This is a genomic window from Streptomyces sp. F001, assembly GCF_004187715.1.
GTDB classification, from domain to species: Bacteria; Actinomycetota; Actinomycetes; order Streptomycetales; family Streptomycetaceae; genus Streptomyces; species Streptomyces flavusporus.
Genome location: NZ_QZWF01000017.1, coordinates 1 through 54,685, shown reverse-complemented (window position 1 = coordinate 54,685; position 54,685 = coordinate 1). Strand labels below are relative to the sequence as shown.

The following is a 54,685-nucleotide window of genomic DNA, read 5'->3' as shown; positions in this document are numbered from 1 at the left end:
CCGACGGCCTCGACGACGGAACGCTGCACGGCAAGGAACTGAGCATTGCCGTGCGCGCCTGCCTCACGAATATGCGGAACTGGTTCAGTTCCGTCTACTGGTTCCACCACGAATCCGGCCGTTACATGGTCGACAGCTGGGACGACCGGTCCACGCCCCCGTACGTCAACAACGAAGCGGCAGGTGAGAAATGACCGTCGAGTCTGTGAAGCCCGACGCCCCGGCCCACGCGTCGGAACTGCGCGAACCGCCCCTCGCGGGCGGCGGTGTCCCGCTCCTCGGCCACGGCTGGAAGCTGGTCCGCGACCCGCTGGCCTTCATGTCCCGGCTGCGCGACGACGGCGACGTCGTCCGGCTGAAGCTCGGCCCGAAGACGGTGTACGCCGTCACCACCCCGGCCCTCACCGGGGCCCTGGCGCTGAGCCCCGACTACAAGATCGACGGCCCGCTGTGGGAGTCCCTGGAAGGCCTGCTCGGCAAGGAGGGCGTGGCCACCGCCAACGGGCCCACCCACCGGCGCCAGCGGCGCACCATCCAGCCCGCCTTCCGGCTCGACGCCATCCCGGCGTACGGGCCGATCATGGAGGAGGAGGCGCATGCGCTGACCGAGCGCTGGAAGCCCGGCGAGACCATCGACTGCACCTCCGAGTCCTTCCGGGTCGCCGTGCGCATCGCGGCCCGGTGCCTGCTGCGCGGCGAGTACATGGACGAGCGGGCCGAGCGGCTGTGCGTCGCGCTCGCCACCGTGTTCCGCGGTATGTACCAGCGCATGGTCATGCCGCTCGGACCGCTGTACAAACTGCCGCTCCCTGCCAACCGGGAATTCAACCGGGCGCTGGCCGATTTGCATCTCCTGGTCGACGAGATCGTGGCCGAGCGCCGGGCATCCGGTCAAAAGCCGGACGATTTGCTGACGGCGTTGCTGGAGGCGAAGGATGACAATGGCGACCCCATCGGGGAACAGGAGATCCACGACCAGGTCGTCGCGATACTCACCCCCGGAAGCGAAACGGTGGCATCCACGATCATGTGGCTGCTCCAGGTGCTCGCCGAGCATCCGGAACACGCGGACAAGGTCCGGGACGAAGTTGAATCCGTGACCGGCGGGCGGCCCGTCGCATTCGAGGACGTCCGGCGGCTCACGCACACGAACAATGTCGTCGTCGAGGCGATGCGTTTGCGTCCGGCCGTATGGATACTGACGCGGCGCGCCGTCACCGACACGGAACTCGGCGGCTATCGCATTCCGGCCGGTGCGGACATCATCTACAGCCCGTATGCGATCCAGCGCGATCCGCGTTCGTATGCGGACAACCTGAAGTTCGACCCCGACCGGTGGCTTCCGGAACGCGTCAAGGACGTGCCGAAATACGCCATGAGCCCGTTCAGCGTGGGCAACCGCAAGTGCCCGAGCGACCACTTCTCGATGGCCCAGCTGTCGCTGATCACGGCGGCGGTGGCGACCAGGTACCGCTTCGAGCAGGTGGCCGGGTCCAACGACACGACCCGGGTGGGCATCACGCTGCGCCCGCACCAGTTGCTGCTCAGGCCGGTACCGAGGTGACGGCCGGGCGCGCGTTCAGGCGGCCTCAGGCCCCCTGAACGTGCGCCGGTAGGCGTTCGGGGTCGTTCCCAGCGCCCGTACGAACTGATGGCGCAGCGCGGCCGCGGTCCCGAACCCCGTGCGGCCCGCGATCGCGTCCACCGTCTCGTCCGTCGCCTCCAGCAACCGCTGGGCCAGCAGCACCCGTTGGCGCAGGATCCAGCGGTACGGAGTCGTCCCCGTCTCCTGCTGGAAGCGGCGGGCGAAGGTGCGCGGGGACATCAGGGCGCGGGCGGCGAGCTGCTCGACGGTCACCTCCTGGTCGAGGTTGCGCTCCATCCACACCAGCACCTCGGCGACCGTGTCGCACTCGGAGGCGGGCAGCGGCCGCTCGATGTACTGGGCCTGGCCCCCGTCGCGGTGCGGCGGCACGACCATCCGCCGGGCGATCCGGTTGGCGACCTCCGGCCCCTGCTCCTTGCGCACGATGTGCAGACAGGCGTCGATGCCGGCGGCGGTGCCGGCCGAGGTGATCACCGGGTCCTCGTCGACGTAGAGCACGTCCGGTTCGACGATCGCCCGCGGATACTGCCGGGACAGCTCGGCCGCGTGCCGCCAGTGCACGGCACAGCGCCGCCCGTCCAGCAGCCCCGCGGCGCCCAGTACGAAGACGCCGGAGCACACGCTCAGCACCCGCGCACCCCGGTCCACGGCCCGGCTCAGGGCGTCGAGCAGCTCGGGAGGGAAGCTCCTGGACTCGTAGCACGCACCGGCCGGTACGGCGATCAGGTCGGCCGTCTCCAGACGCTCCGGCCCGTGCTCGACCTGCATCGAGAAGCCGGCGTTGGAGCGCAGCACCGGCCCCTCGGCCGAGGCGACCGCGAAGTCGTACACGGGCAGTCCGTCGTCGCTGCGGTCGATGCCGAAGACCTCGCAGATGACGCCGAGTTCGAAGGGGTTCACGCCGTCGACGAGGACGGCGGCCACGTTCTGCAGCATGCCTCCCAGTGTGCCTCAGGGGTGGCAGTAATTCGAGGGTCTACGGCAGACCTGCCACTGTTGGTAAGGAGTATCCGGCGTGACAGTGGTGTTCATGAACACGAACCAGATCGAAGCCCTGATCGGAATGCTGGCCGTTCTCGCGCTCTTCGCGATCATGGTCCTCCCCGCGCTGATCGGCATCGCGCACGACCGGCGCGTCGACCGAGAGCTCAGGGAGGCCCAGGACCACCACAGGGAGAAGGAGGATCAGAAGTCCTCGTCCAGGTCCACGGTGCCCTCCACCGCCACCTGGTACGCCGAGGGACGCCGCTCGAAGAAGTTGGTGAGCTCCTGAACCCCCTGGAGCTCCATGAAGGAGAAGGGGTTCTCGGAGCCGTACACCGGGGCGAAGCCGAGGCGCGTGAGGCGCTGGTCGGCGACGCACTCCAGGTACTGCCGCATCGAGTCGGTGTTCATGCCCGGGAGGCCGTCACCGCACAGGTCGCGCGCGAACTGCAGCTCGGCCTCGACGGCCTCCAGCAGCATGTCGGTGACCTGCTGCTGGAGTGCGTCGTCGAACAGCTCCGGCTCCTCCTTGCGGACGGTGTCCACGACGTCGAAGGCGAAGCTCATGTGCATCGTCTCGTCACGGAACACCCAGTTGGTGCCGGTGGCCAGGCCGTGCAGCAGGCCCCGGCTGCGGAACCAGTAGACGTAGGCGAAGGCGCCGTAGAAGAACAGGCCCTCGATGCATGCGGCGAAGCAGATGAGGTTGAGCAGGAAGCGGCGGCGGTCGGCCTGTGTCTCCAGGCGGTCGATCGACTCCACCGAGTCCATCCACTTGAAGCAGAACTCGGCCTTCTCGCGGATGGAGGGGATGTTCTCGACCGCAGCGAAGGCCGCCGCGCGGTCCTCCGGGTCGGGGAGGTAGGTGTCCAGCAGCGTCAGGTAGAACTGGACGTGGACGGCCTCCTCGAAGAGCTGACGGCTCAGGTACAGCCGGGCCTCGGGGGAGTTGATGTGCTTGTAGAGCGTCAGCACCAGGTTGTTGGCCACGATCGAGTCGCCCGTCGCGAAGAAGGCGACCAGACGGCCGATCAGGTGCTGCTCACCCTGTGACAGTTCGGCGAGATCCGACACATCCGAATGGAGGTCGACCTCCTCCACGGTCCAGGTGTTCTTGATGGCGTCCCGGTAGCGCTCGTAGAAGTCCGGGTAGCGCATGGGGCGCAGGGTCAGCTCGAAGCCCGGGTCGAGGAGGTTCTGATTACGGATCATTGCTGTCGGCGCGAAGCGCCGTCCTCCTGGGGTGGTGGTCGGGTGGCGGGTGGGCATCACTGACAGGCCTCGCAGGACTCGGGGTTTTCCAGGGAGCAGGCGACCGCCTCGTCGGGGGCCGGCTGCTGTACAGGGGCGGTGGCCCCCGCTGCGCGGGCGATGCGGGTCGCCGGGCGGGAGCGGAGGTAGTACGTCGTCTTCAGGCCCTGCTTCCAGGCGTACGCGTACATCGAGGAGAGTTTGCCGATGGTCGGCGTCTCCATGAACAGGTTCAGCGACTGGGACTGGTCCAGGAACGGCGTGCGGGCGGCCGCCATGTCGATCAGGCCGCGCTGCGGGATCTCCCACGCCGTGCGGTAGAGCCGCCGTACGTCCTCGGGGATCCAGGCGAAGTCCTGTACCGAGCCGTTCGCCTCGCGCAGCGCCTCACGGGTGCGGGCGTCCCAGACGCCGAGGTCCTTGAGGTCCTGCACCAGATACGAGTTGACCTGGAGGAACTCGCCGGACAGCGTCTCGCGCTTGAAGAGGTTCGACACCTGCGGCTCGATGCATTCGTACACACCGGCGATCGAGGCGATCGTGGCGGTGGGCGCGATGGCCAGGAGCAGGGAGTTGCGCAGGCCCGTTTCGGCGATACGCGCCCGCAGCGCCGCCCAGCGCTCCGGCCAGGCCGGCTCGACGCCGTAGTGGTCGGGGTGCAGAACACCCTTCGCGGTACGGGTCTTCTGCCAGGCCGGCAGCGGGCCGCCCTGCTCGGCCAGGTCGGCGGAGGCCTCGTACGCGGCGAGCATGATGCGCTCGGCGATGCGGGTGGAGAGGGCCTTGGCCTCGGGTGAGTCGAAGGGCAGGCGCAGCTTGAAGAAGACGTCCTGCAGGCCCATCGCGCCGAGGCCGACCGGACGCCACTTGGCGTTGGACCGGCCCGCCTGCTCGGTCGGGTAGAAGTTGATGTCCACGACGCGGTCGAGGAAGGTGACGGCGGTACGGACGGTGGCGTCCAGCCGCTCCCAGTCGATGCCGCCGGTCGCCGGGTCGGCGAAGGCGCCCAGGTTGACCGAACCCAGGTTGCAGACCGCCGTCTCCCCGTCGTCGGTGACCTCCAGGATCTCCGTGCAGAGGTTGGAGGAGTGGACCACGTGACCCGGCTCGGCGGTCTGGTTGGCGGTGCGGTTGGCGGCGTCCTTGAAGGTCATCCAGCCGTTGCCGGTCTGCGCGAGGGTGCGCATCATCCGGCCGTAGAGGTCACGGGCCGGGATGGTCTTCTTGGCGAGTCCTGCTGCCTCCGCCCTGCGGTACGCCGCGTCGAACTCCTCGCCCCACAGGTCGACCAGCTCGGGCACGTCGGACGGCGAGAACAGCGACCACTGCTCGTCGGCGTCGACCCGGCGCATGAACTCGTCCGGGATCCAGTGCGCGAGGTTGAGGTTGTGGGTGCGCCGGGCGTCCTCGCCGGTGTTGTCACGCAGCTCCAGGAACTCCTCGATGTCGGAGTGCCAGGTCTCCAGGTAGACCGCCGCCGCGCCCTTGCGCCGCCCGCCCTGGTTCACCGCGGCGACCGAGGCGTCGAGGGTCTTCAGGAACGGGACGATGCCGTTGGAGTGGCCGTTCGTGCCGCGGATCAGGGAGCCGCGGGAGCGGATGCGGGAGTACGCGATGCCGATGCCGCCGGCGTGCTTGGAGAGGCGGGCGACCTGGTGGTAGCGGTCGTAGATGGAGTCCAGCTCGTCATTGGGGGAGTCGAGGAGGTAGCAGGACGACATCTGGGGGTGTCGCGTACCGGAGTTGAAGAGCGTGGGGGAGGACGGGAGGTAGTCGAGGCGGCTCATGAGCCGGTAGAGCGCGGCGACTTCGTCCACGGAGCGGATCGTGTCGTCCTCGGCGAGGCCGGCGGCGACGCGCAGCAGGAAGTGCTGGGGCGTCTCGACGACCTTGCGCGTGTGGGGATGCCGGAGGAGATAGCGGCTGTGCAGGGTGCGCAGGCCGAAGTAGCCGAAGCGGTCGTCGGCTTCGGGGTCGACGAGGGCGTCGAGGCGGTCGGCGTGGATGCGCACGAACTCGGCGGTGCGGTCGGCGATCAGGCCCTCGCGGTGTCCTACGGCGACGGACTCGGTGAAGGACGTGACGCCCTGGGAGGCGGCCTCGGCGGCGATGCTGATCGTCAGCAGGCGGGCGGCCAGCCGGGAGTAGGCGGGGTCCTCGGAGATGAGGCCGGCGGCCGCCTCGGTGGCCAGCTCGCGCAGCTCCGTGTCGTCCGCCCGGGAGGACCGGCCGCGCAGCGCGGCGGCGGCGACCCGTCCGGGGTCGGCGTCGGGGAGGTCGGCGGTCAGCTCGGTCAGGGTCCGCAGCAGTGCGGCTCCGGGACCGTCGGTCTCCGCCGGAGTCGCTGAGGCCGGTTCGGCTGGCGCGATGGTCACGTGGGGCTCTCCCTCGCTCGGCACAGGGCCTTGCGGAGGGCAGGGGGCAGCTCACGAGCGCACACGGCGTCGCGTCCACCGGCCCATTCCACGAGGCCCGGACGTCATGGCACCCGGGCCGGATGGCCGGGCGCACTGTCGGCAGGTCCTCGGACTGACTCTCGTACGACGGCATGCGGGCATACGTGTACGAGTACACCGTTGCGGGACAGTTCCGGATTCGCACCGGATTCCCCTGCGGCGACAGCGAGCATGAGCATACATCTTGTGCCGGGTTCGCGGAGCACCACCAGATGTTGTGTCCCGCTGGTTTCAGAGCGTCAACTGGTAGGTGAGGAGAGTGATGTCGTCGAGGTGCGGGACCGGATTCCAGTCCCGCTCTGGTGTACGGACGAAGCCCAGGCGTTCGTAGATCCGGTGGGCGGTGTGCATGGTGCGCTGGGTCGACAGGACGATGCGGGTGCAGCCGTCGGTGGCCCGTGCACGGGCTGTGCAGGTGCGGACGAGGGCCTCGCCGGCGCCGCGGCCTCGCGCCTCCTGGGCCACGGCCAGCATGCGTATCTCGGCTTCGCCGGGGCCCGCGATGTCGGCCATGGGACCGCCGGACGGTACGAAGGTCACGCCGCCCAGGACGTGCCCGTCCGCCACGGCGACCAGGACGTCTGCGGCGGCTCGCTTGGCCACGTCTTTCAGTTCGACGAGGTACTCGTCGCTCTCGCCGAAGTCGAGGAGGCCGTCCTGGAGGTAGGCCTGGGCGGTGATCTCGCCGATGAGCTCGTACTCGTCGGGCACTGCCTGCCGGATCGTGATGTCCATGAAGGCGAGTGTGCCGGAGGGGTAGACAGCGGGCCGCCGAGTTTCTTGCTCTCGGCGGCCCGCTGGGGGTTTCGTGTGGTCAGTGAGCGGAGCCGGCAGTTGCCGGCGGCAGCTCCACCTTCACCCCCGGGTCGCCCGCCTCACCCGTGTAGTCCTCCGGGCTGGTCTCGTCCACGCCCTCGGGGGCCTTCGCCGCCTTCAGGGCGAAGGTGAGGACCACCGTCACGACCAGGTTCAGGACGAACGCCGTCAGGCCGATGTACCCGATCTCCCCGATCCCCGGGATCTCCGCAGACGAGCCGCCGAAGTGCTTCTGCGTCGGCGAGGCCACACCGTACGCGGCGACCGTGCCGTAGATCATGCCGACCGCCCAGCCGGCGAGCAGCGCCCAGCGGTGGAACCAGCGGGTGAACAGACCGCCGACCAGGGCCGGGAAGGTCTGCAGGATCCAGATGCCGCCCAGGAGCTGGAAGTTGATCGCGACCGTCTTGTCCATGCCGAGGACGAAGATCAGCGCGCCCACCTTTACCAGCAGGGACACCAGCTTGGAGACCTTGGTCTCCTGTGCGGGCGTGGCGTCCGGCTTCAGGAAGTCCTTGTAGATGTTCCGGGTGAAGAGGTTGGCCGCCGCGATCGACATGATCGCCGCCGGCACCAGCGCGCCGATGCCGATCGCCGCGAAGGCGACACCCGTGAACCAGTCCGGGAACATGTTCTCGAAGAGCTGGGGGATCGCCAGCTGGCCGTTCTCCACCTTGATGCCGGCCGCGATCGCCATGAAACCGAGCAGGCCGAGCAGGCCGAGCATCAGCGAGTACAGCGGCAGGATCGTGGAGTTGCGGCGGATGACGTCCCGGCTGCGGCTGGACAGCACGGCCGTCACGCTGTGCGGGTACATGAACAGCGCGAGCGCCGAGCCCAGCGCCAGGGTGGCGTACGTCCACTGCGAGCCGCCGGCCGGGACGAGCCCGCCCGCGCCCGCTTCCGTGTACTTGTCGCTCGCCGCGGCGAAGATGTCGTCGAAGCCGCCCAGCTTGATCGGGATGTAGATGATCGCGACGGCGATGACGAGGTAGATCAGCGTGTCCTTCACGAACGCGATCAGGGCCGGCGCGCGCAGACCCGACGAGTACGTGTAGGCGGCCAGCACACCGAAGGCGATCAGCAGCGGCAGGTCCTTGATGAACCAGTGCGTGTTCTCGCCGCCGCCGACGCCCAGGACGTCCAGCACGGCCTGGATGCCGACCAGCTGGAGCGCGATGTACGGCATCGTGGCGAGGATGCCGGTCACCGCCACCGCCAGCGACAGGCTCTTGGAGCCGAAGCGGCCGCGGACGAAGTCCGAGGTGGTGACGTACCCGTGCTTGTGCGAGACCGACCACAGCCGCGGCAGGAAGACGAACATCATCGGGTAGATGAGGATCGTGTAGGGCACGGCGAAGAAGCCGGCCGCGCCCGCCGCGTAGATCGCCGCCGGGACCGCCACGAACGTATAGGCGGTGTAGAGGTCACCGCCGAGCAGGAACCAGGTGATCCAGGTGCCGAACGACCGGCCGCCCAGACCCCATTCGTCGAGGCTGTGCTCGTTCTCCGCCCTGCGCCAGCGCGAGGCCAGGAAGCCCATGACCGTCACGGCGACGAAGAAGAGGATGAAGACGGCGAGTGCGACGCCGTTCACGCCGTCCTTCATGACCCGGCACCCCTCTCGGACTTGCGGGCGCGCTGGTCACGCTGCCACAGCTGGTACGCGATCATCGTCAGAACCGTGGAGATGATCACCCAGGCCATCTGGTACCAGTAGAAGAACGGGATGCCGATGAAGGCCGGGTCGGTCTTGGCGTACGAACCGACCCACAGCATCGCCACAAAGGGCGCTATGAGGCAGAGGGCGATGACGACGCGCACCGGCGTCACCACCGCCGCTCTGTTCACTTCTGGGGCTTGCGACATCTGGTGGACTCCGTCCCCTCACTGATCACCTGGGTAATGCGCAGGCAATCTAGGTCACGGTGTCGCACATCCGGAACCCCCCGTTCACATATCGGTACTCAGCAGCATCGGAAGCCTTGCCGTGGGTCCTTTTCCTGCTGGTCTGTCCGCATTCGCTCGAACTCCCGTCGGGACGGTACCTCCGCCCCCGGACGGTCCTTGCGGATGTGCGCGACATAGCGGTCGTAGGCCGACTCGTCAGTCAGCTCCCGCACGTACCAGTGCACCCCGCTAATCACGCGGCGCAGCAGTGCCGAGGGCCGCATGGCGCTCCTCCTCCTTCTCCTCCCGGGTGGGGAACAGCCCGGCCGGCGCGACGATCTTCGACTCCACGTACGGCGCCTCGCTGAGCGTGGACAGCGCGGGGCGCCGGATGTGCCGGACGCAGACCCGGGTCGCGTCCACGATCACGACGACGATCAGGAGGGCGAGTACGGCGGACAGGACGCCGTCCACCGTGGAGTTGGTGACGACGGTGTGCATGTCGTCCATGGTCTTGGCCGGCGGCAGGATCTCCCCGCGGTCGATGGCGTCCTGGAACACCTGGCGCTGCTTGAAGAAGCCGACCTTGGGGTCACTGGAGAACACCTTCTGCCAGCTGGCGGTCAAGGTGACCGTCGCGTCCCAGGCGAGCGGAATGCCGGTGATCCAGGCCCACTTGAGGCGGCCGGACTTCACCAGCAGGGTGGTGCAGACGGCGAGGGCGACCGCCGCCAGCAGCTGGTTGGAGATGCCGAAGATCGGGAACAGCTGGTTGATGCCGCCGAGCGGTTCGTGGACGCCCACCCAGAGGAAGTAGCCCCACAGACCGCAGACGATCGCGCTGGTGATGACCAGGCCCGGTTTCCAGCTGACGTTCTTGAACGGGCGGTAGATGTTGCCGAGGGTGTCCTGCAGCATGAAGCGGCCCACGCGGGTGCCGGCGTCCAGCGCGGTCAGGATGAACAGCGCCTCGAACATGATCGCGAAGTGATACCAGAACGCCTTGAGGCCTGAGCCCGTCACCTCGGAGAAGATCTGCGAGACACCGACGGCGAGGGTGGGCGCACCGCCGGTGCGGGACAGCAGCGTCGACTCCTCGACGCTCTCCGCGGCTGCGGCGAGGTCGGCCGGGGAGATCTGGTAGCCCCAACTGCCCACCACCTGCGAGGCGTTCTCGACCGTCGTGCCGATGACCCCGGAGGGCGCGTTCATCGCGAAGTACAGGCCGGGGTCGATGATGCTGGCCGCGACCAGCGCCATCACGGCGACCGACGACTCCATCAGCATGGAGCCGTAGCCGATCATCCGGACCTGCGTCTCCTTCTGGATCATCTTCGGCGTCGTACCGGAGGAGATCAGCGAGTGGAAGCCGGAGAGCGCACCGCAGGCGATGGTGATGAAGACGAACGGGAAGAGCGAGCCCGCGAAGACCGGGCCGTCGCCGCGCGAGGCGAAGTCGGTGACCGCGTCCATCTTCAGCGTCGGCAGCGCCATGACGACACCGAGGGCGAGCAGCACGATCGTGCCGATCTTCATGAAGGTGGACAGATAGTCGCGGGGTGCGAGCAGCATCCACACCGGCAGGATCGAGGCGATGAAGCCGTACGCCACCAGCCAGATCACCAGCGTGGAAGGGGCGAGGGTGAAGGTGTCGGCCCAGGAGGACTCGGCGACCCAGCGGCCCGCGACCAGTGCGAGCAGCAGCAGCGCGACGCCGATGAGGGAGACCTCGGCGACTCGGCCCGGCCTGAGGACCCGCAGGTAGAAGCCCATCAGCAGCGCGATCGGGATGGTCATCGCGATGGAGAAGGTGCCCCACGGGGAGGCCGCGAGGGCGTTGACGACGACCAGCGCCAGCACCCCGAGCAGGATGATCATGATGGCGAACGCGGCGAGCAGTGCGGCCGCGCCGCCGAACGGCCCGATTTCCTCGCGTGCCATCTGGCCCAGCGACCGTCCGTCGCGCCGGGTGGAGAAGAACAGCACCACCATGTCCTGCACCGCGCCCGCGAAGATGACGCCGACGATGATCCAGATCGTGCCGGGGAGATATCCCATCTGCGCGGCGAGCACGGGGCCGACGAGCGGGCCGGCGCCGGCGATCGCCGCGAAGTGGTGGCCGAGCAGGACACGGCGGTCGGTGGGGTGGAAGTCGATGCCGTTGTCGAGGCGTTCGGCCGGGGTGGCGCGGGTCTTGTCGACCTTGAGGACCTTGTACGCGATGAACTTGGCGTAGAAGCGGTAGGCGATCGCGTACGTGCCGAGGGCGGCGGCGACCATCCACGCCGCCGAGACCTCCTCCCCGCGCGAGAGCGCGAGCACGGTCCAGCCGGAGGCGCCGACCAGTGCAACGAGGGTCCAGATGACGATGGTTCGGGCATTCGCTGTGCGCACGGGCGGTCCTCCCGACGTATGCGATGACGGGAGGACCGTAGGGCAGGAATGTGATCTGCGCTACACCCTGAGCGCTACTCCTGTGGACGCTTCAACCTCGCCACGAACTTGTAGCGGTCGCCGCGATACACCGACCGCACCCACTCCACCGGCTTCCCGTCCCGGTCCAGCGAGTGCCGGGACAGCATCAGCATGGGCAGCCCCACGTCGGTGCCGAGCAGTCCCGCCTCCCGCGGAGTCGCCAGCGACGTCTCGATGGTCTCCTCGGCCTCCGCGAGATGGACGTCGTACACCTCGGCGAGGGCGGTGTAGAGGGACGTGTACTTGACGAGGCTGCGGCGCAGCGCCGGAAAGCGCTTCGCGCTCAGGTGGGTCGTCTCGATGGCCATCGGCTCGCCGTTGGCCATGCGCAGCCGCTCGATGCGCAGCACGCGTCCGCCGGGGGAGATGTCGAGGAGGCCGGCGAGGGTGTCGTCCGCGGTGATGTAGCCGATGTCCAGCAGCTGTGAGGTCGGCTCCAGGCCCTGCGCGCGCATGTCCTCGGTGTACGAGGTGAGTTGCAGCGCCTGGGACACCTTCGGCTTGGCGACGAACGTGCCCTTGCCCTGGATGCGCTCCAGCCGGCCCTCGACCACCAGCTCCTGCAGCGCCTGCCGCACTGTGGTGCGGGAGGTGTCGAACTCCGCGGCCAGGGTGCGCTCGGGCGGGACCGGCGTGCCGGGCGGCAGTGTCTCCGTCATGTCGAGCAGGTGCTTCTTCAGGCGGTAGTACTTGGGCACGCGCGCCGTACGGACGGGCGCCCCGTTCTCGTTCTCCGCACTGCTGACGTCAGTGCTCATGCTCCGCCTTCCCGGCTCCTGTACGACACGACGGACGTCCGTCGGTCACGGCTCACATCGTGGCACGGCTGCACGCGCGAGGTTCCCCGCACGTTCCGTGATCCCCTTGTATACCGTCGACGCCTCCGTTGGTCTAGTCCACCATGTCCAAGTGGTCTACCCGAAGTGTGCCGCGTGGAGTCGCTGTTTTCGACGGGTTCTTACTTAAAGGTTCCTGCATATGTAGGTCCCATAACGGCTGGTCGGGCCCTACACGAGACCCTTGACACGCCCTATGGTCTGGGCCAAGCTCCCCGTACTGGTCTACACCATTGGTCCAGGTCCCGGCCCCAGGGCGGTACGTCAGTCACCGCGGGGACGAGGGGGGTTTGTGGCATCCCTGAGGAGGGTGGCGTGAAGCGCAAGCTGATATCCGCGATCGGTGTCGCGGCAATGATGGTCTCCATTGCGGCGTGCGGGGGCGACAACGGCGACGAGGGCAAGACCGGAGCGGACGGCTACGCGGGCCAGACGCTCACCGTGTGGGTGATGGACGGCTCCTCGCCCGACCAGTGGCAGAAGGAGGTCGCCGCGGCCTTCGAGAAGAAGACCAAGGCGAAGGTCAAGTTCGAGGTCCAGCAGTGGAACGGTATCCAGCAGAAGCTGACCACCGCCCTGTCCGAGGAGAACCCGCCGGACGTCTTCGAGATCGGCAACACCCAGACCCCGGCCTACGCCAAGACCGGCGGCCTCGCCGACCTCGCCGACCTCAAGTCGGAGATCGGCGCCGACTGGACCGAGGCCCTGAACAACTCCTCGGTCTACGAGGGCAAGCAGTACGCGGCGCCGTGGTACTTCGCCAACCGCGTCGTCATGTACAACAAGAAGGTCTGGGCCGACGCCGGCATCAAGGACACGCCCAAGACCCGCGACGAGTTCTACGACGCCCTGAAGACCATCGGCGACAAGACCGACGCCGAGCCGATCTACCTGCCCGGCCAGAACTGGTACCACTTCGTCGGCCTCGTCGTCGGCGAGGGCGGTGAACTGGTCAAGAAGGAAGGCGACAAGTACGTCTCCAACCTCGACGACCCGAAGGTCGCCGCCGCCATGGAGACGTACAAGAAGTTCCAGGCCCTCTCCAAGGCGCCCAAGGACAAGGACGAGGCCACCCCGCAGCAGGGCGAGGTCTTCGCCAAGGGCAACGTCGGCGCCGTCATCGCGATGGGCTGGGAGGCCGGCATCGCGGTCGAGGCCAACCCCAAGATCGAGAAGGAGATCGGCTACTTCACCATCCCCGGTGACACGGCCGACAAGCCCGAGGGCGTCTTCCTCGGGGGCTCCAACCTCGCGGTCGCCGCGGGCAGCGAGAAGCAGGAGCTCGCCCAGGAGTTCCTGAAGATCGCCCTGTCGGACAAGTACGAGGGCCAGCTGGCCAAGCTCAACGGCGTCATCCCGAACAAGGAGTCGCTCCAGTCCAACCTGGCGGGCAACGCCCCCGCCGAGGCAGCTGCGCCGGCCGCCGCGGGCGGTGGCACCACGCCGCTGATCCCGGAGTGGGCCGCCGTCGAGAACGCGCCCAACCCGATCAAGACCTACATGACCGCCGTCCTCAACGGTAAGTCCCCGGCGGAGGCCGCGGCGCAGGTCGAGGACGAGTTCAACAAGCGGCTGTCGCAGGAGAGCTGAGCGCCGGTGCTCATGCCGGGGCGGGGGCCGCGCGTGCGCCGTACGGCCCCCGTTCCCGCTCCTGCTCCCGCTGACGGGACACCGTAGGTCGAGAAGAGAGATCGCGAGCATGACCGTGCAGACCGAACGGCCGCCCTCCGGTCCGGTCGATGTCCACAAGCCGGACGACCGGGAACCCCGCAGGCCTCCGCAGCGCGGCGGCGCCCTCGCCCCGTATCTGTTGCTGCTGCCGGCCTGCGTGGCCACCGTGCTGCTGCTGGGCTGGCCGCTGCTGAAGGACGTACTGCTGTCGTTCCAGAACCTCAACATGGCGCAGCTGATCCAGCACGTCACCGAGTGGAACGGAATCGACAACTACAAGGAGACCCTCACCGGAGGGGACTTCTGGCGGGTCACCCTGCGCTCGATCCTGTTCACGGCGGTGAACGTCGTCCTGATCATGATCTTCGGCGCCCTGATCGGCCTGTTGCTCGCCCGCCTGGGCAAGCGGATGCGGGTCACGCTGATGATCGGGCTGGTGCTGGCCTGGGCGATGCCCGTGGTCGCCGCGACCACCGTCTACCAGTGGCTGTTCGCCCAGCGCTTCGGCGTCGTCAACTGGGTGCTCGACAAGCTCGGCTGGCATTCCATGGCCGACTACAGCTGGACCAGCAGCCAGATGTCGACGTTCTTCGTCGTCACCGTGCTGATCGTCTGGATGTCGATCCCCTTCGTCGCGCTCAACCTCTACGCCGCGACCACCACCATCCCGGACGAGCTCTACGAGGCCGCCGCCCTCGACGGGGCCGGTGCCTGGCGGAGCTTCACCACCGTCACGTTCCCGTTCCTGCGTCCGTTCCTCTACGCCACCACGTTCCTGGAGATCATCTGGGTCTTCAAGGCGTTCGTGCAGGTCTATGCCTTCAACGGTGGCGGCCCCGACCGGCTGACGGAGATCCTGCCCGTCTACGCCTACATCGAGGGCGTTGGCAACCAGCACTACGGCAGGGGCGCGGCGATCGCCGTCCTGACCATCCTGATCCTGCTCGCTCTGACCGCGTACTACCTGCGGATCGTGCTCAAGCAAGAGGAGGACGAGCTGTGAAGCGCTCGCTCTTCGGCCGCCTGTGGCCCAACGTCACGGCCGTCGTCCTGTTCATCGGTTTCGTCTTCCCCGTGTACTGGATGTTCGCGACGGCGTTCAAGCCGACCGGCGACATCATCTCGGAGGACCCGGTCTGGTTCCCGACCGATGCCACCTTCGAGCACTTCAAGACCGCGACCGACGCCGACAACTTCTGGACGTTCGTCACCAACTCGCTGGTCGTCACGGTACTCGCGGTCGTCTTCTCGCTGCTCATCGCGCTCGCCGGGGCCTTCGCCCTGGCCCGTATGCGGTTCAAGGGGCGGCGCGGCTTCATCGTCGGCTTCATGATGGCGCAGATGGCGCCGTGGGAAGTCATGGTCATCGCGATCTACATGATCGTGCGGGACGCGTCGATGCTGAACAGCCTGGTTCCGCTGACGCTCTTCTACACGATGATGATCCTGCCCTTCACCATCCTGACGCTGCGCGGCTTCGTCGCCGCAGTGCCCCGGGAGCTGGAGGAGTCGGCGATGGTCGACGGCTGCACCCGCGGCCAGGCCTTCCGCAAGGTCATCTTCCCGCTGCTCGCGCCCGGCCTGATGGCCACCTCGATGTTCGGCTTCATCACCGCCTGGAACGAGCTCCCGCTCGTCCTGGTCGTCAACAAGGAGGCCGAGGCGCAGACGCTGCCGCTGTGGCTCACCAGCTTCCAGAGCGTCTTCGGCAACGACTGGGGCGCAACCATGGCCGCCTCGTCCCTCTTCGCCATCCCGATCCTGATCCTCTTCGTCTTCCTGCAGCGCAAGGCCGTCAGTGGTCTGACCGCCGGCGCCGTGAAGGGATAACGCCCTCCATGACGACATTCGCCAGCGATACCGACACGCTCACCCGTGACGCGCTGACGGTCCTCCAGCCCGGCTTCACCGGCACCGCGGCCCCCGACTGGCTGCTGCGCCGCATCGGCGAGGGCCTCGCCTCCGTCGGTCTGTTCGGCCGCAACATCGCATCGCCCGAGCAACTCGTCGCCCTGACCGCCCAGTTGCGCGCCGAACGCGACGACGTCCTGGTCGCCATCGACGAGGAGGGCGGCGACGTCACCCGCCTGGAGGTCCGTACCGGCTCCTCCTTCCCCGGCAACCACGCCCTCGGAGCGGTGGACGACGTGGACCTGACGACGGAGGTGGCAGCCGAGCTCGGCCGCCGACTGGCAGCCTGCGGGGTCAACTTCAACTGGGCCCCGTCGGCGGACGTCAACTCCAACCCCGGCAACCCGGTCATCGGCGTCCGCTCCTTCGGCGCCGACCCCGCCCTGGTCGCCCGGCACACCGCCGCCTACGTCACCGGCCTGCAGTCCGCCGGCGTCGCCGCCTGCACCAAGCACTTCCCCGGCCACGGCGACACGGCCGTCGACTCCCACCACGCCCTGCCCCGCATCGACGCGGACGCCACCGTGCTCGGCGACCGCGAACTGGCCCCGTTCCGCGCCGCCATAGCCGCCGGTACGAAGGCGGTGATGAGCGCCCACATCCTGGTCCCGGCCCTGGACCCGGACCGCCCGGCAACCCTGTCGGGCACGGTCCTGACGGACCTGCTGCGCCGCGACCTCGGCTACGACGGCCTGATCGTCACCGACGGCATGGAAATGCGGGCCATCTCGGGCACGTACGGCATCGAACGCGGCAGCGTCCTCGCCGTCGCGGCCGGCGCCGACGCGATCTGCGTGGGCGGCGGCCTGGCCGACGACGAGACGGTACGGCGGTTGCGCGACGCCCTGGTGGCGGGGGTACGCGCCGGTGAACTCCCCGAGGAGCGGCTCGCGGACGCGGCGGAACGAGTGCGCAAACTGGCGCGGTGGACGGCGACGTCGGCCGCGAAGGCGGACGGTGCCGACAGCGAGGTGGGCCTGCGTGCGGCCCGCCGCGCGCTGAAGGTGACCGGCGCGGGCCCCTTCACCCCGCTCACCGCGCCCCCCTATGTCGCCGCCCTCACTCCCGTCGCCAACATCGCTGTCGGCGACGAGACCCCCTGGGGCGTGACCGCGGAGCTGGCGGCTCTGCTGCCCGGCACCGAGGCCGGCACCTTCGCGGGGGAGGAGGCGGGACCCGCGGCCCTCAAGGCAGCCGGCCCCCGCCGCATCGTGGCCGTCGTCCGCGACGAACACCGCCACCCGTGGATGGCAGCTGCCCTCGACACCCTCCTCACGGCACGCCCCGACACGATCGTGGTCGAGATGGGCGTCCCCCAGGCGGCTCCCCGAGGCGCCCTCCACATAGCCACCCACGGCGCATCCCGCGCCAGCGGCCGAGCAGCGGCGGAGGTCATCGCGGGCGCGTAGCCCATACGACGCGACAGGCGCCGGTTCCTCGGAAGGGAACCGGCGCCTGTAACGCCTTTAGGGGCGCGGGGCTGTGAAAATATGCGGCTCCGCCGCGTGGGCGCGACCAGCCCACCACGGTCCGCAGTCCGCGCCTCACCGAACCCGGCAGACGAAACCGGCTCTAAATTCCCTGCCACTCCGGCTTGTTGGCATACGTATGCCGAAAATAGTCGGCAAGCTTCAGCTTGGACGCAGCCCCCTCGTCGACGACAACCGTCGCATGCGGATGAAGCTGAAGCGCAGAGGCCGGGCACACCGCGGCCACCGGCCCCTCGACCGTCGCGGCGACCGCGTCCGCCTTGCCCTCGCCGGTCGCGAGCAGCACCAGGTGCCGCGCCTCCAGAATCGTCCCGATGCCCTGCGTGATGACGTGATGCGGCACCTGGTCGATGTCGCCGTCGAAGAAGCGGGCGTTGTCGATCCGGGTCTGCTCGGTCAGCGTCTTGATCCGGGTGCGCGAGGCGAGCGACGAGCAGGGCTCGTTGAACCCGATGTGCCCGTCGGTGCCGATCCCGAGCAGTTGGAGGTCCACCCCGCCGGCCTCGCCCAGCGCCCTGTCGTACGCCGCACAGGCCCCCGGCACGTCCTCGGCCGTACCGTCCGGTCCCATGAACGCGCCCATCCCGATGCCGAGCGGCTCCAGCACCTCGCGTCGCAGCACCGAGCGGTACGACTCCGGATGCTCGGCCGGCAGCCCCACGTACTCGTCGAGCTGCGCGATCCACGCCCGCGAGACGTCGGCGGCGCCGGAGCGCACCTTGGCCGCCAGCGCCTGGTAGACGGGCAGCGGGGTCGAGCCGGTGGCCACGCCGAGCAGGGCGTCGGGCTTGCGCCTGAGCAGCTGCGCCATGGCCTCGGCGATCAGCTCGCCGCCCGCCTCGGCGTCGGGAACGATGACAACTTCCACGCTGGGCCTGCCGATCTGGAGAGGACGCGAAGGGCACCCGAAAGGGTAGGTGGTTTAGACCAATCTAGCAGGGCTCGGCCTCCCGTCCCAGGTGTGTATGAGCCCACCGGCCGACCCGGCACGACAACTGCCCCACAGGCGCGTATCGCCCCGCCGCAGGGCCGACCCGGCGGACCTGAGCAGGCGCCGCCCGGCGCCGGGGAGTGGAATGGGAACGTCAGCAGAGAGCCGTCAGGACAGAGCGGCCAGGACAACGGCAGGGCGAAACGCGGAGGACCCCATGACCGCCACGACCCCGTACCCTCACGACCCACGCCCCCCCACCCGACGTCCCCGGCCGGATCATGGCCGCGAGATGGCCCAACAGCCCGCCGTACTCAGGCGGATCCTGGACGAGGGCACCCCGGCCATTCACCAGGTGGCCCGGGAGATCGCCGCCCGCACACCCCGTTTCGTACTGCTCTCCGCCCGTGGCACCTCCGACAACGCCGCGCTGTACGCCAAGTACCTCCTCGAAATCCGCCTGGGCCTGCCCTGCGGTCTCAGTTCGATGTCCACCACGACGGCCTACGGCGCCCGCCCCGACCTCACCGACGTCCTCCTCATCACCGTCAGCCAGTCCGGCGGTTCCCCGGACCTCGTGGCCTCCACCCGGGCCGCCCGCGAGGCGGGCGCGATCACCCTCGCGGTGACCAACAACCCGGACTCCGCGCTGGCCGGCGTCTCCGAGTATCACATCGACATCCTGGCCGGACCCGAGAGAGCCCTCCCCGCCACCAAGACCTACACCGCCTCCCTCCTCGCGCTCTACCTCTTCGTCGAGGGCCTGCGCGGCGGCGAGGGCGCCCCCGCGAAGGCGCTGCCGGGCCTCGCCGAACAGCTGCTCGCCCGGCAGGACGAGGTACGCGCCCTCGCCGCCCGCTACCGCTTCGCCGAGCGCATGGTGATCACCTCGCGCGGCTACGGCTACCCCACGGCCAAGGAGGCCGCCCTCAAGCTGATGGAGACCAGCTACATCCCCGCGCTCTCCTATTCCGGCGCCGACCTGCTGCACGGCCCCCTCGCCATGGTCGACAACGTCTCCCCGGTCATCGCGGTCGTGACCGACGGCAAGGGAGGGGAGGCTCTCCAGCCCGTCCTCGACCGATTGCGCGGCCGGGGCGCCGATCTGTGCGTCATCGGCCCCCGAAGCCAGGTCGAGCGCGCCGCCGTGGGCTTCGTCCTGCCCACCGACGGTGTGGCCGAGGAGGTCCAGCCCGTCCTGGAGATCATCCCCCTCCAACTCCTGGCCTACGAGATCACCATCGCCCGCGGCCAGGACCCGGACGCCCCGCGCGCCCTGGCGAAGGTGACGGAGACCCGGTGAGGGCGGCCCGCTGAACGACTCGCCCGCCACACGGGCGCGAGGATCCAGGGCATGTCACAACAGGCGCGCAACGGCGCGAGCCGGGCGGAACCGGAAGCGCTCGCGGAAATTGCCATGGCCATCTGGCCCCGCAGCTGAGCCAAGCGGGTTAGGCTTCGAAGCGCCAACACCACACAGCCTTCAACAACAACTGCCCCGCTCCATGGACACGCACAGTGGTCTAGTCCACAATGGGCAGGGGTCCACCATGCGCTGGAGGACCAGAAAAAGCCTCCGTCTTCCCCGCACAGGAAGGCGGATCGAGGGACCGGAGCTCTCTGCCCTGACTGCCCCGGCTCCTCATCTTCGGCCGACCGGGACCGCACACCCCGCGGCCGATGTTGCTCCGGGCTGCGGTGCCGGGAGGGTTGAGGGTCCCTCTCAGGCGCCGCGGCCCGCGGGTGTTTCACAGCCTCTTGCGGACGCCGGGCGCTTTTAGGACCTGCACAAACCCCCAGGTACGCTCGCAACGTGCCCTCCATGAACGAACTGGTCCGCCAGCACACCGCCCTCGACGACTCCGACCTCGAGTGGCTCCATCTGCTGGTCTCGGAGTGGCAGCTGCTCTCCGACCTCTCCTTCGCCGACCTCGTCCTGTGGGTCCCCACCCGCGACGGCACCCGCTATGTCTCCGTCGCCCAGATGCGGCCCAACACCGGCCCCACCTCCTACCAGGACGACATGGTCGGCCATCTCGTCCCGCGCGGCCGCCGCCCCATGCTGGACGCCGCGCTCGACGAGGGCCGCATCGTGCGCGAGGGCGACCCGGAGTGGCGCGAGGAGGTCCCGGTCCGGGTCGAGTCGATTCCGGTACGCCGGGACGGGCGCGTCCTCGGCGTCATCGCCCGCAACACCAACCTCCTCACCGTCCGCACCCCGAGCCGCCTGGAGCTGACCTACCTGCAGAGCGCCTCGGACCTCGCCCAGATGATCGCGGCCGGCGCTTTTCCCTTCGCGAACCAGCAGGTCGACATGGACGCCTCGCCCCGTGTGGGCGACGGACTGATCCGGCTCGACGCGGACGGCATCGTCCAGTACGCCTCCCCGAACGCCCTCTCCGCCTACCACCGTATGGGCCTCGCCGCCGACCTCGTCGGCCATCACCTGGGCCGGACGACCGCCGAACTCGCCCCCTCCCGCGGGCCGGTGGACGAGGCGCTCGCCAAGGTGGCCAGCGGATGGGCGCCGCGCGAGTTCGAGATCGAGGCCAATGACGGCGTGATCCAGTTCCGCGCGATCCCGCTCAAGCCCAAGGGCACCCGCATCGGTTCGCTGGTCCTGCTCCGGGACGTCACCGAACTTCGGCGCCGAGAGCGGGAGTTGATCACCAAGGACGCGACCATCCGGGAGATCCACCACCGGGTGAAGAACAACCTCCAGACGGTGGCCGCCCTGCTGCGCCTCCAAGCCCGGCGTATCGAGTCCGAGCGGGGCCGCGCGGCCCTCGAAGAGGCGGTCCGGCGGGTCGGCTCGATCGCGATCGTGCACGAGACGCTCTCCCAGAACCTGGACGAGCGCGTGGAGTTCGACGAGATCGCCGACCGGGTGCTGGCGATGGTCGCCGAGATCTCACCGGGCAAGGTCGCCGGCCGGCGCACCGGCCGCTTCGGCATCCTCGACGCCGAGGTCGCGACCCCGCTGTCGATGGTGCTGACCGAGGTGCTGCAGAACGCCCTCGAGCACGGCTTCCGCGAGGGCGACACCGGCACGGTCGAGGTCTCGGCCGTCCGCGGCGGTACGACGAAGGAGTCCCGCCTCCTGGTCACCGTCCAGGACGACGGGGTCGGCCTGCCCGAGGGCTTCGACCCGCACACCTCCGGCAACCTCGGCCTGCAGATCGTACGGACGCTGGTGGAGGGCGAGTTGGGCGGGACCTTCGACATGGTCCCGGCTCCGGAGCGCGGCACGCAGGTGATCCTGGACATCCCGGTGCGGGCGCAGAAGTGATCACCGCAGCGACGTGATGAACACGGCCGGGCGATGAACACAGGGAAGTGATCAACGCAGCAAAAAGCCCCGGACCTTGTGGTCCGAGGCCAGTGCTCGTTGCTGCTGCTAAGCGCATCGGGGGTACTGCGCGCTGCGGCTCGGGGGCGGGAGTTACGTACTCGCTGTACGCGCCGCCAAGCTCAGGCTGTCAGCGGGGTGGGTGTGTCAGGCGGAGGCCTGACGGGCCCGGTTGCGGGCGGCGCGGCGCTTCATGGCGCGGCGCTCGTCCTCGCTGAGACCACCCCAGACGCCGGAGTCCTGACCGGACTCGAGCGCCCACTGCAGGCACTGCTCGATAACCGGGCAGCGACGGCAGACGGCCTTGGCTTCCTCGATCTGCAGCAGCGCAGGACCGGTGTTGCCGATGGGGAAGAAGAGCTCGGGGTCTTCCTCGCGGCAAACGGCGTTGTGACGCCAGTCCATGGCTGCTACCTCTCCTTGAATTACGTGCAGGTTGCTTGTGAATGTGAACGCTTTCACGAATCCCTCAACAAGTGAAGGGCCGACCGCCAGGTTCCCTGGCGTGGTCCTGTGGTTTGAAGAGGGGTTCCGGTGATCTGTGGAGGCCGGTGTTGCGGGCCGTCCCGATCGCCATGTAGAGACTCGCAAACCTCGGCGGCGGATACAACCCCTTCCGGAAAGTTTTTTTTGATTCCTCGGTGTCGACTAGGTCACAGCCGTACTTCCATGGGGTGGATCCTGGCCTAAACGTTCGAGTGAAAGGACTTTAGCCCCTTCTGCTCACACAATCACACGCAGTGCACGGCGTACGCCTGTGAACGTCACGCTCGTACGCAGTCCCAGGTGGTCGCCGTCCATCTGAAGGGGCAGCGGCGCCTTCGAATGCAAGGTGAACTCACTCAGGTCGTGCAGGGACACGGCGTGCTTGCCATGGGGTCCGCGCTCGGGGGACGAAGTGAGCAACTGGGTGCCATACCGGGCAACCGAGGCTGTGGACATACGGCTGAGGCCGAACACGTCGAGCCCGGTGTCGAACGAGGCCTTAGGTGACGCGTACATCGGGCGATTGCCGAGAAACGTCCAAGGGGTCGTGTTCGACGCTATGCACACGAGCAGATCCGTCACCGGATCCTCACCGGCCCGCTCCAGTGTGATCGTGCCCCTCCGTCGGCTGGGCTCGCCCAGCAGCTGGCGCATCACCTGGCGGACGTAGAGCGCGTGGGTCGACTTCTTGCCGCGCTCGCGCTGCTGCTCGACCCGCCCGACCACGCCCGCGTCGAAGCCGAGCCCCGCGTTGAAGGTGAACCAGCGGGACGGCACCGCCTCGTCCTCGGTGCCGGGCGGACCCGAGGCCAGCCCCAGTCCGACGGTCCGCTCGCTGCCCTGGCGCAGAGCGTCCAGCAGGGCGCCGGTGGCCTCGACGGCGTCGTTGGGCAGGCCCAGGGCGCGGGCGAAGACGTTGGTGGAACCGCCGGGGACCACGGCGAGGCCCGGGAGGTGGTCCGGGGCGGGGCCGGCGTGCAGGAGGCCGTTGACGACCTCGTTGACCGTGCCGTCGCCGCCGAGGGCCACGACGAGGTCGATGTCGTCGCTCTCCGCCGCCTGCCGGCCCAGGTCGCGCGCATGCCCGCGGTACTCGGTGGTGACGGCCTCCAGCTTCATCTCGCTGGCGAGTGCGTGGATCAGGACATCGCGCGTACGTGCGCTTGTGGTGGTTGCCGCCGGATTGACCACGAGAAGTGCACGCATGACTGGCAGGGTACCTACTGGGGGGTACCGGGCCCAGACCGGAGGGGGGATCCAGCGGGAGATCGAGGCGTGAGCCTGGCCACGGCGGCTTCCTGCCGCGGCCGTGACTCCGCCTCGTGCGGTCACGCCGGCGCGGCCGGCACGCCGCGGCCCTCGGCCTCCGCCCCCTTCCTCGTCGCCTCCGAGCCTCCACGCGGGGCCCTCCGTGGCGAGGGCTACCCTTCAGGGGTGAGCTCTCCGCAGAACCCCGCGTCCGAAGCCGCCGAAGAGGCGGGTCCCCGTCCCGTCCGGCTGACCGCAGCCGCGGCGCTGACCGCGCTGGAGGGGCTGGCGCTGGTGGTCGGCGGTGCCTGGGTCGCCGTACTCGGGCTCACCGGGCACCCGGACGACCGGCAGCAGGCCGTGACCGGAGGCGTCACCTTGATCGTGCTCGCGCTGCTGCCGCTGCTCGCCGCCCGTGGTCTGCTGGGCCGGCGCAGCTGGAGCCGCGGCCCGGCACTGATCACACAGATCATCGCGCTGCCCGTGGCCTACAACCTGCTCCAGGCCGACAGCATGGCCATCCCGGCGGGCATCGCGCTGGCGGTCGTCGCCGTAGCGGCGCTCGTTCTGCTGATCAACGCCGAGACGACCCGGGCCCTCGGGATCCGGGGGCCCGGCAACGCGCAGGACCAGAAGTAGCCGCTACTCCTCCACGAGCAGCTTCTCCCGCAGCTGCGCCAGCGTCCGCGCCAGCAGTCGCGACACGTGCATCTGCGAGATGCCGACCTCCTGCGCGATCTGCGACTGGGTCATGTTGCCGAAGAAGCGGAGCAGCAGGATTCGCTTCTCGCGGGGCGGAAGGTCCTCCAGAAGCGGCTTGAGCGACTCCCGGTACTCGACGCCCTCCAGCGCCTCGTCCTCCGCGCCGAGCGTGTCGGCGACGGCCGGAGACTCGTCGTCCGTGTCGGGGACGTCCAGGGACAGCGTGGAGTACGCGTTGGCGGACTCCAGGCCCTCCAGGACCTCCTCCTCCGAGATGGACAGCTTCTCGGCGAGCTCGTGGACCGTGGGGGAGCGGCCGTGCAGCTGCGAGAGCTCGGCCGTCGCGGTGGTCAGCGACAGTCGCAGCTCCTGCAGCCGGCGCGGGACGCGCACGGCCCAGCCCTTGTCGCGGAAGTGCCGCTTGATCTCGCCGACGACCGTCGGGGTCGCATACGTGGAGAACTCGACGCCGCGGTCCGGGTCGAAGCGGTCGACCGACTTGATCAGGCCGATGGTGGCGACCTGGGTGAGGTCGTCCAGCGGCTCGCCCCGGTTGCGGAAGCGGCGCGCGAGGTGCTCGACGAGCGGCAGGTGCATACGGACCAGCTGGTTGCGCAGTTCCGCGTACTCCGGGCTGCCCTCCTTCAGCTTGCGCAGCTCGACGAACATGGCGCGCGCCCCGCTGCGGTCCTGAGGGTCGTGCTGCGTGGCCTGAGTGGCCTGCGCGCCCTGCGTGGCCGGCGCATCATGCTCGGAGTATCGCTCGTGCTCGCTCATCGTCCCGCCCGTCGCCCTTCCCCGAGCCCTCGCCTCCTCCCCCACTCTCGACTTCCCTCGAGTGGGGGGACCCCCATGGGCAGGGGGCACCCCGATCCGCCGTTCCAGAGGCACGCTCTGCACAGCACCTTCCTGAGCCCGCTGCTCCTTGTCCGGGAAGCCGGCCTCCGCCGTGTCGTCGGAGTCGTCCTCCGGGTGCGGCCGGGCCTGCTCAGGGATGCCGTCGATGCCGTCCATGCGTCGGGAACCGCCCGGACCGCTGTCCTCGGCCGGCAGCTCCCGTGTGCTGCGCTCTTCGTCCCGCACCGGCCCGTCCCCGTCCCTCACGTCGGCCCGGGTCCCGCGCCGCGCTGTTTGTAGAGGCTGATCGAAACGGTCTTGTCGTCGTCCACGGCGGAGGAGACCTTGCCCGCCAGGGCGGACAGGACGGTCCAGGCGAAGGTGTCCCGCGAAGGGGCGTGACCGTCCGTGGTCGGCGCCGAGACGGTGACCTCGAGCGAGTCGTCGACGAGCCGGAAGACACAGCTGAGCACCGAGCCGGGCACGGCCTGCTGGAGCAGGATCGCGCAGGCCTCGTCGACCGCGATGCGCAGGTCCTCGATCTCGTCGAGGGTGAAGTCCAAACGGGCCGCGAGGCCGGCCGTGGCCGTCCGCAGCACCGACAGGTAGGCACCCGCAGCCGGCAGCCGGACTTCCACGAAGTCCTGGGTCGCGGGCTCGCCTGCGATCTGGGACACCCTCACCTCCAAGGTGGTACAAGCTTTACGGGGCCGAGGGTCGCCCCTCGGGGTAACGCGATGTGTGGTTCAGCGGTGACGCTACCGCGCTCCCTAGTGTCCTGTCCCCGGGACCCCGCCCCTTGCTGTCACTCATAGTAAACACATGAACACGCACAGTGGCTAGAGGGTGGGCGGCCCCAATTGGGAAGAGCGCGCGCCGGATTGACGTACCCAGACGTCAGACGGTCGAACCGTCCGGTTCCGGATCGTCGGCGCACCTCATGCGAGGACGTGGTCGACGAAGCACCACCGCCAGCTCTCACCGGGTTCGAAGGTCCGCATCACCGGGTGACCGGACGTGTTGTGGTGCTCCGTCGCGTGCCGACCCGGCGAGGAGTCGCAGCAGCCGACGTGACCGCAGGTGAGGCACAGCCGCAGCTGTACCGGGTGCGTGCCGTCCGCCAGGCACTCCGGGCAGGTCTCGGTCACGGGACCGGGCTCCGGGTGCGGCAGTGCGTCGACATGCGTGCACTGTTTCATGATTGCCAGGTTACGACGGCTGTGCGGAAGACCGCGCGGAGAATGAGGGCGGGCGAATTTCATGGACGTGATGCCACTGTTGCTGCTGGTGGCGGGCAGCGCCGCGATCGCGGCGGCCGGACGGCGGACCCCCGTACCGGCGCCGCTGTTGCTGGTGGCGGTCGGGCTGGCGGTCTCGTATGTCCCAGGGGTCCCGGAATACACCCTGGACCCGCATGTCGTCCTGCCCCTCATCCTGCCGCCCCTGCTGCACACCGCGGCCACCGACAGCTCCTACCTCGACCTGCGGGCGCAGCTGCGGCCCGTCGCGCTGCTGTCGGTGGGCTATGTGCTCTTCGCGACCTTCGCCGTCGGCTGGGCCGCCTATCTGATCGTGCCGGGCCTGCCGCTGACCGCGGCCCTGGTGCTGGGCGCGGTGGTGGCGCCGCCGGACGCCGTCGCGGCCACGGCGATCGCGCGCCGGGTGGGACTGCCCTCCCGGATCACGACGATCCTGCAGGGCGAGTCCCTGGTGAACGACGCCACCGCGATCACCGCCTACCGCGTGGCTCTCGCGGCCGCCATCGGCGAGGGTGCCACCTGGGCCGGTGGAATCGGCGAGTTCCTGATCGCGGCGATCGGCGGCATCGGCGTCGGACTGGTGCTGATGGTGCCGATCCACTGGCTGCGCACCCACCTGAAGGAGCCGCTGCTCCAGAACACCCTCTCCCTGCTGATCCCGTTCGTCGCGTACGCCGTTGCCGAGCAGGTGCATGCCTCCGGCGTCCTTGCGGTCGTCGTGGTCGCCCTCTACCTCGGACACCGCGCGTGGGAGGTCGATTTCGCCACCCGGCTCCAGGAGACGGCGGTGTGGAAGATGGTTGCCTTTGTTCTGGAATCAACGGTTTTCGCGCTCATCGGACTGCAGCTGCCGGTGGTCCTCAGGGGGCTCGGCGAGTACGAGGGTCTGGACGCCGCCTGGTATGCGGTCGCCATCTTCCTGGTCGTCGTCGTGACCCGGTTCGTGTGGGTGTATCCGGCGACCTTCCTGCCCGGCATGCTGTCGGCGCGCATCCGGGAACGGGAGGGGAGTCCGAGCGGGAAGAGCGCGTTCATCATCTCCTGGGCCGGTATGCGGGGCGTGGTCTCGCTCGCCATCGCCTTCTCGATCCCCGTGACCGTGCACGGCGGGGAGCCCTTCCCCGGCCGCAACCTGATCCTCTTCCTCACCTTCACGACAGTGATCGGCACGCTTGTCGTCCAGGGCCTCACCCTGCCCCCGCTCATCCGGCTCCTCAAGCTGCCCGGCCGCGACCTCCAGGCCGAGACGCTCGCCGAGGCCAATGCCCAGGCGCAGGCCTCCCGGGCCGCCGAGCGCCGCCTGGACGAGCTCCTCTCCGACGAACGCAACGCGCTGCCCGGGCCGCTCGCCGACCGCCTGCGCGCGGTTCTGGAACGCCGCCGCAACGCCGTCTGGGAGCGCCTCGGCCAGCCCAACCCCGTCACCGGCGAGACCGCCGACGACACCTACCGCCGTCTCGCCGGTGAAATGATCAGCGCCGAGCGCGAGGTCTTCGTGAAACTCCGCAACGGCCGCTACATCGACGACGAGATGCTCCGCACCCTGCTGCGCAGACTCGACCTCGAGGAGGCGGCTGCCTATCGGGAGGCAACCTAGCCGGGGCCGTTCACGGGAACGGCCGGCCGGTGATCACCGCCGCCAGCGTCGTCCCGCGCGGGAACGCGCCCTCCTGTACCAGGGCGATGAGCCCGTACAGCATCTTGGCGACATAGAGACGTTCGACGGGCAGTCCGTGGCGGCTTTCGAAGTCGTCGGCGAAGGAGTGGAGTTCGGGGGTGGTGCGGGCGTAGCCGTCGAAGTGGAAGCGGTCGTCCAGCTGCCAGTCGCCGCGCGGGCCGCCGAAGGCCGCTTCCTGGAGGGAGCGTATGTCGGAGTCGAGGAAGCCGCCCTTGAGGACCGGGAAGCCCAGTGCACGCTGACCGGGGGCCAGTCCCGCCGCGAGGCCGGCCAGGGTGCCGCCGGTTCCGCAGGCAAGGGCGACGACGTCGGCCCGGCCGTGCAGTTCCCCGCCGAGGGCCCGGCAGCCGCGTACGGCGAGGGGGCTGCTGCCGCCCTCGGGGACGACGTACGCGTCCTCGGCGCCGGCGGCGCGCAGGACGGCGGTGAGGGTCTCCGGGTCGGTCTTGTGGCGATACGTCGACCTGTCGACGAAGTGCAGACGCATGCCGTCGGCCGCGCACCGGGCCAGGGAGGGGTTGAGGGGGCGGTCGGACAGTTCCTGGCCGCGGACCACGCCGATGGTGGTCAGGCCGAGGAGACGGCCCGCGGCGGCGGTGGCGCGCAGATGGTTGGAGTAGGCGCCGCCGAAGGTGAGGATCGGGCGGCCCGCCGCCGCAGTGAGGTGGGGCGCGAGTTTGCGCCACTTGTTGCCGATGAGGTCGGGGTGGATCAGGTCGTCGCGCTTGACGAGGAGGCGGACGCCCCGCCGGGTGAGGCGGTCGTCGTTCACTTCCTGCACGGGGGAGGGGAGCCGCGGGTGCAGGACGGCGAGGTCGGGGACGTCGGGGCCGGTCACCCGGCCATTGTCGCCCGGTGTCCTATTTCAGCCGGTCGCGGATGCGCTCCCGCATCGAGGCCATCGTGAATCCGCGCGGATCCACCTTCCCCGGCTGCCACTCGAGGTGGCCGATGACCGACCGCTCGTTCCAGCCGTGCTGCCGGCACACCGCGGCGGCCGCCCGCTCGACGGCCTCCAGCTGCACCGCGGGCCAGGGATCCTCGCCGTCGCCGAGGTTCTCGCACTCGAAGCCGTAGAAGTGGCGGTTGCCGTCGGTGTTCGCCTCGTTGTCCGGCGGGAGCGCCCGCTCCGCGATCACCGCGCGCAGGACGTCGTCGTCGCCCAGGCCGGCGTGGTTGGCGCGCCCGTAGCCGACCAGATGGACGGTGCCGTCCTTGGTGATGACGCCGTGGCACAGCGGCCCCGGCAGGCCCGCGTAGCCGTCCCGGCAGAGCTGCACGGTCCGCTCGCTGCCCCGGGTCACCGTGTGATGGATCATCACGCCGTGGACGGGGCCCCAGGGGCCCTTGTGATTGCGGTTGTGATGTCTCCAGTCACCCACTTCGACGACCGTGACGCCTTCCGCGCGCAGGCACTGCAGAAACCTGTCCGCGGACATCGGTGAGGACATGGGCGCCTCCTTCGGTACGGTGCGACGACCGCCCGTCGCGGCCGCCTCGTACCGCTGCTTGTACCGAAGCGACGACAAGCGGAACCATTCGTTCGCACAGCGTGCGAGCGGATTCGGTCAGCGCCGCGGGCACTGCGCGCCACTCGGCAGGATCCCCATATGTGCCCGTCCGGCAATGATCCATTCCCGCTCTTTCGGGTAATGGCACGAACACGGTGCGTGATGGAAGTGTTGCTCGCGAGATCGGTGCCCGGCGCACACCGCTGCCAGGGCATGACCGGGAGGGCAATTCCTTATGTCGGTAGGCGAAGAGGTCCGCACCGAGCAGACCAGGCCGCAGCAGAGCCTCGGTACGGCGGCCGCGCGGAACCTGGCCACCACGACCAAGTCCGTACCCCAGATGCAGGAGATCAGCTCACGCTGGCTGCTGCGCATGCTGCCGTGGGTGGACGTGCAGGGCGGCACGTACCGCGTGAACCGGCGGTTGAGTTACGCGGTGGGCGACGGACGCATCACCTTCGTGCAGACCGGCGACCGCGTCGAGGTGATCCCCGCGGAGCTGGGCGAGTTGCCGGCGCTGCGGTCGTACGAGGACGAGGAGGTCCTGACGGATCTGGCCCGGCGCTGTGTGCAGCGCGAGATCGCCGCGGGGGAGGTGATCGCCGGCTTCGGCAACCAGACCGACGAGGTGTACCTGCTGGCGCACGGCAGGGTGGAGAAGATCGGCACGGGCCCGTACGGCGAGGACGAGAGCCTCGGCGTCCTCGCCGACGGGGCGTACCTCGGCGACCAGGTGCTGCTCGACCCGGACGCCATCTGGGAGTACACGGCCCGCGCGATCACGGCCTGCACGGTGCTCGTCCTGTCCCGGCGGGACGTCGAGCAGGTCGCGGAGCGCGCCGACTCGCTGCGCGAGCACCTTCGGCAGCGGCGGACGATCCCACCGCAGCGCACCAACAAGTACGGCGAGAAGGAGATCGACCTGGCCGCCGGCCACTCCGGCGAGCCGGACATCCCGCACACCTTCGTCGACTACGAGGCCCGGCCCCGCGAGTACGAACTGAGCGTTGCCCAGACCGTGCTGCGCATCCACACGCGCGTGGCCGACCTCTACAACCAGCCGATGAACCAGACCGAGCAGCAACTGAGGCTCACTGTAGAGGCGTTGAAAGAACGCCAGGAGCACGAGCTGATCAACAACCGTGAGTTCGGTCTGCTGCACAACTGCGAGTACGACCAGCGGATCCAGCCGCACGACGGCGTGCCCGGCCCCGACGACATGGACGAGCTGCTCAGCCGGCGCCGCAGCACCAAGATGTTCCTCGCCCACCCGCGCGCGATCGCCGCGTTCGGCCGTGAACTGAGCAGGCGGGGACTGGTGCCGGAGACGATCGACGTCGGCGGCAACCGCATCCCCACCTGGCGCGGTGTCCCCATCTACCCCTGCAACAAGATCCCGGTCACCGAGGCCCGGACGAGCTCCATCATCGCCATGCGCCTCGGCGAGGCCGATCAGGGCGTCATCGGTCTGCGGCAGTCCGGCCTGCCGGACGAGATCGAGCCGAGTCTGTCGGTGCGGTTCATGGGCATCAACGAACAGGCGATCATCAAGTACCTGGTGACGGCCTACTACTCGGCGGCGGTCCTCGTCCCGGACGCGCTCGGCGTACTGGAGAACGTCGAGATCGGCCGCTGGCGGTGACCCTGCCCGCAGACCCGTCGTGTCCCCGCCCGTCAGGGCGGGTACACCTCCGGGTATGCGTCCGACCGGAACGGAAGCGCCACCGTCCGTGGACTCTCCGAGGGGGGATCCCGGTTCCATGCCCGAGTCCATGACCGAGTCCACGACCGCGTCCTTGGCGGAGGCCGATCAGCGGCCCGCCGGGGCGCTCGAGAGAGGGAGTTCCATCGCGACCGACACGGACAGCCGGCCGGGGCCGTTCGACGGCCACGAGGCCGTGGCGATCCTGGAGCGTGCGCGGGCGTCGGTCGATCCCGAACTGCGCGCGGCGATCGAGTCGCTGCCCGGCTCGATGCGCCGGATCGCGCGCTACCACTTCGGCTGGGAGCATGCCGACGGCACACCCGCGGCGGGCAACGCGGGCAAGGCGATCCGCCCGGCGCTGGTTCTGACGACGGCCGCCGCGCTCGGCGGACCCGGGGCACGGGCGGCGGCCGTACGGGCGGCCGCGGCGGTGGAACTGGTCCACAACTTCACGCTGCTGCACGACGACGTGATGGACCGGGACACCACACGCAGGCACCGGCCCACCGCATGGACGGTGTTCGGCGACACCGACGCGATCCTCGCCGGGGACGCCCTTCAGGCGCTGGCCCTGCGGCTGCTCGCGGAGGATCCGCACCCGGCGTCCGCGTCCGCCGCCGCCCGGCTCGCGGCCTGCGTCGTGGAGCTGTGCGAGGGCCAGCAGGCCGACACGGCGATGGAGGGCCGCGGCCCCGCGGAGGTCACTCTCGGCGAGGTGCTCGCCATGGCCGAGGCCAAGACGGGGGCGCTGCTGGGCTGTGCCTGCGCCCTGGGCGCGCTGTACGCCGGGGCGTCGGCGGCCGATGCCGAGGCCGTGGATGCGTTCGGCCGTGAGGCCGGGCTCGCCTTCCAGCTCATCGACGACGTCATCGGCATATGGGGCGACCCGAGCCGCACCGGCAAGCCGGCCGGTGCGGACCTCGCCGCCCGCAAGAAGTCACTGCCGGTGGTCGCCGCGCTGACCTCCGGCACACCGGCCGCCGTCGAACTCGCCGAGCTGTACGAAGTCCCGTACGACGGCGGGGACCTGGAGCCGACGGTGCTGGCCGTGGAGCGGGCCGGCGGACGCGACTGGGCGCAGGGTCAGGCGTCCGACCGGATGGCGCGGGCGATGCAGGAACTGTCCCGCGCGATCCCGGACCCGGAGGCGGCGGGCGGCCTGCTCGCCCTCGCGGAGTTCGTGACGCGGCGGACCAGCTGAGCGCCCGAACCGAACCCCGGAGCCACCGGGGCGTGCGGCTCCTGACCCCGCACGCCCCGGTCGGCTCCGGCCCCGGCGGGTCCCGCACATCTCCACGGTGCGCGGGGCCCGTCCTCTGTCAGTGCCGGCCGACAAGCTCCAACTGCCCATGTGACGCGAGCCGCTGAGCCGTCAGTCCTCCGGCACCACCACCCGTACGATCCGCTCCACCAACCCTTCCGGCACCCCCACCCCCGGCAGTACGCCCTTCAGTACTCCCGGCAGGGTCAGGTGCTCGATGATCAGGCCGAGCATCGCGAGACAGAGCACGGCGACGGTCTCGTCACCGCCGGGCAGCCCGGCCTCGCGGTGGAACCGCATGCCGTCCTCCAGGTCCCCGCGTACCGACCTGGTGTACGACGCACGCAGGCCGGGGCGCCGGGTGGCTTCGAGGCGCAGCTCCAGGAGGGCCAGGCAGCCGGTGCGGTCGCGGGTCACGCGGTTGATCAGGTCGTGCATGAGGGCGACGACCAGGGCGCGGTCCTTCGGCGCCTTCATCAGCTCGTCGAGCACGTCGGGGTCGGGGGCGAGGCGCAGGTGCAGCCGGTCGTCGATCTGGCGCAGCAGGTCGTCCCGGGCGGTGAAGTAGTGGGAGGCGGTGCCCACGGGCACCCCCCGCCTCGGCGTCCACCGCCCGGAACGTCAGCCCGCGTGCCCCCTCCCGCGCCAGTACCTCGATCCCGGCGTCGACCAGGGCCGCCCGGCGCTCCGGATTGCCGGCCATACGGAATCCCCTCTCCCACTTGAGCCATGCCTCGGAAACACCCTTGCAACCAGTACATCCGAAGTACTACAACTGCAGTGGTTAAGGGAACGAACGCAGCCTACGAAAAGAGACCAGCTTGCGAAAGCTCGTGTACTACATCGCCTGCTCGATCGACGGCTTCATCGGCGACCCGAGCGGCGACGCCTCCGCCATGCTGTCCTTCCTCGACCCGGAGTTCCTCGAGTACCTCACGACGGAATACCCGGACACCCTGCCGACCCACGGCCGCCGCTCCCTCGGCATCGACGACCTGCCGAACCAGCGGTTCGACACCATCGTCCAGGGCCGCAGCAGCTACGACCTGGCGCTGAAGGAGGGCATCACCAGTCCGTACGCCCATCTGCGCGAGTACGTCGCCTCGCGCACCCTGAAGGAGTCACCCGACCCCAACGTCGAGATCATCACCGAGGACCTGGTCGGCAAGGTCCGCGAACTGAAGGCTGAGGACAGCCAGTTCGACATCTACCTGTGCGGCGGCTCGCAGCTCGCGGGCGAGCTGATCGACGAGATCGACGAACTGGTCGTCAAGACGTACCCGATCGTGCTGGGCAGCGGCATGCCGATGTTCGGCTCCGGCACCGCTGTCCACGAGTTCGCGCTGGAGTCGACACGCACGTTCGGCAACGGAGCCCTGGTAAGGACGTACAGCAGGAAGCGCTGAGCCGCCGTCCGCCCTACCCTGAGGACATGGACAGTGAAAAAGCCTGTCCCGTCTGCGGACAGCCAGTCGAAACGGTCGTCCGGCGCCACAAGACGCTGGGCGCGTGGGTGCCGACGTGGGTTGCCGGCCCGTGCCGGAACCCCAAGTGCGAGGCATACTCCGGAGGCGACGCCGAGCCCGTCACCGAGCGGCGGCCCGGCCCGCCCGAGGCGAAGGAACCCCATCCCCTGAGTCAAGCCAAGAAGCCCTGAACCGGACTGCCGAAAAATTCCGGAAGCCGTGTCGAGAATCCGCGGTCGGCTCCGACGTCCCGTACGAGAGCCGCCCATGGAGGGTGGCCGAGCCGAAGGAGCGGACTCATGAAGTACCTGGTCATGGTGCAGGGCACACAGGTGGACTACGAGGCGATGCGGGGCAAGGCCTCCGCGCAGTCCCCGGCCTGGAGCGAGGAGGAGCTCCAGGCCATGTACGCCTACATGAACGCGATCAACAACGACCTCTCCGAGTCCGGCGAGCTCGTCGACGGCCAAGGTCTCGCCGAGCCTGCCCGGACCCGGCTGGTCACGCTGGGTGAGAACGGAAAGGCCGTGATCACGGACGGACCGTACAGCGAGACCAAGGAGCTGCTGGCCGGTTACTGGGTCCTGGAGTGCGCGAGCCTGGAGCGGGTCACGGAGATCGCCGAGCGGGTGACCCGGTGCCCCCAACCGGCCGGTGCCCCCAACTATCCGGTGGTGATCCGGCCCATCATGGACGGCGCCGGGGACATCTGAGCCCTCGGACCATGGCCGTCTGAGCCCTCGGACCATGGCCGTCTGAGCCTTCGATGAACCGCACCCACGAGATCGAGGGCCTGCTGCGCCGGCACGCGCCGCAGGTCCTCGGCGCCGTCGTACGACGGTACGGGCACTTCGACGCCGCCGAGGACGCCGTACAGGAGGCACTCCTCGCGGCTGCCGACCGCTGGCCGTCGGACGGTGTCCCGGACAATCCGCGCGGCTGGCTCATCAGGGTCGCCTCACGCCGGCTGACCGACACGCTGCGCAGCGAGGAGGCGCGGTGCCGGCGCGAAGAGCGGGCGGCGGCGCTCACCCCGTCCGACACCTTCATCGCCTCGCCGCCGGGCGCGGACCGCGCCCCGCGCGAGGACGACACCCTCACCCTGCTCTTCCTGTGCTGCCATCCGGACCTGACCCCGCCCGCCCAGTTGGCGCTCACCCTGCGGGCGGTCGGTGGTCTGACGACGGCGGAGATCGCCCGTGCCTGCCTGGTCCCGGAGGCGACCATGGCGATGGGGGTCCCCCCGGTTCGAGCGAAGCCGAGAACTGGGGGAGGATCAGCCGGGCCAAGCAGAAGGTGCGGGGCGTGCGCTTCGGGCGGCCGGACAACTGGGCGGAGTGCCTGCCCGCCGTCCTGCACACCCTCTACCTCGTCTTCAACGAGGGCTACACGGCGACCTCCGGCGCGGCGCTCCAGCGGCGCGAACTGGCCGGCGAGGCGATCCGGCTCACCCGCACGGTCCACCGCCTGCTCCCCGACGACGGCGAGGTGGCGGGCCTGCTGGCCCTGATGCTGCTCACCGACGCCCGCCGGGACGCGCGTACCGGCCCGCACGGCGAGCTCGTCCCGCTCGACGAACAGGACCGCGACCGCTGGGACAAGGCAGCGATCGAGGAGGGCGTCGCCCTGGTCACCCGGGCGCTGGCCGGGGGACGCCCGGGTCCGTACCAACTGCGCGCCGCGATCGCGGCGGTGCACGACGAGGCCCCGTCCGCCGAGGCGACCGACTGGCGGGAGATCCTCAGCCTGTACGACGTCCTGGTACGGCTGGTGCCCGGCCCCGTCGAGCGCCTCAACCGTGCCGTCGCCGTCGCCATGGCCGACGGACCGCGCGCCGGGCTCGCCGAACTCGACGCGCTGGAACTCGACTTGAGCGCGAGTCACCGCCTGGACGCGGTGCGCGCCCATCTCCTGGAGCGGACCGGGGAGTACGAGGCCGCCCGCGCCGCCTACGAGTCGGCTGCCGCCAGGACGCTGAGCCTGCCGGAGCAGCGGTACCTGCAGGGGCGGGCGGCGCGACTGAGGCCGTAGCGTTGCCCCAAGTGCTAATGATCCAGGAGGTGTGCGTGACGGAGTCCGGGGGCAGGCGTCGTACGGCATGGCGGTGGGGCATGGCGGTGTGGGTGGTGACGGTGGCCTTCGGGGGCGGACTCACCCTGTGGCTGCAGGACTCGGCCGAGCCGCCGGAGCCGTACGGCCGGCAGGAGTCGAGCCCGGCGCCGACACCACTGTCCGAGGAGGAATGGAACACCGCGTGCCTGAGGCCCACGCCCCCACCCGATGAAAACACCGTGTACGACTACGCCTGCGTGATCAAGGCCGGCTAGGCAGCCCGCCCGTCTCCGGGTCCCGCCCCGTCAGGCAGTACGTGCCGCCCGCCGGGTCGCGCATCACCGTCCAGTGGGCGCCGCGGGACACCAGCCGTGCGCCGAGCCGCTCGTGCTCGGCGCGGGTCGCCTCGATGTCGGCGCAGGCGAGGTCGAGATGGGCGGAGACCGGCCGTTCGGTGCCCAGCCGCTGCAACAGCATCCGCACCGGCAGTCCGGGCGGCGGCTTGACCACATGGAACTCCGGCAGGGTGCCCGGCAGGGACTCCCAACCGTCCAGCAGCCTGCTCCAGAAGGCGACTTCGGTGTCGTACGACGAAGACGGGACGTCGAGGCACACCTGATCGAGCCGACTGCCACGCACCACGGGCGGCCGCACCGACTCCCCGTGCCGCGGCACGGCACAGAACAACTGCCCCGCAGGCGACCGCAGTACGGCCCACCCCTCGTGCTCGACGACTTCCTCCGCCCCGAGCCGCAGCGCCGACGCGACGAACTCCCGTACGTCGTCGACGGCGAAGTCGAGATGCGCGCCGCCGGCGCCGGACTCGACACCCTGCGTCTTCACGCACGCGTCCGCGGTCCCCCGAACCGGCAGAAGAGTCGCGAACTCCTCCTTCTCACCCCGGGGTTCGGACAACCGGGTGTCGGTGACGGCAGTCCAGAAGTCATGGGCCTGGTCGAGGAGATCGGCGGGGCGGTCGATGAAGGCGTAGGTCCAGCGGATGGTCATGGCCGCGATCGTAGAGGGCCGTCAGGACTCGGTGGCCAGGCGCACCCCCAGCCCGACGAGGACCGTCCCGCAGACCTGTTCCATACGGCGCCGAACGGACTGTCGCTGAAGTACTCCTCCCACCCGCCCGGCCAGCCAGACCAGCGGTAGATACCAGATCAGGTCGACGAGGGCCCAGATCACCGAGAAGGCGAGCAGTGTCGGAAGTACAGGGGCTTCGTGCGGAACGAACTGCGGCAGGAAGGAGACGGCGAACACGCCGGCCTTGGGATTGGCGAAGTTGGTGACCAGGCCCTGCCAGTACGCCCTCCGAAGCGACACCGCGGCTGATTCCGCCGGTCCCTCAGCCGGCCCCGCGGCCCGCCGCGCCTGCCACAAGGCACGCGCTCCCATCCACACCAGCACCGCGGCGCCGACGATCCGGATGACGTCGTAGGCGACCTCCGAGGCCAGCAGCAGGGCCGAGAGACCGAAGGCTGCGGCAAGGCCCCACAGCAGCACCCCGCACTCGTTGCCCAGGACCGTGGCCGTGCCGGTCCTGCGGCCGTTCACCACCGCCCGACGCAGGATCACGACCGTGCTCGGCCCCGGCACCATGGCGATCAGGAAGGCCGCACCGACGAACGCAACGACGGAAGTCATCATCGGGGCAGCATCGCCAAGCTTGTTGATGCCCCACAAGGCCTTTCTCGGAAGGGCGCCGAATTGGATGGACACGGCTCGGCACGGTGACCGATGATCTTCTCCATGATCCGGGCCGCCACTGTGAACGACGTCGCGGAGATCCGCGCGATGATCCGCGAACTAGCCGAGTACGAACGGGCTGTTGAGCAGGCCCGTGCGACCGAGGAACAGCTCCGCGAGGCGCTGTTCGGCGAGCATCCCGCCGCCTTCGCACTGATCGCCGAGGATGACGGGACGGGCGAGACCGTGGGCTATGCCCTGTGGTTCCCGCGCTTTTCGACCTGGACCGGCACGCGCGGCGTGCACCTGGAGGACCTCTACGTACGGCCGCACGCCCGGGGTGGAGGACACGGCAAGGCTCTGCTCGCCTCCCTGGCCGCGATCTGCGAGCGACACGGCTACGAGCGCTTCGAATGGTGGGTCCTGGCCTGGAACGAGCCGACGATCGACTTCTACAAGTCGCTCGGCGTGGAGTTTCTGGACGAGTGGACGGTATGCCGGCTGAGCGGTGAACCCCTCAGGGAACTCGCTGACCAGGCCCCAGCTGTCCTCAACCAGACCTCCGCCCTGTAGGACGGAGCGGTATGCGACCTCCGTCGCGGACGCCATCGGGCGTGGCGGGGCCGAGAACGCTGCCTGTCTACGCCCGTCGGCGGCCGGGCGAACAAGACCGCACCCGGACCGTCATGGACGCCGTGTTCGGCGGCCTGCGGGCCGGGTGCGGAAAGGGAGACCAGGCGACCAAGGAAATCGCAGGTCAAGCGGCATGATCGAAGATCAGGCCTTCTTGGTCTCCCAGAAGATCTTGTCGATCTGGGCGATGTAGTCCAGGGCCTTCTGGCCGGTGGCCGGGTCGGTGGACGCCTTGGCGGCCGAGAGGGCCTTCAGGGTGTCGTTGACCAGCTGGTGCAGCTCGGGGTACTTCTCGAAGTGCGGGGGCTTGAAGTAGTCGCTCCAGAGCACCGAGACGTGGTGCTTGGCGAGTTCGGCGCGCTGCTCCTTGATGACGGTGGCGCGAGCCTGGAAGTGCGGGTCGTCGTTGGCGGCCATCTTCTCCTGTACGGCCTTCACCGACTCCGCCTCGATGCGGGCCTGGGCAGGGTCGTACACACCGCAGGGCAGGTCGCAGTGTGCGCTGACCTTGACCTTGGGGGCAAACAGGCGGGAAAGCATGGAGCATTCCTTCCTCGTGATCGTCTTCTCAGGTGGGACATTACTCCCTGAGGGACGGGATTTCGCGAGTGCCCCCATGGGCTTAGGACAAAAGTCCGGGGTGAGACTGAGACTGGTGGAGCGTCGAGCAGGGGAGGTGCCGGGGATGCCGGAACTGTCGGAGGAGAGCGAGCGCAGGGGGGCGCTGCTGCCCTTCGGGGCGGCCGAGGTGACCGGTCCCTCCATGGTGCCGACGCTGTTCCACGGGGACCGGCTCGTGGTGCGCTACGGCGCTCGGATCCGGCCTGGTGACGTCGTCGTTTTGCGTCATCCGTTCCAGCAGGACCTGCTGGTGGTCAAGCGGGCCGCGGAGCGCCGCGAGGGCGGCTGGTGGGTGCTCGGGGACAACGCGTACGCCGGTGGCGACAGTACGGATTACGGCACCGTGCCGGAGGAGCTGGTCCTTGGGCGGGTGCGGTTCCGGTACCGGCCGCGGCGGGCCGATCAGCGTTCGCTGCTCGCGGTGCTGCGCTGGGCGCTGTCGGCGGCCCGGCCCGTCTTCTCCGACCGGTCGGCCTCCAGGCGTTTGCGGGCGCGGTAGGCGGCCACGTTGGCGCGGGTGGCGCAGCGATCGGAGCAGTAGCGCCGGGAGCGGTTGGTGGAGGTGTCGAGGTAGGCGTTGCGGCACGGGGCCGCCTCGCACAGGCCCAGGCGGTCCACGCCGTACTCCGTGAGGTGGAAGGCCAGGCCCATCGCCGCGATCGCCGCGTAGCCCGCGGTCGCGTTCGACGGGTGGTCCGCCAGGTGCATGTGCCACAGGGGGCGGCCGTCGTCGTCGCGGAAGTCGTGCCCGGAGATCTGCGGGCTCACCGGGAACTCCAGGAGCAGGGAGTTCAGCAGGTCCACCGCGAGCGTCTCGTCACCGCTGTCGGCCGCCTCGAAGACCGCACGCAGCCGGGCCCGGACCGAGCGGAACCGCGTCACGTCCGCGTCGGTGGCGCGGCGGGCCGCCGACTGGTTGCCGCCGAACAGGTCGCGGACGGCCTCGACCGAGGTCAGTGAGTCCTTGCCCCGGGCCGGTTCCTCGCTGTTGACGAGACGTACGGCGTAATCCGAGTAATAGGCCAGTTCCACTTGTAGTCCTTACGGAGGGGCTCTATGGTCGTGCTGCGGTCGCGTAACAGACGGTTCTGCTTCCAGGGTATTACGCGTCGTATCGGGCGACGAGCTGACGGAGGGCGCCAATGACGGACATGGAGACCACTGCCACCGGTACCGACTGGCAGGCCTGGCAGCGCAGCTGGGACCGGCAGCAGGAGTGGTACATGCCCGACCGGGAAGAACGCTTCCGGGTCATGCTGGACATGGTGGAGGCCTTCACCGGCGACGAGCCGCGCGTCCTCGACCTCGCCTGCGGCACGGGCAGCATCACCGCCCGCCTGTTCGAGCGGTTTCCCAAGGCCACCAGCACCGGCATCGACCTCGACCCCGCGCTGCTCGCCATCGCCCGCGGCACCTTCGACGGCGACGACCGTGTCACCTTCGTCGAGGCGGACCTCAAGGACCCCGACTGGCCCGCCCGGCTGCCGTACGACACGTACGACGCCGTCCTCACCGCCACCGCGCTGCACTGGTTCCACGCCGGACCCCTCGAGGCGCTCTACGGCCGGATCGCCGGGCTCGTCCGGCACGGCGGCGTCTTCATGAACGCCGACCACATGATCGACGACACCACGCCCCGCATCAACGCGGCCGAGCGCACCCTGCGGCACGCCCGCATGGACCAGGCGCAGAAGGCCGGCGCCCTCGACTGGGCCGAGTGGTGGCAGCTCGCCGCCAAGGACCCGGTCCTCGCCGCGCCCACCGCCCGCCGCTTCGAGATCTACGGCGACCACGCCGACGGTGACATGCCGTCCGCCGCCTGGCACGCGCGCGTACTGCGCGACAAGGGCTTCGCAGAGGCGCGTCCGGTGTGGTGCTCGCCGTCGGACACGCTGTTGCTGGCGCTCAAGTAAGGCCGGACAGGAGAAGGGGCGGTACGGAAGTCCTCCGTACCGCCCCTTCTGCTGCGTACCGTCAGAGCACCTTCGACAGGAACGCCTTCGTACGCTCGTGCTGCGGGTCGGTCAGGACGTCGCGCGGGTTGCCGGACTCGACGACCACACCGCCGTCCATGAAGACCAGGCTGTCGCCGACCTCGCGGGCGAAGCCCATCTCGTGGGTGACGACGACCATCGTCATGCCGGACTCGGCCAGGTCGCGCATGACGTCGAGGACGTCACCGACCAGCTCCGGGTCCAACGCCGAGGTCGGCTCGTCGAACAGCATCAGCTTCGGGTCCATCGCGAGGGCCCGGGCGATCGCCACGCGCTGCTGCTGGCCGCCGGAGAGCTGCGACGGGTAGTTCCCCGCCTTGTCGGCCAGGCCCACCCGGTCCAGGAGCTGTGCCGCCCGCTCCCTGGCCTGGGCCTTGCTGGTGCCCTTCACCTGGATCGGGGCCTCCATGACGTTCTCCAGCGCCGTCATGTGCGGGAACAGGTTGAAGCGCTGGAAGACCATGCCGATGTCCCGGCGCTTCAGTGCGACCTCGCTGTCCTTGAGCTCGTACAGCTTGTCGCCCTTCTGGCGGTAACCGACGAGTTCCCCGTCGACGTACAGGCGACCGGAGTTGATCTTCTCCAGGTGGTTGATGCACCTGAGGAACGTCGACTTGCCGGAGCCGGAGGGGCCGATGAGGCAGAACACCTCGCCGGTCTTCACCTCCAGGTCGATGCCCTTGAGGACCTCGACGTGGCCGAAGGACTTGTGGACGCCCTCGGCCTTGACCATCGGGACGACGGAGTGCTCCGCGGAGGTGTCCGTCTTGCTCACGTTCTCGGTCATGCCGTGACTCCCTTCCGGCTCGACAGGGAGAGCACGTTCTTCTTGATCTTCTGCCACGGCGTGGGCGGCAGCTGCCGGCTGGAGCCCCGGGCGTAGTACCTCTCAAGGTAGTACTGGCCGACGCTGAACACCGAGGTCAGCAGGAGGTACCAGGCCGCAGCGAGGAACAGCATCTCGGCCGGGGCGCCGGAGGTCTGGCCGATGTCCTGGGCCACGCGGAGCAGTTCGGAGTACTGGACGACCGAGACCAGCGAGGTCGTCTTCAGCATGTTGATGACCTCGTTGCCCGTCGGCGGCACGATCACGCGCATCGCCTGCGGGATGACGATCCTGCGCAGCGTCTTGGCGTGGCTCATGCCCAGCGCGTGCGCCGCCTCGGTCTGGCCCTCGTCGACCGCGAGCAGACCGGCGCGGCAGATCTCGGCCATGTACGCGGCCTCGTTGAGACCCAGGCCGAGCAGCGCGGTCAGGAACGGGGTCATGAAGTCCGACCACTCGTCCCGGTAGACCGGACCGAGGTTGATGTACTCGAAGACCAGGCCCAGGTTGAACCAGACGATGAGCTGGACCAGGACCGGGGTGCCGCGGAAGAACCAGATGTAGAACCACGCGATGGCGGAGGTCACGGGGTTCTTCGACAGCCGCATCACGGCGAGCAGGATGCCGCCGACGATGCCGATCGCCATGGACAGGGCGGTCAGCAGCAGCGTCTTGCCCACACCGCTGAGGACGCGGTCGTCGAAGAAGTAGTCCGGGATCGCCCCCCAGTTGATCTTGCCCTGGGAGAACGCGTACACGACCGCACCGAGTAGTGCGATCGCGACGACGGCGGAGACGTACCGCCCGTAGTGCCGGACCGGGATGGCCTTGATGGCCTCCGGTCCGGCCGGAGGCGTGTCGGCCGGCCCCGTCGTCTTGTCGATGTCAACAGTCACGGGTGTTGCCTTTCAGTGGTCGCTGGTCGCCGACCGAGCGATCACTTGCCGCCGTTGATGGCGGCCTTGTCGACGGCGCCGTCCTCGACGCCCCACTTCTTTATGATCTTGTCGTACTCGCCGTTCGCGATGATCGCATCCAGGGCCGCCTGCAGGGCGTCCCGCAGCTGGGTGTTGTTCTTGGCGACCGCGATGCCGTACGGGGCGGCCTCGACCTGCTCGCCGACGAGCTGGAAGTCCTTGCCGCCGCCGGAGGTCTGCACCGCGTACGCGGCGACCGGGAAGTCGGAGGAGCCGGCGTCGGCGCCGCCCGCGCGCAGGCGGGTCTGGGCCTGCTGGTCGTTGTCGAAGGCCTCGATGGAGAGCTTCTTGCCCTTCGGGCAGTTCTTCGCCTCGGCCTTGGCGAGGTCCTCGGAGACCGTGCCGCGCTGCACCACGATCTTCTTGCCGCACAGGTCGGACCAGGTCTTGATGCCCTGGTCGTCGCCCTTCTTGGTGTAGATCGAGACACCGGCGGTGAAGTAGTCCACGAAGTCGACGCCCTCACCGACCTTCTTGCCGGTGTCGGAGTCGATGCCCTCCTGGCGGTCCTTGGTGTCGGTCATCGCGGACATGGCGATGTCGTAGCGCTTGGAGCGCAGACCGGTGATGAGGGTGTCGAACGTGCCGTTCTCGAACTGGAACGTCACGCCGAGCTGCTTGCCCATGGCGGCGGCGATGTCCGGGTCGATACCGACCGTCTTGCCGGAGCTGTCCTTGAACTCGACCGGCGCGTACGCGATGTCCGAACCGACCTTGATGACGCCCTTGTCGCGGATCTCCTTGGGCAGCTTGTCGGCCAGCGGGGCGGCCGCGGTCGTCGCGTCCGTGCTGTCCGAGCCGCCGCCGTTCTCCGTCTGGTCACCGCAGCCGGTGAGCAGCAGGGCACCTGCGACCGCGATCGCACCGACCGCGGCTAGCCGGGAACGCGCGGCGGTCGTACGACGGGTGGAGCTGGCGGTCATTGTGGGTTCCTCCGGCGGATGGGTGGAGTTGCCGATGGGTCGACGAGAACACACAGCTTCGGGTGTCGCGACCTCGTGTGATTACCGCATCTTGCCATTCGGACTGGACCATTCAGGTGACCCGCGATGTCAAAATCGGATAACGAGTGCCCCTCGAACCGGACCACTCCGGGACATCCCGACCGGATCTTCTGTGGGAATCCCCGGTTCCGGCAGGAAGATCTTCGGTGTGTCTCAGGATGTGGCTGTTCGATAGCCGGTGTCCTGTGTCCGTTGAGTGGTTGTCGGCGGTTTGTCGAGGCCTTGTCCCCATATTCAGGCATGAGTCATGTCACTGGCATGTGAGCTTCGCGCTATCGACTCGTCGACGACACCCTCCGTCAGGTAAGAAGGTTCTTTACACCCCTCATCCGGGGCTCAGGGCGCGTGTGCGGCGCGCCCGTCGCGTAGGCCCGTACGCATCACTCACCAGGGCCGTACGCGGTGCCCGCCCACCCCTCACCAGGAGTGGTCAACCCTCAAACCATGAAGACTTAAGGGGTAAAACAAAGTGGCAGCGGAGATCGTCAATCCTCGCAGCGACAGCAGTACGGAGCAGGAGGGCGGGGCAGAGCCCCTCGATTCCTTCGATCCGGCGTTCGCGCTGCACCGCGGCGGCAAGATGGCTGTGCAGGCCACCGTGCCGGTCCGGGACAAGGACGACCTGTCCCTGGCGTACACGCCCGGCGTCGCGAAGGTGTGCACCGCGATCGCCGAGCAGCCGGACCTCGTCCACGACTACACGTGGAAGTCGTCCGTCGTCGCCGTCGTGACCGACGGCACGGCCGTGCTCGGGCTCGGTGACATCGGGCCCGAGGCCTCCCTCCCGGTGATGGAGGGCAAGGCGATTCTGTTCAAGCAGTTCGGCGGCGTGGACGCCGTGCCGATCGCGTTGGCGTGCACCGACGTGGACGAGATCATCGAGACCGTGGTCCGGCTCGCTCCCTCCTTCGGCGGTGTGAACCTCGAGGACATCTCGGCACCGCGGTGCTTCGAGATCGAGCGCAGGCTCCAGGAGCGGCTGGACATCCCGGTCTTCCACGACGACCAGCACGGTACGGCGGTCGTGACGCTGGCCGCGCTGCGGAACGCGGCGCGGCTGAGCGAGAAGGAGCTCGGGGGGCTCAGGGCCGTCATCTCGGGCGCCGGCGCGGCGGGGGTCGCCATCGCGAAGATGCTGATCGAGGCCGGCATCGGCGATGTCGCGGTCGCGGACCGCAAGGGTGTCGTGTCGGCCGATCGGGACGACCTGACGCCGGTCAAGCGGGAGCTGGCCTCCTTCACGAACAAGGCGGGGCTCTCCGGGTCGCTGGAGGCGGCCCTGGCGGGCGCGGACGTCTTCATCGGGGTCTCCGGCGGTACGGTGCCGGAGGAGGCGGTCGCCTCCATGGCCGAGGGCGCGTTCGTGTTCGCGATGGCCAACCCGAATCCCGAGGTGCACCCCGATGTGGCGCACAAGTACGCGGCGGTCGTGGCGACCGGGCGGTCGGACTTCCCCAACCAGATCAACAACGTGCTGGCGTTCCCGGGAATCTTCGCGGGTGCGCTGCAGGTGCGGGCGTCGCGGATTACCGAGGGGATGAAGATCGCGGCGGCCGAGGCGTTGGCGGGGGTGGTGGGGGACGACCTCGCTGCGGACTACGTCATTCCGTCGCCGTTCGACGAGCGGGTCGCTCCGCGGTGACTGCGGCGGTTGCGGCGGCGGCGCGGGCGGAGGGTGTGGCTCGGCGCTGAGGGTTTTTATGGCCCCGTCCGGTTGGGCGGGGCCATTTTTCTTTTCTTTTCCCACCCTGCCCACCCGTTCGGATCATTGAGGAGTGGACGTCGCTTGTGGGGGCTGGGCGCCGTCGGCGGGTGCGGTGCGGGTGCCGGTGTGGCGGGGGCGCCGTGGGCGGTTTCTGGCAAGTGGGTGTGTGTCACAGGGGCGTACGGTTCCGTTGGGGGGAGTGGGAACCTATCGTCGGGCTCATGTTCGCTGTCTACGCCGCCCGAATCGATCGTGACCAGCCGCTCGCAGGCCTGGAGTTGGGGGAGCGCCCGGCCCCCGAGGCCCGGCCCGGCTGGAGTGTCGTCGATGTCAGGGCCGCTTCCCTCAACCACCACGACCTCTGGTCCCTGCGCGGCGTGGGCCTCCCGGAGGACCGGCTGCCGATGATCCTCGGCTGCGACGCCGCCGGTGTCGACGAGGACGGCAACGAGGTCGTCCTGCACTCCGTCATCGGCCAGACCGGCCATGGCGTCGGCCCGAAGGAACCCCGGTCCATCCTGACCGAGCGCTACCAGGGCACGTTCGCCGAGCGGGTCGCCGTACCGACGTGGAACGTTCTGCCCAAGCCCAAGGAGCTGTCCTTCGAGGAGGCCGCCTGTCTGCCCACGGCCTGGCTGACGGCGTATCGGATGCTGTTCACCAACGCCGGGGTACGGCCCGGTGACTCGGTGCTGGTGCAGGGCGCCGGCGGTGGTGTCGCCACGGCCGCGATCGTGCTCGGCAAGGCCGCGGGGCTGCGGGTCTTCGCGACCAGCCGGGACGAGGCCAAGCGCAAGCGTGCCCTGGAGCTGGGGGCCGTGGAGGCGGTGGAGCCGGGGGCGCGGCTGCCGCAGCGGGTGGACGCCGTGATCGAGACGGTGGGGGCGGCCACCTGGTCGCACTCGGTGAAGTCCCTGCGTCCCGGCGGCACGCTGGTCATTTCCGGCGCCACGAGCGGTGACCGGCCCTCCCATGCCGAACTGACCCGGATCTTCTTCCTGGAGCTGAAGGTCGTCGGCTCGACCATGGGTACCAAGGAGGAACTGGAGGACCTGCTGTCCTTCTGTGCCGCCACCGGGGTGCGGCCCGTCATCGACGAGGTGCTGCCGATGGACCGGGCCCGCGAGGGCTTCGAACGGATGGAGTCGGGCGAGCAGTTCGGGAAGATCGTGCTCACCAACAGCTGACGGTTTGCGGGTACTGCAACGGCCGGTCCGGGTCTCGGGCCGGCCGTTTGTGTTGTCAATCGGGGTTGACAAGCGAGGTGTGTCAACGTAAGTTGACATCATGACCGAAGCTACGGAACTCGCCGAGCGTGCCGGTGACCGTGATCCGCGGGTCGGACTGCGGGCCGTCGCCGCGCTGCGCAGGCTGCTGGAGCAGTTGGAGGCCGTCCAGGTGCGCAGCGCGCGCAATCAGGGCTGGTCGTGGCAGGAGATCGCCGCGGAACTCGGTGTGAGCAGGCAGGCCGTGCACAAGAAGTACGGGAGGCGATGATGTTCGAACGGTTTACGGAGGATGCCCGTTCGGTGGTCAAGGGGGCCGTCGAGCAGTGCGAGAGGTCGGGGGCGCAGACCGTCGATGCCGAGCACCTGCTGCTCGCGCTGATGGACCGAGGGGCCGGCAAGGGTGCGTTCGCGCTGGCCGCTCTGGGGCTCGCCGAGCGTGCGGAGTCGGTGGCGGGGCGCTGGGGGAGGCCCGGCGTCGCGCGGACTGTCGCAGGCCGAGACCGATGCGCTGGCCGGGCTGGGGATCGATGTCTCGGAGATCGTTTCGCGGGTGGAGGAGGCGCATGGCGTGGGTGCCATGTCCGGGGACCGGAAGGACGGGGGGTGGTGGGCGGGCGCCGTTCCTTCGGCCGGGCGCCAAGGACGTGCTCGTGAAGTCCCTGCGTGTCGCCGTCGCCCGCCGGGACCGGCGCATCGGCGACGAGCACATCCTGCTCGCGCTCACATCCCGCCCGGGCGTCGCAGCGGAGGTCCTCGCCGACCACGGGGTCACGTATGAGTCGGTGACGCGGGTGCTCTACGGCGGGGAGAGGCCCGGACGGGCTGAACCGGGGGCGGTTGCCCTCGGGTGGGTGCGAGGCTCGCAGCCCGGCGTTGCGGTGCCTCCCCCAGAGGGGGCCCCCAGCGCCCACCCTCCCCCACTCTCGGCTTCGCTCGAGCGGGGGGACCCCCATCGCCCTGGGGGTCCCCCCCAGGGCGATCAGGCACTGGGGGAGGCACGGCTGCCTGCAGCTACGCAGGCGGGGTGCCGCTGACCATCTTCCGGCGTGTGGTGGTGCCTACCGCTTCGGTGTCCTCAGCAGCGCCCCGATGTGTGCCGCCGCCGTCGACAGATGGCGGCGGGCCTCACGGAGTTGGTCCGCGGTGACGCCGTGGTCGCGGGCCGTGTCGCGGATGTCGTCCCGGAAGCGGTCGAGGAGACGGTCCAGGTCGCGGGCCGTGTCGCCGGTGGAGGTTGTGTCGTGGGCCCAGGCCGGCTCGTAGTCGGCCGGGAAGTCCTCCGGTGTCGTCGAGTGCTCCGGACCCGCGGTCGACTTGGCGGCGTTGCCGCGGCCGAAGCCGAGGTCCTTGCCGAACTCCATGCCGAAGTCCTTGCCGAACTCGCCGAACTCCTTGGCCAGTTCCGTCAGGCCCTCGCGCACCCCCGTCGGCCAGTCGCCCCGGGCGAAGTGGTCCTGCACCTGCTCCTGGACCCGCTGGGCGATGCGCTGCACCTCCTCCTGCGCCTGCGCCCGGGCCCGGTCCTGCGCCTCCTTGGCCTGGCGGCGGGCCCGCTGGGCCTCCTCGCGCGCCCTGCGGCTCTCGTCCTTGGCGCGCCGGGCCTGTTCCTTCCACTCCTGCTTGACCCGGCGCATCTCCTCCTTGGCGAGGCGCCAGGCTTCCTTCTCGCCGTAGTCACCGTAGTCGCCGAAGTCCCCGGCGGCGCCGCGGCCCTGGGCGCCCTTGCGGGCCTCGGTCGCCGCCGCCCGCATCTCGCGCCGCAGGTCGCCCGCCGCGCCGCGTACATCGGCCTGGATCTCGGCGGCCAGTTCCGCCACCGACTCGCGGATCTCCAGCTCCAGGTCGGCCAGTTCGCCGCTGCGGTCGGCCAGTTCGGCACGGCCCGCGTCCGTGATGGCGTACACCTTGCGGCCGCCCTCGGTGGTGTGCGTGACCAGGCCCTCGGCCTCCAGCTTGGCCAGGCGCGGGTACACCGTGCCCGCCGACGGTGCGTACAGCCCCTGGAAGCGTTCTTCGAGGAGGCGGATCACTTCGTAGCCGTGGCGCGGGGCCTCGTCGAGCAGCTTCAGCAGGTAGAGGCGGAGGCGGCCATGAGCGAAGACGGGGGGCATGTCAGAGCACCTTCTTGTCGGTCGAACCGTCGGCCGGGGCGCTGGACGGGGTCGTGTCCTCGCTCCGGCCGGACGCCGAATTGTCCCCCGAGTCGTCCTGTGGACCGCCTGCCGGCCCGTCCCACGGCCCGTCCTCCACCGGCGGGCGGCGCAGCAGGGCGATGGAGCCGGAGACGGTCGTGGCCTTCAGCCGGCCGTTGCCCGTGCCGAGGCGGCCGGTGATGCGCTTGGCGCCCCACTGGCCGGTGACCCGGAGGTCCTCGAAGGCGTTGGAGACCGCTCCGCTCGCGGTGTTGGCCTCCACCTCCGCGTCCGCCGGATGCGGCAGCCGAATGGCGATCTCGCCGGAGACGCTGGTCAGGCTGACGTCGGTGGGGCTGCCCGCCGGGTCGAGGTCGACGATCATCGATCCGCTCACCGAGTCCGCCTTGACGGAGGAGCCGGCGCCCTCGACGACGGTGAGGTCACCGGAGACGGAGTTGAAGCGCAGGTCGCCGGAGAGGGCCTGGGCCTCCACGTTCCCCGAGACGGTGTCCGCGCGGACCGGCCCCGCCAGCCCCACGAGTGTCGTGTCCCCGGAGACGCCCTTCACCTCCGCGCGCCCCTCGACGCCGGAGACCACGGCGGCGGCGCTGACCACGCCCACCTCGACGCGCGTGCTCACCGGCACCGCCAGTGAGACGACGGCGCTGCGGCGCCAGCCCTTGCGGTCGAGCCACTTCAGGAAGCCCTTCCACGGCAGGTCCTCGTACGCCACGGTGAGCGTGCCGCCCTGCTGGGTGACCACCAGGGGCGGTCCCTCGATCTCGCTGACCTCCAGGCGGGCGGAACCTTCGTCCGTCCCCACCACGTTCACCGTTCCGTCGACGATGCGTACGTGAAGTTCGCGCACGGGGTCGTCGAAGGTGAGCTTGCTCGGCTCGGCGACGGACCACTCGGACATGGTGCTGACCTCCTCGACCTGCCGGGCCGCACGCGGGACCGGACGGACCTCGACACGCCATATCGCGTCTTCCGTAAAACACGATATATCGTGGGGGCGGGAAGTCAAGGCACTCGTTCTGGTGACCGCCCGTCTCCGAACCGGGACAAATGCCCTAGCGTGTGAGCATGTCGACGGAAGAGTTCCGGGCCGACGCCCGGGCCGATCCCGTGGCCCCCGGCGCCCTGCTGCTCTGCCGGGCCCCCGCCCATGCCGTGGCCCCCGCCGCCCGTCTGCTGCGGGCCCGGATGGTGCTCACCCGGGCCGGCGAGAACTGGAGCGTCCTCGTCCCGGAGGGCGGGCCCTGGCTGGACGGCACCGAGCCCGTCGACCGGGTGCTCACCGGCTGGGCCACGGCTCTCGCCGTCGGCGCCCCCTGGCCCGTACTCGCCCTGTGGTGGGACGCGGACCGCGCCGGTTACACACTCGCGTCCGGCTTCCGGCGCCCGGTCGGCTACGTCTGGCTCTCGGGCGGCACCCCGGTCGGCGAGGGCGAGGCCATGCACACCTTCGCCGCGTGCCTCGGCCTGGACCCGGCCCTCGACGTGCGGTCCCTGGACCGCCTGACGAAATCCGACCCCTCGGCCGACGCCCCGGCCCGCCTGCGCGGTCTGCTCGCCGTGCTCACGCGCGCGGGAGTCCGTCTGCCGGCAGGCCTCAGCCCCGGCGAATCCGCCGACCGCCTCCGCGCGGCCGCCCGCGCCCAGCCGGACGCCCGCACGGTCGAGGGGACGGCCCGGCCCGCGGCGTCCCGCACGGGACCCGACGCCGGGGGCGGCCGCCTCGGCCCGTACCTTCCCTGGTCCGGCGACCCCAGGGCCCGCGCGCTCGCCCTCGCTCAGGTCGCCGCGGGCCTCCCCCTCACCGTCTGGGGCCTACGCCGTCACAGCGGCGGCTGGACCACAGCGGGGGCGCTCCTCCTGGCCCACGGCACCCTGGGCCTGGCGTACGAACTGGGCCGACCGCACGACTGACGGCCGAGTGGGCGCACACAAACGAGGCGCCCGCACAAGCAAACCCCGGCCGGACCTACTCCTCGTCCTCGTCGTCCAGCCGCGCCAGCCATGTCGCCAGCCGCTCCACCGGTACCTCGAAGTCGGGGTTCAGGTCGACGAAGGTCCGCAGTTGCTCGGCGAGCCACTCGAACGTGACCTCTTCCTCGCCGCGCCGCTTCTCCAGTTCTTCGATGCCTCGGTCGGTGAAGTACATGTCCTCAGAATATGCGCCACTCGGCCGGTCGGGGGACTCGCACCGGAACCGTCGGTACGGCTAGCCTCGTCGCAGCTCAAGTGTGGTCCGGCTGCGGCCGGTTGGACGGGACGCAAGCTCGACGGGGGAGCGGCATGAGTCACATCCAGGACATCGAACTGCCCGACGGCACGGTCATCACCGCCCGGATCGGCAGCGCGGACGCCTACGGGGAGCAGGAGGACGTCGGCTTCACCGACGCCGCCCTCGCCAAGGTCGAACAGCTCCAGGACCTGATCAAGGCCGTAGGCGGCACCGTGCTCGACGCCGCCCGTGCGTCCCGGCCCGACCAGGCCGCCATCACCTTCGGGGTGGAGCTGACCGCCAAGGAGGGGATCGCGGTCGCCGTGCTCGCCAGGGGAGAGGCCAAGGCCTCGCTGCAGGTCACGTTGACGTGGCAGTTCGACCGGCAGCCCACCGAGGCCCCCGCCGCGCCGGACCCGGCCGCGCATGACTGAGCGCACCGAACGCCTGCACGCCCTGGCCAAGGCCGCCACCGTCCACCTGCTGTCCGCCGAGGGCGACGACAAGCCGCTGTGGGGCAGCGGATTCCTCGTCGCCCCGGGCTGGGTGCTGACCGCCGCCCATGTGGTGCGCCCGCACCTCGCCGCCCGTCGCGACCTGACCTTCCGGGTGTGCGGCGAGGGTGTCGACGCCGAGGCCCGGCTCGAGGCCTGGCTGCTCACGCATCCGGAGCGGCCCGTCGTACCGCTGGAGGAGGACCTGGCCCTGGTGCGGCTCGCGGGCGATGCCGACGAGCACCAGCACGAGTGCGTGTGGCTCGCCGACCGGGACGTACGGCACTCCGGCGCCGTCAAGGTCTACGGCTACTACCCCGAGCCGCCGCACACCCACGCCCGTGCGGTGGACGCCGAGATCAACGGCCACGAGGACGGCTACGGGCTGATCATCAAGCCCGACATCGACTTCCCGGCCGGAGTCTCCGGCGGTCCGCTGCTCGACCCGGACACCGGAGCCGTGGTCGGACTGGTCAAGTCCCGTCGCCGGCAGCAGGACGGCGGGAAGGCGGTCGCCATATCGGCGCTGCGCCGCTTCGGACAGATGTACCGCACCGTCATCGCCGCCCACGACCGGTGGCACGGCACCGAGCCGCTCTCCGAGAGCGGGGACAACTGGATCGACCTGCAGTCCGCTCCCGCCGCCGACGGCGGTGAGCGGTGGACGCCGGACGACCGGCGCACCGCGCTGCGTCTGCTCGCCGCGCTGCCCGCTCCGCCCGACGCGCCCACCGTGGAGGTCCTCGCGAGCCGCGCCCGCAGTGGCCGGCGGTGGCCGGGGCGGGCCCCCGAACTGCAGACCTGGCGCGACGGTTACGGCCTGCTCTACGAGGGCCCGCATCCGCTCGACTCGCTCACCTTCCTGCGCTATCTGAAGTTCGTCGAGGCGTACATACGCTGCCGGGGCGGGGACTGTTCGCAGCTCGCCGACTGGATCGACCGGCGGCTGCGCCGGGACCCACGCCGGGACATGCACGACTTCGTCCGGGACGCAACGCTCCCCGAAGCGGTCCGGCCCACCGCGGCGGACGGACCGGAGCGCATCGTGATCCCCTATCCCGGCCCGGGCGAGGGCCCCACGGTCGCCGTGCTGCTCGACCCGGTGATCGGCTCGCAGCCCACCCGCTTCTTCTGGCAGATCTGGTTCGACGACGGTGACGGGTCCGACGAACCGGAGCTGTGGCAGACGGACGACTCCGTCCACGGCCACCTCCCCGGCGAACTCGTCCAGGCTCTGCGCGGCCCGCTGAGCGAACTGCTGCGCGCCAAGGACCGCGCCGACCTGCCCGTGCCGCTCGAAGTCGCCCTGCCCGCCGAGTACTTCGACACCGCCGTGCACCGCTGGCGGTTCGACGACATCGCCCAGCTCGACGACGCCGCACACCTCGGCGCACGCCGCCGGGTGGTGCTGCGCTCCCTCGCACGCCGGGGAGAACCGGACAAGCTGTGGGCCGAACGCTGGCAGGCCATGATTGCCCAGCAGCGCTTCACCGGCTGGCGCACCCCGCAACGCGGCGTCGCGGCCAGCGCCGGCAGCTATCGCGACGCGGCCTTCGACCACATCCCCGTGATGTGCCGCCCCGCCGGGCGCGGACCGGGCCGGACCGCGATGAAGCTCGCCCTGGACAACGGGCACGGCGTGGCCCTCTGGCACATCGACGGCCACGCCACCCGCACCTGCGCCGAGGCGTGCGACACCCTCCACGCCAAGGCGGAGGAACTCCTCGGCACCCTCGGCTCGCTGGCCGAACTCCCCGACCGGCTGCGCCACCTCCGGCAGGACATCAGCGAGCACTGCGCGGACCGCGCCTGGGCCGAGCCGCTCGCACTCCTGTACGACGACCCGCGGCGTCCACTGCCCGCGGAGGAGACCGAGACCCTGGACGCACCCCTGTGAGCGCCCCGGAGGACATCCGCGGCGGATGGCCGAAAACATCCGTGTGGCAGGCCTGTCCTGGGTACATTTCCAGGGGCCCGTTGTGGGTGCACAACGCCCCCGTCGGCCAGGACGTGGACCACCACCGACCGTCGACGAGGAGCGCACCATGAGCGAGTGGTTCGTCTACCAGGGCAACGGCCGCCCGGATCCGGCCAGGATCAACCGGCTCCCGGCGCCGCCCCCGTGGCGCAACTTCGACGCCCCGGTCGTGCCGTACGACGTCCCGGGTCTCGACTCCTCCACCCGCCGCAGGCTCGGCGCCGGCGCCGTACCCCTGCCCGTCCAGGGCGACAGGACTCTCGAACTCGTCAACGCCGCTCTCTACCTGAGGCGCCCCCTGCTCGTCACCGGCGAGCCCGGCGTGGGCAAGTCGACGCTGGCGCACTCCGTCGCGTACGAACTCGGACTCGGCCGGGTCCTGGAGTGGCCCATCGTGAGCCGCAGCGAACTGCGCGACGGGCTCTACACGTACGACGCCATCGGCCGCCTCCAGGACGCCCAGCTCCGGCGTGCCGCCCAGGCCGGGGCCACGGGGTCCGGACCGGAGTCCGAGGACATCGGCCGGTACATCAAACTCGGTCCGCTCGGCACCGCGCTGCTCGCCGCCGACCGGCCCCGCGTCCTGCTCATCGACGAGCTGGACAAGAGCGACATCGACCTGCCGAACGACCTGCTGAACGTGCTGGAGGAAGGCAGGTTCGCCATCCCCGAGCTGGAGCGGATCGCCGACCGGACACCGGTGGTGGAGGTGCTCACCGACGACGGACGCAAGGTCGCCGTGACGGACGGTCAGGTGCGCTGCCGGGCCTTTCCGTTCGTCGTGCTGACCAGCAACCGGGAGCGCGAGTTCCCGGCGCCCCTGCTGCGCCGCTGCATCCCGCTCGATCTCCAGGCCCCGCGCAACGAGGGCCTCGCCGCGCTCGTCCAGGCGCACTTCGGTGAGAACGCGCACGAAATCCACCGCGACATCCTCGACCAGTTCGTCGAGGCCGAGGCGGACGGCGCGCTGCGCCCCACCGACCAGCTCCTCAACGCCATCTTCCTCGCCGTGCACGCCGCCCGGGACGCGGTCCGGCGCGAGGAGATCTCGGCGCTGCTGATGCAGCCCCTGGACCGCGGGCCCAGGTAGCCGATGTCCGCACCGGCTCCGGGCACCCCGGCCGACGCCGTGAGCGAGGTGCTCACGGCGCTGGTCGCGCGCCTGCGCGACGCGGGCCTCGCCCCGGACGTCGAGGAGCTGGCGGACGCACTGTGGCTGGCCCGCCGGCTGCCGGCACCGGCGCGGCAGGAGCCGGACCGCACGACACCCGCCGCACCCGGCACACCCCACGGGCC

At 69.9% G+C, this 54,685-nt stretch carries 54 protein-coding genes, 5 pseudogenes and 1 riboswitch (1 of these 60 cut by a window edge); of the genes and pseudogenes, 31 read left to right on the top strand and 28 right to left on the bottom strand.

Annotated elements, in window-relative coordinates; genetic code table 11:
• Both cyc1 and StrepF001_RS35190 read left to right on the top strand, forming a co-directional pair.
• Window positions 1-194, top strand: the 3' end of a protein-coding gene (gene cyc1 / locus StrepF001_RS35195; protein WP_129802286.1) for an epi-isozizaene synthase. Its footprint begins 892 nt before the window's first position; the window shows 194 of its 1,086 coding nt (coding positions 893-1,086); the start codon falls outside the window, past its left edge; the stop codon is at window positions 192-194.
• The gene (locus StrepF001_RS35190) at window positions 191-1,564 is read left to right on the top strand and encodes a cytochrome P450 (RefSeq protein WP_129802234.1); all 1,374 of its coding nucleotides are present in this window, start codon (window positions 191-193) and stop codon (window positions 1,562-1,564) included. Before cyc1 ends, StrepF001_RS35190 begins: the two co-directional genes overlap by 4 nt.
• 15 nt (window positions 1,565-1,579) lie before the next feature.
• Here StrepF001_RS35190 and StrepF001_RS35185 read toward each other — a convergent pair whose 3' ends face one another.
• A complete protein-coding gene (locus StrepF001_RS35185) occupies window positions 1,580-2,542 on the bottom strand; it encodes a helix-turn-helix domain-containing protein (RefSeq protein WP_129802233.1) in 963 nt (320 codons plus the stop codon).
• Window positions 2,543-2,621: 79 nt separating this feature from the next.
• On the opposite strand from StrepF001_RS35185, the gene StrepF001_RS35180 reads away from it, so the two are divergent.
• Window positions 2,622-2,879 carry a hypothetical protein gene (locus tag StrepF001_RS35180; protein ID WP_346656981.1) on the top strand — a complete coding sequence of 86 codons (258 nt, stop codon included), beginning with the start codon at window positions 2,622-2,624 and terminating at the stop codon, window positions 2,877-2,879.
• Here StrepF001_RS35180 and StrepF001_RS35175 read toward each other — a convergent pair.
• From StrepF001_RS35175 to StrepF001_RS35140, 8 genes are all read right to left on the bottom strand, one after another.
• The gene (locus StrepF001_RS35175; protein ID WP_129802232.1) at window positions 2,792-3,802 is read right to left on the bottom strand and encodes a ribonucleotide-diphosphate reductase subunit beta; all 1,011 of its coding nucleotides are present in this window, start codon (window positions 3,800-3,802) and stop codon (window positions 2,792-2,794) included. The genes StrepF001_RS35180 and StrepF001_RS35175 overlap by 88 nt on opposite strands.
• A 56-nt stretch (window positions 3,803-3,858) precedes the next feature.
• Window positions 3,859-6,216 carry a ribonucleoside-diphosphate reductase subunit alpha gene (locus StrepF001_RS35170; RefSeq protein ID WP_129802231.1) on the bottom strand — a complete coding sequence of 786 codons (2,358 nt, stop codon included), beginning with the start codon at window positions 6,214-6,216 and terminating at the stop codon, window positions 3,859-3,861.
• A gap of 122 nt (window positions 6,217-6,338) precedes the next feature.
• Window positions 6,339-6,506: riboswitch (cobalamin riboswitch) on the bottom strand.
• A 22-nt stretch (window positions 6,507-6,528) separates the two neighbouring features.
• Window positions 6,529-7,032: a GNAT family N-acetyltransferase gene (locus StrepF001_RS35165; protein ID WP_129802230.1), complete on the bottom strand. Its 504-nt coding sequence runs from the start codon at window positions 7,030-7,032 to the stop codon at window positions 6,529-6,531.
• A 79-nt stretch (window positions 7,033-7,111) separates the two neighbouring features.
• Window positions 7,112-8,722, bottom strand: a complete 1,611-nt coding sequence (locus tag StrepF001_RS35160) for a sodium:solute symporter family protein (RefSeq protein ID WP_129802229.1) — start codon at window positions 8,720-8,722, stop codon at window positions 7,112-7,114.
• A complete protein-coding gene (locus tag StrepF001_RS35155; RefSeq protein WP_129802228.1) occupies window positions 8,719-8,982 on the bottom strand; it encodes a DUF3311 domain-containing protein in 264 nt (87 codons plus the stop codon). Before StrepF001_RS35155 ends, StrepF001_RS35160 begins: the two co-directional genes overlap by 4 nt.
• A gap of 98 nt (window positions 8,983-9,080) precedes the next feature.
• Window positions 9,081-9,287, bottom strand: coding sequence for a YbdD/YjiX family protein (locus tag StrepF001_RS35150; protein ID WP_129802227.1), 207 nt, complete (start codon window positions 9,285-9,287; stop codon window positions 9,081-9,083).
• Window positions 9,253-11,397, bottom strand: coding sequence for a carbon starvation CstA family protein (locus StrepF001_RS35145; RefSeq protein WP_129802226.1), 2,145 nt, complete (start codon window positions 11,395-11,397; stop codon window positions 9,253-9,255). Before StrepF001_RS35145 ends, StrepF001_RS35150 begins: the two co-directional genes overlap by 35 nt.
• Window positions 11,398-11,471: 74 nt before the next feature.
• Entirely contained in the window at window positions 11,472-12,236 is a 765-nt protein-coding gene (locus StrepF001_RS35140) for a GntR family transcriptional regulator (RefSeq protein ID WP_129802225.1), read from the bottom strand.
• 393 nt (window positions 12,237-12,629) lie between these two features.
• Between StrepF001_RS35140 and StrepF001_RS35135 the strand changes: the two genes are divergently transcribed.
• From StrepF001_RS35135 to StrepF001_RS35120, 4 genes are all read left to right on the top strand, one after another.
• Window positions 12,630-13,904, top strand: a complete 1,275-nt coding sequence (locus tag StrepF001_RS35135; protein ID WP_129802224.1) for an extracellular solute-binding protein — start codon at window positions 12,630-12,632, stop codon at window positions 13,902-13,904.
• A gap of 109 nt (window positions 13,905-14,013) precedes the next feature.
• Window positions 14,014-14,988 (top strand): sugar ABC transporter permease, encoded by a 975-nt coding sequence (locus tag StrepF001_RS35130; protein ID WP_129802223.1) that lies wholly within the window; start codon window positions 14,014-14,016, stop codon window positions 14,986-14,988.
• A complete protein-coding gene (locus StrepF001_RS35125; protein ID WP_129802222.1) occupies window positions 14,985-15,815 on the top strand; it encodes a carbohydrate ABC transporter permease in 831 nt (276 codons plus the stop codon). Before StrepF001_RS35130 ends, StrepF001_RS35125 begins: the two co-directional genes overlap by 4 nt.
• An 8-nt stretch (window positions 15,816-15,823) precedes the next feature.
• Window positions 15,824-17,305, top strand: a complete 1,482-nt coding sequence (locus tag StrepF001_RS35120) for a glycoside hydrolase family 3 protein (RefSeq protein WP_129802221.1) — start codon at window positions 15,824-15,826, stop codon at window positions 17,303-17,305.
• 163 nt (window positions 17,306-17,468) lie between these two features.
• Here StrepF001_RS35120 and nagB read toward each other — a convergent pair whose 3' ends face one another.
• A complete protein-coding gene (gene nagB / locus StrepF001_RS35115; RefSeq protein ID WP_129802220.1) occupies window positions 17,469-18,254 on the bottom strand; it encodes a glucosamine-6-phosphate deaminase in 786 nt (261 codons plus the stop codon).
• A 280-nt stretch (window positions 18,255-18,534) separates the two neighbouring features.
• Here nagB and StrepF001_RS35110 point away from each other — a divergent pair, with 280 nt between their 5' ends.
• The 3 genes and pseudogenes from StrepF001_RS35110 to StrepF001_RS35100 all read left to right on the top strand — a co-directional run bounded on the left by StrepF001_RS35110 (window position 18,535) and on the right by StrepF001_RS35100 (window position 21,606).
• Window positions 18,535-19,620: an SIS domain-containing protein gene (locus tag StrepF001_RS35110; protein WP_206307031.1), complete on the top strand. Its 1,086-nt coding sequence runs from the start codon at window positions 18,535-18,537 to the stop codon at window positions 19,618-19,620.
• 18 nt (window positions 19,621-19,638) lie between these two features.
• Window positions 19,639-19,758, top strand: a pseudogene (locus tag StrepF001_RS48630) (TetR/AcrR family transcriptional regulator); the annotation flags it as partial.
• A gap of 381 nt (window positions 19,759-20,139) precedes the next feature.
• Window positions 20,140-21,606: a PAS domain-containing sensor histidine kinase gene (locus StrepF001_RS35100; RefSeq protein WP_129802284.1), complete on the top strand. Its 1,467-nt coding sequence runs from the start codon at window positions 20,140-20,142 to the stop codon at window positions 21,604-21,606.
• 207 nt (window positions 21,607-21,813) lie between these two features.
• Here the strand turns inward: StrepF001_RS35100 and StrepF001_RS35095 are convergent, their stop codons facing one another.
• Both StrepF001_RS35095 and StrepF001_RS35090 read right to left on the bottom strand, forming a co-directional pair.
• Window positions 21,814-22,071, bottom strand: coding sequence for a WhiB family transcriptional regulator (locus tag StrepF001_RS35095; RefSeq protein ID WP_003992873.1), 258 nt, complete (start codon window positions 22,069-22,071; stop codon window positions 21,814-21,816).
• Window positions 22,072-22,389: 318 nt separating this feature from the next.
• Window positions 22,390-23,358, bottom strand: a complete 969-nt coding sequence (locus tag StrepF001_RS35090; protein ID WP_129802218.1) for a diacylglycerol kinase family protein — start codon at window positions 23,356-23,358, stop codon at window positions 22,390-22,392.
• 228 nt (window positions 23,359-23,586) lie between these two features.
• On the opposite strand from StrepF001_RS35090, the gene StrepF001_RS35085 reads away from it, so the two are divergent.
• A complete protein-coding gene (locus StrepF001_RS35085; RefSeq protein WP_129802217.1) occupies window positions 23,587-24,039 on the top strand; it encodes a hypothetical protein in 453 nt (150 codons plus the stop codon).
• 3 nt (window positions 24,040-24,042) lie between these two features.
• Here the strand turns inward: StrepF001_RS35085 and StrepF001_RS35080 are convergent, their stop codons facing one another.
• From StrepF001_RS35080 to StrepF001_RS35070, 3 genes are all read right to left on the bottom strand, one after another.
• Window positions 24,043-25,206 carry an RNA polymerase sigma factor SigF gene (locus StrepF001_RS35080; RefSeq protein WP_129802216.1) on the bottom strand — a complete coding sequence of 388 codons (1,164 nt, stop codon included), beginning with the start codon at window positions 25,204-25,206 and terminating at the stop codon, window positions 24,043-24,045.
• A complete protein-coding gene (locus tag StrepF001_RS35075) occupies window positions 25,203-25,616 on the bottom strand; it encodes an anti-sigma regulatory factor (RefSeq protein ID WP_129802215.1) in 414 nt (137 codons plus the stop codon). The genes StrepF001_RS35080 and StrepF001_RS35075 overlap by 4 nt, the downstream gene beginning before the upstream one ends.
• A gap of 261 nt (window positions 25,617-25,877) precedes the next feature.
• On the bottom strand, window positions 25,878-26,138 hold the full coding sequence (locus StrepF001_RS35070) for a UBP-type zinc finger domain-containing protein (protein WP_129802214.1): 261 nt from the start codon (window positions 26,136-26,138) through the stop codon (window positions 25,878-25,880).
• Window positions 26,139-26,199: 61 nt separating this feature from the next.
• On the opposite strand from StrepF001_RS35070, the gene StrepF001_RS35065 reads away from it, so the two are divergent.
• Window positions 26,200-27,795 (top strand): Na+/H+ antiporter, encoded by a 1,596-nt coding sequence (locus StrepF001_RS35065; protein ID WP_129802213.1) that lies wholly within the window; start codon window positions 26,200-26,202, stop codon window positions 27,793-27,795.
• A gap of 10 nt (window positions 27,796-27,805) precedes the next feature.
• Here the strand turns inward: StrepF001_RS35065 and StrepF001_RS35060 are convergent, their stop codons facing one another.
• Window positions 27,806-28,714 carry a pyridoxal-phosphate dependent enzyme gene (locus tag StrepF001_RS35060; protein ID WP_129802212.1) on the bottom strand — a complete coding sequence of 303 codons (909 nt, stop codon included), beginning with the start codon at window positions 28,712-28,714 and terminating at the stop codon, window positions 27,806-27,808.
• A gap of 22 nt (window positions 28,715-28,736) precedes the next feature.
• The gene (locus tag StrepF001_RS35055) at window positions 28,737-29,327 is read right to left on the bottom strand and encodes an N-acetylmuramoyl-L-alanine amidase (protein ID WP_206307030.1); all 591 of its coding nucleotides are present in this window, start codon (window positions 29,325-29,327) and stop codon (window positions 28,737-28,739) included.
• Between the two features lie 295 nt (window positions 29,328-29,622).
• Between StrepF001_RS35055 and StrepF001_RS35050 the strand changes: the two genes are divergently transcribed.
• Both StrepF001_RS35050 and StrepF001_RS35045 read left to right on the top strand, forming a co-directional pair.
• Window positions 29,623-31,029, top strand: a complete 1,407-nt coding sequence (locus StrepF001_RS35050) for a family 2B encapsulin nanocompartment shell protein (protein ID WP_129802211.1) — start codon at window positions 29,623-29,625, stop codon at window positions 31,027-31,029.
• Window positions 31,030-31,159: 130 nt separating this feature from the next.
• Window positions 31,160-32,293 carry a family 2 encapsulin nanocompartment cargo protein polyprenyl transferase gene (locus StrepF001_RS35045; RefSeq protein ID WP_165396462.1) on the top strand — a complete coding sequence of 378 codons (1,134 nt, stop codon included), beginning with the start codon at window positions 31,160-31,162 and terminating at the stop codon, window positions 32,291-32,293.
• A 171-nt stretch (window positions 32,294-32,464) separates the two neighbouring features.
• Here StrepF001_RS35045 and StrepF001_RS35040 read toward each other — a convergent pair.
• Window positions 32,465-33,056, bottom strand: a pseudogene (locus tag StrepF001_RS35040) (TetR family transcriptional regulator).
• Between the two features lie 118 nt (window positions 33,057-33,174).
• On the opposite strand from StrepF001_RS35040, the gene StrepF001_RS35035 reads away from it, so the two are divergent.
• The 5 genes and pseudogenes from StrepF001_RS35035 (at window position 33,175) to StrepF001_RS35015 (ending at window position 36,146) form a co-directional block, all read left to right on the top strand.
• Window positions 33,175-33,759 (top strand): dihydrofolate reductase family protein, encoded by a 585-nt coding sequence (locus StrepF001_RS35035; protein WP_129802209.1) that lies wholly within the window; start codon window positions 33,175-33,177, stop codon window positions 33,757-33,759.
• Window positions 33,760-33,785: 26 nt separating this feature from the next.
• The gene (locus tag StrepF001_RS48625) at window positions 33,786-34,010 is read left to right on the top strand and encodes a hypothetical protein (RefSeq protein WP_129802208.1); all 225 of its coding nucleotides are present in this window, start codon (window positions 33,786-33,788) and stop codon (window positions 34,008-34,010) included.
• A gap of 108 nt (window positions 34,011-34,118) precedes the next feature.
• The gene (locus tag StrepF001_RS35025) at window positions 34,119-34,532 is read left to right on the top strand and encodes a YciI family protein (protein ID WP_129802207.1); all 414 of its coding nucleotides are present in this window, start codon (window positions 34,119-34,121) and stop codon (window positions 34,530-34,532) included.
• A gap of 53 nt (window positions 34,533-34,585) precedes the next feature.
• Window positions 34,586-35,850: pseudogene (locus tag StrepF001_RS35020) on the top strand (DUF6596 domain-containing protein).
• A 35-nt stretch (window positions 35,851-35,885) separates the two neighbouring features.
• On the top strand, window positions 35,886-36,146 hold the full coding sequence (locus StrepF001_RS35015) for a hypothetical protein (protein ID WP_240797813.1): 261 nt from the start codon (window positions 35,886-35,888) through the stop codon (window positions 36,144-36,146).
• Here the strand turns inward: StrepF001_RS35015 and StrepF001_RS35010 are convergent.
• Together StrepF001_RS35010 and StrepF001_RS35005 are read right to left on the bottom strand one after the other, a co-directional pair.
• Entirely contained in the window at window positions 36,133-36,879 is a 747-nt protein-coding gene (locus StrepF001_RS35010; RefSeq protein ID WP_129802206.1) for a VOC family protein, read from the bottom strand. The two genes, StrepF001_RS35015 and StrepF001_RS35010, sit on opposite strands and share 14 nt — an antisense overlap.
• Window positions 36,880-36,900: 21 nt before the next feature.
• Window positions 36,901-37,524 carry a LysE family translocator gene (locus tag StrepF001_RS35005; protein ID WP_129802205.1) on the bottom strand — a complete coding sequence of 208 codons (624 nt, stop codon included), beginning with the start codon at window positions 37,522-37,524 and terminating at the stop codon, window positions 36,901-36,903.
• Between the two features lie 102 nt (window positions 37,525-37,626).
• Between StrepF001_RS35005 and StrepF001_RS35000 the strand changes: the two genes are divergently transcribed.
• On the top strand, window positions 37,627-38,136 hold the full coding sequence (locus StrepF001_RS35000) for a GNAT family N-acetyltransferase (protein WP_129802281.1): 510 nt from the start codon (window positions 37,627-37,629) through the stop codon (window positions 38,134-38,136).
• A gap of 204 nt (window positions 38,137-38,340) precedes the next feature.
• Here the strand turns inward: StrepF001_RS35000 and sodN are convergent, their stop codons facing one another.
• On the bottom strand, window positions 38,341-38,736 hold the full coding sequence (sodN, locus tag StrepF001_RS34990; protein WP_020136639.1) for a superoxide dismutase, Ni: 396 nt from the start codon (window positions 38,734-38,736) through the stop codon (window positions 38,341-38,343).
• Window positions 38,737-38,881: 145 nt separating this feature from the next.
• Between sodN and sodX the strand changes: the two genes are divergently transcribed.
• Entirely contained in the window at window positions 38,882-39,316 is a 435-nt protein-coding gene (sodX, locus tag StrepF001_RS34985) for a nickel-type superoxide dismutase maturation protease (RefSeq protein WP_129802204.1), read from the top strand.
• On the opposite strand, the gene StrepF001_RS34980 is transcribed toward sodX, so the two are convergent.
• Window positions 39,220-39,849, bottom strand: a complete 630-nt coding sequence (locus StrepF001_RS34980) for a CGNR zinc finger domain-containing protein (protein WP_129802203.1) — start codon at window positions 39,847-39,849, stop codon at window positions 39,220-39,222. The two genes, sodX and StrepF001_RS34980, sit on opposite strands and share 97 nt — an antisense overlap.
• A gap of 110 nt (window positions 39,850-39,959) precedes the next feature.
• On the opposite strand from StrepF001_RS34980, the gene StrepF001_RS34975 reads away from it, so the two are divergent.
• The gene (locus StrepF001_RS34975) at window positions 39,960-40,730 is read left to right on the top strand and encodes a class I SAM-dependent methyltransferase (RefSeq protein WP_129802202.1); all 771 of its coding nucleotides are present in this window, start codon (window positions 39,960-39,962) and stop codon (window positions 40,728-40,730) included.
• Between the two features lie 61 nt (window positions 40,731-40,791).
• Here the strand turns inward: StrepF001_RS34975 and StrepF001_RS34970 are convergent, their stop codons facing one another.
• Genes StrepF001_RS34970 through StrepF001_RS34960 form a run of 3 tightly spaced genes read right to left on the bottom strand, consistent with a single transcriptional unit; the run spans window position 40,792 to window position 43,537 of the window.
• Window positions 40,792-41,598, bottom strand: a complete 807-nt coding sequence (locus StrepF001_RS34970) for an amino acid ABC transporter ATP-binding protein (protein WP_129802201.1) — start codon at window positions 41,596-41,598, stop codon at window positions 40,792-40,794.
• Entirely contained in the window at window positions 41,595-42,533 is a 939-nt protein-coding gene (locus StrepF001_RS34965; protein ID WP_129802200.1) for an amino acid ABC transporter permease, read from the bottom strand. The genes StrepF001_RS34970 and StrepF001_RS34965 overlap by 4 nt, the downstream gene beginning before the upstream one ends.
• A gap of 41 nt (window positions 42,534-42,574) precedes the next feature.
• The gene (locus tag StrepF001_RS34960) at window positions 42,575-43,537 is read right to left on the bottom strand and encodes an ABC transporter substrate-binding protein (protein ID WP_129802199.1); all 963 of its coding nucleotides are present in this window, start codon (window positions 43,535-43,537) and stop codon (window positions 42,575-42,577) included.
• Between the two features lie 550 nt (window positions 43,538-44,087).
• Here StrepF001_RS34960 and StrepF001_RS34950 point away from each other — a divergent pair.
• From StrepF001_RS34950 to StrepF001_RS34935, 4 genes and pseudogenes are all read left to right on the top strand, one after another.
• A pseudogene (locus tag StrepF001_RS34950) lies at window positions 44,088-45,310 on the top strand (NADP-dependent malic enzyme).
• A 234-nt stretch (window positions 45,311-45,544) separates the two neighbouring features.
• On the top strand, window positions 45,545-46,510 hold the full coding sequence (locus StrepF001_RS34945; protein ID WP_129802198.1) for a zinc-binding dehydrogenase: 966 nt from the start codon (window positions 45,545-45,547) through the stop codon (window positions 46,508-46,510).
• A 100-nt stretch (window positions 46,511-46,610) separates the two neighbouring features.
• Window positions 46,611-46,820, top strand: a complete 210-nt coding sequence (locus StrepF001_RS34940; RefSeq protein WP_129802197.1) for an HTH domain-containing protein — start codon at window positions 46,611-46,613, stop codon at window positions 46,818-46,820.
• Window positions 46,820-47,355: pseudogene (locus StrepF001_RS34935) on the top strand (Clp protease N-terminal domain-containing protein); the annotation flags it as partial. The gene StrepF001_RS34940 and the pseudogene StrepF001_RS34935, both read left to right, overlap by 1 nt.
• Window positions 47,356-47,610: 255 nt before the next feature.
• Here StrepF001_RS34935 and StrepF001_RS34930 read toward each other — a convergent pair.
• Window positions 47,611-48,663: a PadR family transcriptional regulator gene (locus StrepF001_RS34930; RefSeq protein WP_129802196.1), complete on the bottom strand. Its 1,053-nt coding sequence runs from the start codon at window positions 48,661-48,663 to the stop codon at window positions 47,611-47,613.
• A 1-nt stretch (window position 48,664) separates the two neighbouring features.
• Window positions 48,665-49,606: a DUF4097 family beta strand repeat-containing protein gene (locus StrepF001_RS34925; protein ID WP_129802195.1), complete on the bottom strand. Its 942-nt coding sequence runs from the start codon at window positions 49,604-49,606 to the stop codon at window positions 48,665-48,667.
• A gap of 167 nt (window positions 49,607-49,773) precedes the next feature.
• Here StrepF001_RS34925 and StrepF001_RS34920 point away from each other — a divergent pair, with 167 nt between their 5' ends.
• A complete protein-coding gene (locus StrepF001_RS34920; RefSeq protein ID WP_129802194.1) occupies window positions 49,774-50,619 on the top strand; it encodes a hypothetical protein in 846 nt (281 codons plus the stop codon).
• Between the two features lie 55 nt (window positions 50,620-50,674).
• On the opposite strand, the gene StrepF001_RS34915 is transcribed toward StrepF001_RS34920, so the two are convergent.
• Window positions 50,675-50,854, bottom strand: coding sequence for a DUF6104 family protein (locus StrepF001_RS34915; protein ID WP_023586593.1), 180 nt, complete (start codon window positions 50,852-50,854; stop codon window positions 50,675-50,677).
• Between the two features lie 134 nt (window positions 50,855-50,988).
• Between StrepF001_RS34915 and StrepF001_RS34910 the strand changes: the two genes are divergently transcribed.
• The 4 genes from StrepF001_RS34910 to StrepF001_RS34895 form a co-directional block, all read left to right on the top strand.
• Complete coding sequence (locus StrepF001_RS34910; RefSeq protein ID WP_129802193.1) at window positions 50,989-51,351, top strand: CU044_2847 family protein; 363 nt, start codon at window positions 50,989-50,991, stop codon at window positions 51,349-51,351.
• Window positions 51,344-53,308, top strand: coding sequence for a trypsin-like peptidase domain-containing protein (locus StrepF001_RS34905; protein ID WP_129802192.1), 1,965 nt, complete (start codon window positions 51,344-51,346; stop codon window positions 53,306-53,308). The genes StrepF001_RS34910 and StrepF001_RS34905 overlap by 8 nt, the downstream gene beginning before the upstream one ends.
• Before the next feature lie 148 nt (window positions 53,309-53,456).
• Complete coding sequence (locus StrepF001_RS34900) at window positions 53,457-54,479, top strand: MoxR family ATPase (protein WP_129802191.1); 1,023 nt, start codon at window positions 53,457-53,459, stop codon at window positions 54,477-54,479.
• A gap of 3 nt (window positions 54,480-54,482) precedes the next feature.
• Window positions 54,483-54,685, top strand: a 203-nt coding sequence (locus tag StrepF001_RS34895) for a hypothetical protein (protein WP_129802190.1), incomplete at its 3' end; no start/stop codon positions are given.

Bases quoted from the DNA above. Each gene is read 5' to 3' on its own strand.
- StrepF001_RS35190 (WP_129802234.1), top strand. From the start codon at position 191: ATGACCGTCGAGTCTGTGAAGCCCGACGCCCCGGCCCACGCGTCGGAA.
- StrepF001_RS35185 (WP_129802233.1), bottom strand. From the start codon at position 2,542: ATGCTGCAGAACGTGGCCGCCGTCCTCGTCGACGGCGTGAACCCCTTC.
- StrepF001_RS35175 (WP_129802232.1), bottom strand. From the start codon at position 3,802: ATGATCCGTAATCAGAACCTCCTCGACCCGGGCTTCGAGCTGACCCTG.
- StrepF001_RS35165 (WP_129802230.1), bottom strand. From the start codon at position 7,032: ATGGACATCACGATCCGGCAGGCAGTGCCCGACGAGTACGAGCTCATC.
- StrepF001_RS35160 (WP_129802229.1), bottom strand. From the start codon at position 8,722: ATGAAGGACGGCGTGAACGGCGTCGCACTCGCCGTCTTCATCCTCTTC.
- StrepF001_RS35155 (WP_129802228.1), bottom strand. From the start codon at position 8,982: ATGTCGCAAGCCCCAGAAGTGAACAGAGCGGCGGTGGTGACGCCGGTG.
- StrepF001_RS35150 (WP_129802227.1), bottom strand. From the start codon at position 9,287: ATGCGGCCCTCGGCACTGCTGCGCCGCGTGATTAGCGGGGTGCACTGG.
- StrepF001_RS35140 (WP_129802225.1), bottom strand. From the start codon at position 12,236: ATGAGCACTGACGTCAGCAGTGCGGAGAACGAGAACGGGGCGCCCGTC.
- StrepF001_RS35130 (WP_129802223.1), top strand. From the start codon at position 14,014: ATGACCGTGCAGACCGAACGGCCGCCCTCCGGTCCGGTCGATGTCCAC.
- StrepF001_RS35120 (WP_129802221.1), top strand. From the start codon at position 15,824: ATGACGACATTCGCCAGCGATACCGACACGCTCACCCGTGACGCGCTG.
- StrepF001_RS35110 (WP_206307031.1), top strand. From the start codon at position 18,535: ATGACCGCCACGACCCCGTACCCTCACGACCCACGCCCCCCCACCCGA.
- StrepF001_RS35100 (WP_129802284.1), top strand. From the start codon at position 20,140: ATGAACGAACTGGTCCGCCAGCACACCGCCCTCGACGACTCCGACCTC.
- StrepF001_RS35095 (WP_003992873.1), bottom strand. From the start codon at position 22,071: ATGGACTGGCGTCACAACGCCGTTTGCCGCGAGGAAGACCCCGAGCTC.
- StrepF001_RS35090 (WP_129802218.1), bottom strand. From the start codon at position 23,358: ATGCGTGCACTTCTCGTGGTCAATCCGGCGGCAACCACCACAAGCGCA.
- StrepF001_RS35070 (WP_129802214.1), bottom strand. From the start codon at position 26,138: ATGAAACAGTGCACGCATGTCGACGCACTGCCGCACCCGGAGCCCGGT.
- StrepF001_RS35065 (WP_129802213.1), top strand. From the start codon at position 26,200: ATGGACGTGATGCCACTGTTGCTGCTGGTGGCGGGCAGCGCCGCGATC.
- StrepF001_RS35055 (WP_206307030.1), bottom strand. From the start codon at position 29,327: ATGTCCTCACCGATGTCCGCGGACAGGTTTCTGCAGTGCCTGCGCGCG.
- StrepF001_RS35050 (WP_129802211.1), top strand. From the start codon at position 29,623: ATGTCGGTAGGCGAAGAGGTCCGCACCGAGCAGACCAGGCCGCAGCAG.
- StrepF001_RS35045 (WP_165396462.1), top strand. From the start codon at position 31,160: ATGACCGAGTCCACGACCGCGTCCTTGGCGGAGGCCGATCAGCGGCCC.
- StrepF001_RS48625 (WP_129802208.1), top strand. From the start codon at position 33,786: ATGGACAGTGAAAAAGCCTGTCCCGTCTGCGGACAGCCAGTCGAAACG.
- StrepF001_RS35025 (WP_129802207.1), top strand. From the start codon at position 34,119: ATGAAGTACCTGGTCATGGTGCAGGGCACACAGGTGGACTACGAGGCG.
- StrepF001_RS35010 (WP_129802206.1), bottom strand. From the start codon at position 36,879: ATGACCATCCGCTGGACCTACGCCTTCATCGACCGCCCCGCCGATCTC.
- StrepF001_RS35005 (WP_129802205.1), bottom strand. From the start codon at position 37,524: ATGATGACTTCCGTCGTTGCGTTCGTCGGTGCGGCCTTCCTGATCGCC.
- StrepF001_RS35000 (WP_129802281.1), top strand. From the start codon at position 37,627: ATGATCCGGGCCGCCACTGTGAACGACGTCGCGGAGATCCGCGCGATG.
- sodN (WP_020136639.1), bottom strand. From the start codon at position 38,736: ATGCTTTCCCGCCTGTTTGCCCCCAAGGTCAAGGTCAGCGCACACTGC.
- sodX (WP_129802204.1), top strand. From the start codon at position 38,882: ATGCCGGAACTGTCGGAGGAGAGCGAGCGCAGGGGGGCGCTGCTGCCC.
- StrepF001_RS34975 (WP_129802202.1), top strand. From the start codon at position 39,960: ATGACGGACATGGAGACCACTGCCACCGGTACCGACTGGCAGGCCTGG.
- StrepF001_RS34970 (WP_129802201.1), bottom strand. From the start codon at position 41,598: ATGACCGAGAACGTGAGCAAGACGGACACCTCCGCGGAGCACTCCGTC.
- StrepF001_RS34960 (WP_129802199.1), bottom strand. From the start codon at position 43,537: ATGACCGCCAGCTCCACCCGTCGTACGACCGCCGCGCGTTCCCGGCTA.
- StrepF001_RS34945 (WP_129802198.1), top strand. From the start codon at position 45,545: ATGTTCGCTGTCTACGCCGCCCGAATCGATCGTGACCAGCCGCTCGCA.
- StrepF001_RS34940 (WP_129802197.1), top strand. From the start codon at position 46,611: ATGACCGAAGCTACGGAACTCGCCGAGCGTGCCGGTGACCGTGATCCG.
- StrepF001_RS34930 (WP_129802196.1), bottom strand. From the start codon at position 48,663: ATGCCCCCCGTCTTCGCTCATGGCCGCCTCCGCCTCTACCTGCTGAAG.
- StrepF001_RS34925 (WP_129802195.1), bottom strand. From the start codon at position 49,606: ATGTCCGAGTGGTCCGTCGCCGAGCCGAGCAAGCTCACCTTCGACGAC.
- StrepF001_RS34920 (WP_129802194.1), top strand. From the start codon at position 49,774: ATGTCGACGGAAGAGTTCCGGGCCGACGCCCGGGCCGATCCCGTGGCC.
- StrepF001_RS34915 (WP_023586593.1), bottom strand. From the start codon at position 50,854: ATGTACTTCACCGACCGAGGCATCGAAGAACTGGAGAAGCGGCGCGGC.
- StrepF001_RS34910 (WP_129802193.1), top strand. From the start codon at position 50,989: ATGAGTCACATCCAGGACATCGAACTGCCCGACGGCACGGTCATCACC.
- StrepF001_RS34905 (WP_129802192.1), top strand. From the start codon at position 51,344: ATGACTGAGCGCACCGAACGCCTGCACGCCCTGGCCAAGGCCGCCACC.
- StrepF001_RS34900 (WP_129802191.1), top strand. From the start codon at position 53,457: ATGAGCGAGTGGTTCGTCTACCAGGGCAACGGCCGCCCGGATCCGGCC.